This is a genomic window from Paenibacillus sp. sgz302114, from assembly GCF_056120345.1.
In genome coordinates, this window is the sequence record NZ_JBVYOI010000005.1 from 403,700 (window position 1) to 461,370 (window position 57,671).

The 57,671-nt window shown below is 50.2% G+C and carries 46 protein-coding genes (1 of these 46 cut by a window edge); 37 read left to right on the plus strand and 9 right to left on the minus strand.

The window, feature by feature from the left end; all coding sequences use genetic code 11:
* Nucleotides 1-4 precede the first annotated feature (4 nt).
* The 6 genes from AC0LWF_RS16205 to AC0LWF_RS16230 all read left to right on the plus strand — a co-directional run bounded on the left by AC0LWF_RS16205 (nt 5) and on the right by AC0LWF_RS16230 (nt 9,580).
* The gene (locus AC0LWF_RS16205; RefSeq protein WP_474652563.1) at nt 5-2,092 is read left to right on the plus strand and encodes a response regulator transcription factor; all 2,088 of its coding nucleotides are present in this window, start codon (nt 5-7) and stop codon (nt 2,090-2,092) included.
* Nucleotides 2,093-2,222: 130 nt separating this feature from the next.
* Nucleotides 2,223-3,275: a Gfo/Idh/MocA family protein gene (locus AC0LWF_RS16210; RefSeq protein WP_474652564.1), complete on the plus strand. Its 1,053-nt coding sequence runs from the start codon at nt 2,223-2,225 to the stop codon at nt 3,273-3,275.
* A gap of 123 nt (nt 3,276-3,398) precedes the next feature.
* Complete coding sequence (locus AC0LWF_RS16215; protein ID WP_474652565.1) at nt 3,399-5,369, plus strand: D-apionate lactonase family protein; 1,971 nt, start codon at nt 3,399-3,401, stop codon at nt 5,367-5,369.
* A 65-nt stretch (nt 5,370-5,434) separates the two neighbouring features.
* Nucleotides 5,435-7,915: a carbohydrate-binding protein gene (locus AC0LWF_RS16220; RefSeq protein ID WP_474652566.1), complete on the plus strand. Its 2,481-nt coding sequence runs from the start codon at nt 5,435-5,437 to the stop codon at nt 7,913-7,915.
* 370 nt (nt 7,916-8,285) lie between these two features.
* Nucleotides 8,286-8,756, plus strand: coding sequence for a GNAT family N-acetyltransferase (locus tag AC0LWF_RS16225; RefSeq protein WP_474652567.1), 471 nt, complete (start codon nt 8,286-8,288; stop codon nt 8,754-8,756).
* A 32-nt stretch (nt 8,757-8,788) separates the two neighbouring features.
* Complete coding sequence (locus tag AC0LWF_RS16230) at nt 8,789-9,580, plus strand: lipid II flippase Amj family protein (RefSeq protein WP_474652568.1); 792 nt, start codon at nt 8,789-8,791, stop codon at nt 9,578-9,580.
* Between the two features lie 69 nt (nt 9,581-9,649).
* On the opposite strand, the gene AC0LWF_RS16235 is transcribed toward AC0LWF_RS16230, so the two are convergent.
* From AC0LWF_RS16235 to AC0LWF_RS16250, 4 genes are all read right to left on the minus strand, one after another.
* Entirely contained in the window at nt 9,650-10,366 is a 717-nt protein-coding gene (locus tag AC0LWF_RS16235) for a glycosyltransferase (RefSeq protein WP_474652569.1), read from the minus strand.
* Nucleotides 10,367-10,453: 87 nt separating this feature from the next.
* Nucleotides 10,454-11,566 carry a glycosyltransferase family 4 protein gene (locus AC0LWF_RS16240; protein WP_474652570.1) on the minus strand — a complete coding sequence of 371 codons (1,113 nt, stop codon included), beginning with the start codon at nt 11,564-11,566 and terminating at the stop codon, nt 10,454-10,456.
* A 137-nt stretch (nt 11,567-11,703) separates the two neighbouring features.
* Entirely contained in the window at nt 11,704-12,624 is a 921-nt protein-coding gene (locus AC0LWF_RS16245) for a J domain-containing protein (RefSeq protein WP_474652571.1), read from the minus strand.
* A 135-nt stretch (nt 12,625-12,759) separates the two neighbouring features.
* On the minus strand, nt 12,760-13,752 hold the full coding sequence (locus AC0LWF_RS16250; RefSeq protein ID WP_474652572.1) for a ketoacyl-ACP synthase III: 993 nt from the start codon (nt 13,750-13,752) through the stop codon (nt 12,760-12,762).
* Between the two features lie 459 nt (nt 13,753-14,211).
* On the opposite strand from AC0LWF_RS16250, the gene AC0LWF_RS16255 reads away from it, so the two are divergent.
* Together AC0LWF_RS16255 and AC0LWF_RS16260 are read left to right on the plus strand one after the other, a co-directional pair.
* Nucleotides 14,212-15,192 carry an aldo/keto reductase gene (locus AC0LWF_RS16255; RefSeq protein WP_474652573.1) on the plus strand — a complete coding sequence of 327 codons (981 nt, stop codon included), beginning with the start codon at nt 14,212-14,214 and terminating at the stop codon, nt 15,190-15,192.
* A gap of 126 nt (nt 15,193-15,318) precedes the next feature.
* Nucleotides 15,319-16,182, plus strand: coding sequence for a YhcN/YlaJ family sporulation lipoprotein (locus AC0LWF_RS16260; protein WP_474652574.1), 864 nt, complete (start codon nt 15,319-15,321; stop codon nt 16,180-16,182).
* 68 nt (nt 16,183-16,250) lie between these two features.
* Here AC0LWF_RS16260 and AC0LWF_RS16265 read toward each other — a convergent pair whose 3' ends face one another.
* Nucleotides 16,251-17,129 carry a helix-turn-helix domain-containing protein gene (locus AC0LWF_RS16265; RefSeq protein WP_474652575.1) on the minus strand — a complete coding sequence of 293 codons (879 nt, stop codon included), beginning with the start codon at nt 17,127-17,129 and terminating at the stop codon, nt 16,251-16,253.
* 141 nt (nt 17,130-17,270) lie between these two features.
* Between AC0LWF_RS16265 and AC0LWF_RS16270 the strand changes: the two genes are divergently transcribed.
* From AC0LWF_RS16270 to glpX, 3 genes are all read left to right on the plus strand, one after another.
* Nucleotides 17,271-18,188 (plus strand): phytanoyl-CoA dioxygenase family protein, encoded by a 918-nt coding sequence (locus AC0LWF_RS16270; RefSeq protein WP_474652576.1) that lies wholly within the window; start codon nt 17,271-17,273, stop codon nt 18,186-18,188.
* Nucleotides 18,189-18,408: 220 nt separating this feature from the next.
* Nucleotides 18,409-18,630, plus strand: coding sequence for a helix-turn-helix domain-containing protein (locus AC0LWF_RS16275; protein WP_090641524.1), 222 nt, complete (start codon nt 18,409-18,411; stop codon nt 18,628-18,630).
* Nucleotides 18,631-18,791: 161 nt separating this feature from the next.
* Complete coding sequence (gene glpX, locus AC0LWF_RS16280; RefSeq protein WP_474652577.1) at nt 18,792-19,760, plus strand: class II fructose-bisphosphatase; 969 nt, start codon at nt 18,792-18,794, stop codon at nt 19,758-19,760.
* 92 nt (nt 19,761-19,852) lie between these two features.
* On the opposite strand, the gene AC0LWF_RS16285 is transcribed toward glpX, so the two are convergent.
* Nucleotides 19,853-20,452 carry a TetR/AcrR family transcriptional regulator gene (locus tag AC0LWF_RS16285; protein WP_474652578.1) on the minus strand — a complete coding sequence of 200 codons (600 nt, stop codon included), beginning with the start codon at nt 20,450-20,452 and terminating at the stop codon, nt 19,853-19,855.
* Between the two features lie 233 nt (nt 20,453-20,685).
* Between AC0LWF_RS16285 and AC0LWF_RS16290 the strand changes: the two genes are divergently transcribed.
* Complete coding sequence (locus tag AC0LWF_RS16290) at nt 20,686-22,155, plus strand: DHA2 family efflux MFS transporter permease subunit (RefSeq protein ID WP_474652579.1); 1,470 nt, start codon at nt 20,686-20,688, stop codon at nt 22,153-22,155.
* Nucleotides 22,156-22,212: 57 nt separating this feature from the next.
* On the opposite strand, the gene glsA is transcribed toward AC0LWF_RS16290, so the two are convergent.
* The gene (gene glsA, locus AC0LWF_RS16295; protein WP_474652580.1) at nt 22,213-23,151 is read right to left on the minus strand and encodes a glutaminase A; all 939 of its coding nucleotides are present in this window, start codon (nt 23,149-23,151) and stop codon (nt 22,213-22,215) included.
* 184 nt (nt 23,152-23,335) lie between these two features.
* Between glsA and AC0LWF_RS16300 the strand changes: the two genes are divergently transcribed.
* The 17 genes from AC0LWF_RS16300 (at nt 23,336) to AC0LWF_RS16380 (ending at nt 45,534) form a co-directional block, all read left to right on the plus strand.
* Complete coding sequence (locus tag AC0LWF_RS16300; protein WP_474652581.1) at nt 23,336-24,010, plus strand: tetratricopeptide repeat protein; 675 nt, start codon at nt 23,336-23,338, stop codon at nt 24,008-24,010.
* Nucleotides 24,011-24,160: 150 nt separating this feature from the next.
* On the plus strand, nt 24,161-25,909 hold the full coding sequence (locus AC0LWF_RS16305) for a sensor histidine kinase (protein ID WP_474652582.1): 1,749 nt from the start codon (nt 24,161-24,163) through the stop codon (nt 25,907-25,909).
* A 144-nt stretch (nt 25,910-26,053) separates the two neighbouring features.
* Complete coding sequence (locus tag AC0LWF_RS16310) at nt 26,054-27,655, plus strand: SWIM zinc finger family protein (RefSeq protein ID WP_474652583.1); 1,602 nt, start codon at nt 26,054-26,056, stop codon at nt 27,653-27,655.
* Entirely contained in the window at nt 27,652-30,588 is a 2,937-nt protein-coding gene (locus tag AC0LWF_RS16315) for a DEAD/DEAH box helicase (protein WP_474652584.1), read from the plus strand. Before AC0LWF_RS16310 ends, AC0LWF_RS16315 begins: the two co-directional genes overlap by 4 nt.
* Before the next feature lie 22 nt (nt 30,589-30,610).
* Nucleotides 30,611-30,811, plus strand: a complete 201-nt coding sequence (locus AC0LWF_RS16320; protein ID WP_474652585.1) for a hypothetical protein — start codon at nt 30,611-30,613, stop codon at nt 30,809-30,811.
* A 314-nt stretch (nt 30,812-31,125) separates the two neighbouring features.
* Nucleotides 31,126-32,103, plus strand: coding sequence for an aldo/keto reductase (locus tag AC0LWF_RS16325; RefSeq protein WP_474652586.1), 978 nt, complete (start codon nt 31,126-31,128; stop codon nt 32,101-32,103).
* A 231-nt stretch (nt 32,104-32,334) separates the two neighbouring features.
* Nucleotides 32,335-33,708 carry an extracellular solute-binding protein gene (locus AC0LWF_RS16330; protein WP_474652587.1) on the plus strand — a complete coding sequence of 458 codons (1,374 nt, stop codon included), beginning with the start codon at nt 32,335-32,337 and terminating at the stop codon, nt 33,706-33,708.
* A 93-nt stretch (nt 33,709-33,801) separates the two neighbouring features.
* Complete coding sequence (locus AC0LWF_RS16335; protein WP_474652588.1) at nt 33,802-34,683, plus strand: carbohydrate ABC transporter permease; 882 nt, start codon at nt 33,802-33,804, stop codon at nt 34,681-34,683.
* Nucleotides 34,683-35,579: a carbohydrate ABC transporter permease gene (locus AC0LWF_RS16340; RefSeq protein ID WP_474652589.1), complete on the plus strand. Its 897-nt coding sequence runs from the start codon at nt 34,683-34,685 to the stop codon at nt 35,577-35,579. The genes AC0LWF_RS16335 and AC0LWF_RS16340 overlap by 1 nt, the downstream gene beginning before the upstream one ends.
* 293 nt (nt 35,580-35,872) lie before the next feature.
* Nucleotides 35,873-37,687 (plus strand): cache domain-containing sensor histidine kinase, encoded by a 1,815-nt coding sequence (locus tag AC0LWF_RS16345; protein ID WP_474652590.1) that lies wholly within the window; start codon nt 35,873-35,875, stop codon nt 37,685-37,687.
* Between the two features lie 2 nt (nt 37,688-37,689).
* Complete coding sequence (locus AC0LWF_RS16350) at nt 37,690-39,357, plus strand: response regulator transcription factor (RefSeq protein WP_474652591.1); 1,668 nt, start codon at nt 37,690-37,692, stop codon at nt 39,355-39,357.
* Between the two features lie 39 nt (nt 39,358-39,396).
* Nucleotides 39,397-41,004, plus strand: coding sequence for a glycoside hydrolase family 3 protein (locus AC0LWF_RS16355; protein WP_474652592.1), 1,608 nt, complete (start codon nt 39,397-39,399; stop codon nt 41,002-41,004).
* A gap of 198 nt (nt 41,005-41,202) precedes the next feature.
* Complete coding sequence (locus AC0LWF_RS16360) at nt 41,203-41,820, plus strand: TetR/AcrR family transcriptional regulator (protein ID WP_474652593.1); 618 nt, start codon at nt 41,203-41,205, stop codon at nt 41,818-41,820.
* A gap of 181 nt (nt 41,821-42,001) precedes the next feature.
* Nucleotides 42,002-43,483 carry a DHA2 family efflux MFS transporter permease subunit gene (locus AC0LWF_RS16365; protein ID WP_474652594.1) on the plus strand — a complete coding sequence of 494 codons (1,482 nt, stop codon included), beginning with the start codon at nt 42,002-42,004 and terminating at the stop codon, nt 43,481-43,483.
* 188 nt (nt 43,484-43,671) lie between these two features.
* A complete protein-coding gene (locus AC0LWF_RS16370; RefSeq protein ID WP_474652643.1) occupies nt 43,672-43,821 on the plus strand; it encodes a glutamate--tRNA ligase family protein in 150 nt (49 codons plus the stop codon).
* 100 nt (nt 43,822-43,921) lie between these two features.
* Nucleotides 43,922-44,575 (plus strand): glutamate--tRNA ligase family protein, encoded by a 654-nt coding sequence (locus AC0LWF_RS16375; protein ID WP_474652644.1) that lies wholly within the window; start codon nt 43,922-43,924, stop codon nt 44,573-44,575.
* A gap of 86 nt (nt 44,576-44,661) precedes the next feature.
* Nucleotides 44,662-45,534 carry a polysaccharide deacetylase family protein gene (locus AC0LWF_RS16380; protein ID WP_474652595.1) on the plus strand — a complete coding sequence of 291 codons (873 nt, stop codon included), beginning with the start codon at nt 44,662-44,664 and terminating at the stop codon, nt 45,532-45,534.
* 566 nt (nt 45,535-46,100) lie between these two features.
* On the opposite strand, the gene AC0LWF_RS16385 is transcribed toward AC0LWF_RS16380, so the two are convergent.
* On the minus strand, nt 46,101-47,351 hold the full coding sequence (locus AC0LWF_RS16385; protein WP_474652596.1) for a family 8 glycosyl hydrolase: 1,251 nt from the start codon (nt 47,349-47,351) through the stop codon (nt 46,101-46,103).
* A 290-nt stretch (nt 47,352-47,641) separates the two neighbouring features.
* Here AC0LWF_RS16385 and AC0LWF_RS16390 point away from each other — a divergent pair, with 290 nt between their 5' ends.
* From AC0LWF_RS16390 to AC0LWF_RS16425, 8 genes are all read left to right on the plus strand, one after another.
* Nucleotides 47,642-47,893 carry a DUF2500 domain-containing protein gene (locus tag AC0LWF_RS16390; protein ID WP_474652645.1) on the plus strand — a complete coding sequence of 84 codons (252 nt, stop codon included), beginning with the start codon at nt 47,642-47,644 and terminating at the stop codon, nt 47,891-47,893.
* Between the two features lie 646 nt (nt 47,894-48,539).
* Complete coding sequence (locus tag AC0LWF_RS16395) at nt 48,540-50,012, plus strand: FTR1 family protein (RefSeq protein ID WP_474652597.1); 1,473 nt, start codon at nt 48,540-48,542, stop codon at nt 50,010-50,012.
* A 24-nt stretch (nt 50,013-50,036) separates the two neighbouring features.
* Complete coding sequence (locus AC0LWF_RS16400) at nt 50,037-50,417, plus strand: hypothetical protein (protein ID WP_474652598.1); 381 nt, start codon at nt 50,037-50,039, stop codon at nt 50,415-50,417.
* Between the two features lie 241 nt (nt 50,418-50,658).
* Nucleotides 50,659-51,747: an Imm26 family immunity protein gene (locus tag AC0LWF_RS16405; protein WP_474652599.1), complete on the plus strand. Its 1,089-nt coding sequence runs from the start codon at nt 50,659-50,661 to the stop codon at nt 51,745-51,747.
* A 334-nt stretch (nt 51,748-52,081) separates the two neighbouring features.
* Entirely contained in the window at nt 52,082-52,699 is a 618-nt protein-coding gene (locus AC0LWF_RS16410; RefSeq protein ID WP_474652600.1) for a DUF1345 domain-containing protein, read from the plus strand.
* 41 nt (nt 52,700-52,740) lie between these two features.
* Complete coding sequence (locus AC0LWF_RS16415; protein ID WP_474652601.1) at nt 52,741-53,814, plus strand: AI-2E family transporter; 1,074 nt, start codon at nt 52,741-52,743, stop codon at nt 53,812-53,814.
* 573 nt (nt 53,815-54,387) lie between these two features.
* Nucleotides 54,388-54,933: a GNAT family N-acetyltransferase gene (locus tag AC0LWF_RS16420; RefSeq protein ID WP_474652602.1), complete on the plus strand. Its 546-nt coding sequence runs from the start codon at nt 54,388-54,390 to the stop codon at nt 54,931-54,933.
* Between the two features lie 686 nt (nt 54,934-55,619).
* Nucleotides 55,620-56,399: a hypothetical protein gene (locus tag AC0LWF_RS16425; RefSeq protein WP_474652603.1), complete on the plus strand. Its 780-nt coding sequence runs from the start codon at nt 55,620-55,622 to the stop codon at nt 56,397-56,399.
* Nucleotides 56,400-56,567: 168 nt separating this feature from the next.
* Here AC0LWF_RS16425 and AC0LWF_RS16430 read toward each other — a convergent pair whose 3' ends face one another.
* Nucleotides 56,568-57,671 carry the 3' portion of an RCC1 domain-containing protein gene (locus AC0LWF_RS16430; protein WP_474652604.1) on the minus strand. 381 nt of this gene lie beyond the right edge of the window, so the window shows 1,104 of its 1,485 coding nt (coding positions 382-1,485); the start codon falls outside the window, past its right edge; it ends in the stop codon at nt 56,568-56,570.

Sequence of the window (57,671 nt, forward strand, 5' to 3'; positions counted from 1 at the left end):
GGACATGGAGAGAGGCAGCGGCAATGAGCGGGTAGCGCGGACACTCGATTTGATGGAACAGCACTACCTTGTTGGACGGGATAAAGAGATTGAGTTCTTTGTTGATCGGCTTCAAGGGGCATCAGATCAAGGCGGTATTATCAATGTGTACGGGACTGGAGGAATTGGCAAAAGCTATCTGCTGCACGAGTTCAGGCGGTTAGCAAGTCAGCGGAACGTTCAATTTCTTCTGCTGGACTGCCGCGTCTTCCCCGGCAATCCGGTGGACTTCTGCCATCACGTTCTGCGTGCGATCCGTTACCCGATGCAGTCGATTCTTCAAAGCAGCGACGTCGGACAATTGATCGAGAGCTGCTTGCAAGCATTGGCGGATATGGCGCTTCACGGCAAAATGGTGCTGGCGCTCGATTCCTTCGAGTCGTTCGGCGAGATGGAATATTGGCTGCGGGAGCAGTTTCTCGCACAGCTGCACCCGGGCATTCTCGTCATTGTTGCTGGCAGGTTCAGGCTGCAAGGGGCGTGGCTGTCTTCTCCAGGCTGGCGGCAGCTCATCCACCAGCTGTCGCTTAGCGACCTCAATTACGATGCTGCGCAGCTCTATCTGGAGCGCTTCGGTATCGTAAAGGCAGACAACATCAAGCGGATTTGGAGCAGAACGAAGGGACATCCGCTAACGCTTTCGCTGCTCGTCTCAACAACGCTCGCTGGCGCTCTGCCAAAGGAGACATTCGCAGACAGCGAAGTGTTTATGCACGTCGTCAGTACATGGCTGCGTGAAGTGCCTGACCCGGATATGCGGGAATTGGTAGAGGCGTCGGCGGTGCTTCGCAGCTTCAATCAGGACCTGCTTAGCCGAGTGCTGGAGAAGCCGGTGACGAACGAGCAGTTTCTGAAGCTCACCGGTTACTCCTTCGTGCAGCGCGTAGAGCGGGGCTGGCTGCTGCATGATTTGCTTAGGGACGCAATCGGCGCGGATCTGCGGCTGCGCAGGCCAGAATATTACCACCGGATATGGAAGCGCTGCGTTCTCTTCTATTGCGACAAGATGAAGCAATCCGCAAAGCAGAAGACCGCGGCATGGGAGAACGGAGAGATTCTATTCTATATCGGCAACCAGTTCCTTCAATTCCTGCTCTATCAGCAGTCGATCTCCTTCGGCGCCGAGCCGCTCCATCCGTCGAATTGGGAGGAGGCTGAGCGGTATATGGAGCACAGAAGGCAGACGGCCCGCGATGCCGTCCTCCACTTTATTAACAGGGAAACCGGTCTGCAGGAAGAATACATACTCACGGCGAGCGAGAGCCTCGGGATTCTGAATCAGATCCGCATGAAAGAGCTATACGAGCTTGATCCGACCTGTGTGAAGCTCATTCGCAACGCCGAAGGCGCCATCTATGGCTTGATGGAGATTATACCAATCAACAAGAAGACGATGAATTACTTACAGTCGAGTCCGATATCGTCGGCATATTTCAATCATCTTTCTCATTCTGAACGAAGCGGGCTAATGGTACCTGGGCATACGAAAGCCGGTTATTTTGTGAAAATCCTTGATGTCTACGATTTCTCCGATATTTCGATGATGCAGGCGTCCTTATTTACGTTTATCTCCCATATCCTTACTGCCGGGTTCGTGGTCGCAGCGCCAACGGAGAACCCAATTTCCTATGCGATCTGCACGAGCCTTGGACTCGAGGTTGTGGAAGGAGTCACGCATTCTGATTACGACGGGGTGACCGAGAACCGCTATTATTTCATGGATACAAGAGGCAGCAAGCTTCACAGCTATTTGAGCAAAATGATTGCTTCCTTCGATCTGCCCGAAGAGGATGCCGTGCAGAGCAGACGCGCGGAGGAGCAGAAGCAAGAAGCCGCAGAAGTGTCTGGGGCGCCGGAGGTGCTGCTCTCGTTCCGCGAGCAAGAGGTGACACGGCTTCTCGTCGCAGGACGCTCAAACAAAGAAATCGCAAGCGAGCTTTGTCTAAGCGAAGCGACGGTGAAGAAGCATATTTCGAATATTTTTAAGAAGGCGAGCGTAAAAAACCGCGTGCAGCTGCTGAACAAGCTCCCGGCAGTTTCCCGCAAAGCATAGTCATCGAACCCAGTCATATATTTTATAAAATAAGCCCAATCCGTTGGAGGAATATCGAGTTCGGCAATGAATGTATACAATATACATACTTTTTGTATTTCCGACACGAAAACGAACGAATGAGGGGCGAATGATGGTGGTTTGGAGAATTGGGCTTGTTGGGACAGGGTTCTGGTCGGAGAAGCATCTACAGGCTTGGAGCCGCATTCCGAATGTACAAATTGCCGCTCTATGCAATCGGAGCCGGGATAAAATGATCGAAAAAGGGCGCCGTTACCGCGTTCCCGAGGAACAGCTCTACGGATCGCTTGAGGAGATGCTGGAGAAGGCGGATATCGATATTGTTGATATTGTAACCGGTCCGGAGACACATCCGGCCTTCGTCGAGCTGGCAGCAAAGGCAGGGAAACATGTGCTTTGTCAGAAGCCTTTCGCCGAATCCTTCGAGGAAGCGGAGCGGATGGTGAAGGCAGCCTCTGATGCAGGAGTGCGGCTCATGGTGACGGAGAATTGGCGCTGGCTGTCGATCTTCCAGACGATGAAGCGGGTGTTGGATGAAGGCGAGCTTGGCCGTGTGCTGGCTGCGCTGTATATGCACTCGGATTATTTTACGATGAGGATGTCGCAGGACATGAAGCTGCCGCAGCCGTTCTTCAGGCAGATGCCGCGTCTTCTCTTCTACGAGATGGGTGTTCACTGGTTCGATACATGGCGCTTTCTGCTTGGCGAGCCGAAGCGGCTCTATGCGGAATTTCAGTACAGCAGCCCGCATGTCATTGGGGAGGATTCGGGTATCGTAACGCTCGGACACGACGGTTTCTACGGCATGCTGGATATGAGCTGGGCAACGCGCCGGGAGCTGCACGGAGCGCTTGAACCGGACATCGTGCTGGCGCATCATATCGAGCAGTTCGTCATTGACGGCGACAAAGCGACATTGAAGCTATATGGAGATGGCAGCATTGCCATCATCGACAATAACGGCGGCAAGCGTGTGTTGACTGGACCGACCGAGCTTGATCACGATGAGAGCCACTATCGGCTGTCATCGCATTTTGTCCAATGCTTGGAGTCGGGCGAGCCGTTCCAAACGAGCGGTGAAGACAATTTGCGGACGCTGCGGTTAACCTTCTCCGCATACGAAAGTGCGAGAACTCATCAAGCGATAGGCTTTGAATCTTAGTTTAGTATACGGACGGAAGCTAGCGGAACGGTTGAGCTGGAATGCGGTCAGGTGTGAAGGGGGAGCGAAGAGGTCGATGGCAAAGCGAGTGGTTGACGGGGAAAAGGTTCTGGTGGTTCCAGGATGGTAAGCCGCAGCGAATACGATGTAAGGCAGCTGCGTTACGGCTCATCTGAGTCGTTGCCTGAGCGGCGCAGGCTGCAAGCTGGACCGCTTACCGCCATATTGGAGGAAGGCGGGCTGCGGTATATCCGTTACCGGGGACAGGAGATTGTCCGCGGCATCTATGCGGCTATTCGTGACCAGAATTGGGGCACGATTAAGCCGGTGTTTCGCGAGCAGCAAGTGACGCGGCGCGCTGATTCGTTCGAGGTCGCTTTTGTCGCGGAGCATCGGCAGGGCGAGGTGGATTTCGAATGGAAGGGCTTGATCGTCGGCGAAGCGGACGGCACAATTACGTTCTCGTTTGATGGAATTGCAGGCAGCAGCTTCCTTCGCAATCGCATCGGCTTCTGCGTCCTGCATCCATCCTCGCTCGCGGGTTGTCCGGCCCAGGTAGAGACCGCTGATGGCGGTGTCATCGCGGGAGCGTTCCCTGAACGGATATCGCCGCATCAGCCTTTCTTCGATATGACAGCCATTCGTCATGCTGTTACGGAGAGAGTGTCGGCAGAGCTGCGCTTTGCAGGCGACCTGTTCGAGATGGAGGATCAGCGCAACTGGACGGATGCCTCCTTTAAAACCTACTGTACGCCGCTGCGCCTGCCTTATCCGGTTGAAATCGCGCAAGGGCAGCATGTGCAGCAGCAAGTTACGCTTCAGCTAATTGGCACGGAGCCGCATGTTGGCGGAGTGGAGGGTGGCGGGCTCGCTTTAGCGGACGATATTGCTTTAGCGGCGACAGTCGAGCTTGGAGAAGCGGTTATTGGACGGGTGCCAGAGGTTGGCTTGTCCGCAACGCCTGATCATATGCATAATGAGCGGGAAATCGAAGCGCTTCAGCGGTTGAAGCTCTCGTTTGTGAGATCGTTATTGAAGCTGTCTGGGCTAGATTGGGAGTCGACACTCGCTTGTGCGTCGGATGCCGCGGCTAGGCTTGGTGCGTGTTTGGAGCTGGAAGTGGTCGTTAGCAGTGGCGACCCTGTGTTGCAACAGGGACAGCTGCAGGCGTTGGTTATGGCGATTGCTGTTGCAGGCGGTGGCTCGCTCATAGACACGGTATTTATTTACGAAGAGGCCAGCGTTGTAAGCTCGGGCGAGCTGCTGGCCGAGCTTCGCAGGCTGCGGGACGAGGCGGGGCTGCGGTTCAAGGTCGGCGGCGGAACGCGGGCTTTCTTCACTGAGCTGAACCGTGCGCAGCAACCGTTCGCGCCGCAGCTAGAAGCGGTGATGTATACGATCAATCCGCAGGTGCATGCCTTCGATACGGCATCCATAGCGGAGACCGTTTCCGCGCAAGGAGATACGGTGCGCAGCGCTCGAGAGCTTGCGCCGGGGCTTGCGCTCAGCGTCGGACCGATCACGCTCAAGCCGCGCATGAACCCGGTTGCAGCAAGCGAAGAGGGCAGGCGCATGGCGGAGGATCGCGCGAATCATGTTGATGCGCGACAGTGGTCCTTGTTCGGGGCAGGCTGGACACTCGGCAGCTTGCGCCATCTGGCGGAAGCAGGTGCGGATCGCGTGTGCTATTACGAGACGGTCGGCCCGCTTGGAGTGATGGGGGAAGGTGCGAATCCGGTGTATCCGCTGTTCCATTCGCTCGCTGCAGCTGGCGAGCTTCAAGGCGGGGAGCTGCTGGATTGCCGCGTATCCGATCCATTAATCTGCGAAGCGTCGGCGGTGCGTGGAAGTGATGGCCGGATCGCGCTGCTGCTTGCCAACTATACGAATGAAGCGGTAACGGTGCAAGTGAAGCTGGCCGGCGGGTTGTTGCCGTCGCGGCTGCGCGTTCTTGACGAGCGCAGCTTCGCAGCAGCGGATGCCTCGTCGCTGCGGATGGAGGAACGCCCGTTGCCATCACAGCAGGTGGCTTCGGGCATGCTTGAGCTGATGCTGAAGCCGTTCGCTTTCGTGATAGTAGATTATGGAGCCTGAGAGTCGGAGAATCCGCTTCTCGGCCCGCGAACAATCCAACCGACCCAAAAAGGGGAAATGCATGCATGTTAAGAAACATGCTGAAGTATGGGATCTGCGGCGTTCTAGCTGCAGCTCTAATCGCAAGCTGTTTCGTAACAGACGCGAAGAAGTCGGAGGCAGCTCCAGTTCTGGAGACGGTCACGTACAGCGCGCATTCTTCCTTCGGTTCCGTTCAAGGCGTAAACAACTGGTTCAACATGAAGAAGTCGGGTACGACGTATTCGTATCTTAGCCAATATGATGCGACTGCCCCGGCACGATGGAAGGAAGCTTCCGGTTATCCCTACGTCCGGGATTCGTTCTTTCATCCAGATACGACTTCCGATGCGGTGAAGAAGTGGGTCGCTCCGCAAGCCGGGAACATCGCAATTGCAGGAACGATTACGAAAGTTAATGCGAGCAGCAACGGCGTCATTGCGCGGATTTACAAAAACACGGCGCAGCTGTGGAGTGCGACTGTTACATCGTCGGCGGATGTGACACCAAGCGGCGTCTCCGATATTCATGTGGAAGCGGGGGACGCGATTTATTTTACGATTGGCGCGAACGGCAGCATGAATTTTGACGAGACGCATTGGTCGCCTGTCATTAAGATGACGACGGCTGTGAAGCTTGAAGCGGAAGGGTACGACGCGATGTCAAGCGTGACGGCTTCGACTACTAATGATACGGGCGGCGGCTCGGAGGTGGGCAGCTTTGATGCGGATGATTATCTCGTTTTTAAAAACGTGAATCTAAGCGGCGGCTACAAGACACTGGAGGCGCGTGTCGCGGCCATCGTAACAGGCAACACGTTTGAGGTGCGGCTGGACAGCTTGAGCGGGCCTGTTATCAGCACGTTCACAGTGGCGAACACGGACAGCTGGTCAACGTTCGAGACGCAAGTTTGGCCGATTACTGGTTCCGCTACGGGCGTGCACAACTTGTATATCAAAGGCGTCGTCGGCTCAGGAATTGCCAACATCAACTGGTTCCGATTGACGAATAACAACACAAGGGGAGCGACGGTTCCTTTTACAACATACGAGGCGGAGGGCGGTACGCTGGGAGGCGGTGCGACTTTAAACAACGATACGGCCGTGAAAAAGGAAGCTTCCTCTGGCAAAAGCTACGTCCACCTCGATGCGACCGGCGAATCCGTGACGTGGACGAATGTCCGCGATGCGAACCGGCTCGTGCTGCGTTACAGCATCCCACAGAATACAAGCGGCGCCATTGCCCTCTACGTCAATGGTGAGAAACGTCAAGATCTCGCGCTGGCTTCGACGTTTAACTATGATACGGCGCCGGGGTCGACGTATGTGCGCAGCTTCGATGATAAGGATTTTGTAGTGGAGCTGAATGCGGGTGATACGGTCAAAATCCAGAAGGATTCCGGGAACAGCTTGGCGTGGTACGGGATTGATCTAATCGATTTGGAGACGGCGGGAGCGCCGCTTGTGATGCCGGCGAACTTCATCTCGGTCAAGTCGGCTCCGTACAATGCAGTCGGCGATGGGGTAGACGATGATACGACCGCGATTCAGGATGCCGTTAATGCTGCAGCAAGTGCAGGCAAGGGGGTCTGGTTTCCACCGGGCACATATAACCAGAGTGACAAAATTCAAGTACCGTCGGGCGTGACGATCAAAGGCGCGGGTATCTGGTATTCGCATCTGCATAGCACGATTACGAATAGTGACTGGGGCGGCGATGTCGGTTTCCAGATTAACGACAATACGACGATCTCCGATCTTCGCATCAGCGGCGTCGATACGCAGCGTGACTCGCGTTATGGGATCATCATTGCAACAACGGCAGGCGCAGGCTCGAACAATGTGCTGCAAAATCTATGGGGCGAGCATGTCGGCTGTTTCGAAGGCTGGAATGACTGGTCGAATTCGATCATTCAGGGCAACCGGATTATGAATACGTATTTTGACGCGATTCACTGGGGAGATGGCGGCGACGCGAATAACCTGGCGCAGAACAACTTCATGCGCGGCTTGGGCGATGACGGCGTTGCGCAAGTGAACCTGATGAATTTCGATACCGTCGCGCAAAATAATACCGCGCAGTTCAATACCATCATTGCGAGCTATTGGGGCAGAGGGATGTCTGACGTTGGCGGCAACAGCTTGATCTATCGCGACAATGTGATCGACGGCATCTACAATGCTGGCATGATCGTGACGACGGAGCCGGTTGAGCCATCAAAGCCTTCGTATACGATTGACGGCCTCAAGATCCAGCGCAACACGATCAACAAAGCCGGGCATGCGGGGCACAATCATGCGAGCCTTCATTTCTGGCTGGATGTGAATCCGATGCAAAATGTGAGGATTGAGCTGAACACGATCACAAACGGTGAGACCGAGGGGATCCATATCGACAACACTGCCTACGGCGACAGCGGCGGCCGCACACAGTTTGGCTTTAACGTCGCCAGCGGCAATGCCTTGGCGAACTATATGAATGCGAGCAGCGTGGTCGTGCCGATATTGAACGGTAATAGCGGGTTTTAAGGTGTTGGAGTCAGTAGGGTGGTAGTGGCAGGCGCGGCGTGAAAGTGGCCGCGCCTTTTTTCTGTGGGGCTGGTTGGTTGAGAGGACACATGCGTGCTCTCAGCATCCAAAACGCGCCGAAAATTGATAAAGACTCTCTCGTAACTAAGAATGCCGCACTTCACGGCGAAGTGGCCTCAGAGAACGTGTGAATCCTTTTGAGGCTTAGAGAAGTCGGCTACTCATATGCTCGGTGGAGGAGGTAGAATCGGCGAGTAGCAAGGCTTGTTTGAGAACCGGGTTACAGGGATTTTTTTGTATAGTTATCATAGATTTTCCATTCGTAGAGTAGTTTTAGTATAGTAGAGTTGAACAGACAAGGAGGGGTCTTATGACAACGATTCGACTCGCAACAGTTAACGATATTAGCGAGCTTGCCCAGATCCGCTATGAGTTCACGATGGAGGATTATCCAGAGCTGCAGCAGGAGACCGAAGGAGAAGAGCAGTTCTACAGAACGTGCTCGGCGTTTCTCGAACGGGCAATCTCAGGCGGAGACTGGTACATCTGGGTCGCCGAAGAGGACGGGCGAATTGTCTCGCATATGTATTTGCAGCTCATTCATAAGGTGCCAAGACCTGGCAGAGTCGAGGACCCGTACTTCGGCTATGTCACAAACGTATACACAAGACCCGCTTATCGAGGCCGAGGGATCGGAACTCAAATTCATCAGTCGATGGAGCTGTGGGCGAAGGAGCAAGCGGTCGAGTTTCTCATTCTATGGCCAAGCAGCACAAGCGTCCAATTCTATGAAAGAAGCGGATTCCGCCCGAGTGAGGAAGCGCTGGAGAAACACTGGTAGCCCATTTTGAACGCTATGGAGATGACGCGCCGTTGACGAACAATCTCATTATCGTATTCATTATGACGATGATTATCCATACAACAGAAACACTGTCCTATGCGGTACGGCTCGCAGGCGTCCGGCTCAACAAAATCGCAGTCGCGCTGTCGCTGACCGGGATCATCGTCCTTGTCTCACGTACGGCGAACCTCATTCAAGCGCCGCTGACCGCCAAGTTCGTCGATTACGCGAAGCATCATGCGACGTTCCAGTTGCTCACGTATTTGCGATTTATTTTGCTCGCCTCGTCGATTGGGACACTGTTCGCGATCATTCTTTTTCCCACTTTCGTGAACCTGTTCGGCAGATTGATTGCCAAGCTTGAGATTGCAGGCTCACTCCCGAAGCTCATCACGAGCGTCACGATCGGCCAGCTGAAGAATACGAAATATTACCTCAAAGCACCTAAGTTTAACTTCAAACGTTTCCGCTACCTCGGCATTCCGAAAAAGTTTATTTTGCTCAGCATGATCGTGACTTCCTTCTATACCGTCGGCGTTCTGGCTTCCCTGTATGCCGCGCATATATACCCACAATTCAGCACTGCCGCCTCACAGGCATCAGGCCTCATCAACGGCGTCGCGACCATCCTGCTCACCATCTTCATCGACCCGCAGCTTGGGCTTATTACAGACAAAGCGCTAAGCGACGAATCCCATCGTGACCGGCTCGGCAAAATCTACGTCGTGCTCATGACCGCCCGCTTCTTCGGGACGATGCTCGCACAGTTCGTTCTTATACCAGCGGCATATTTTATCGGTTATATTGTGAAAATGATCTAAACAATAAACAAGCAAAAAGCCTGCTAGCGCACTTCACAAGGTGCCGGCAGGCTTTCTCCGTTTTCATTATTATCCAGGGAGCTGTGCGAGCAGCGAATCGAGCAGCGCCGCATATGTCGCATTCACCATATTCGCTTCTTGCATAACCGTGCTGAAGTTGCGGACGGTTCCCATTTGCTGATGACGGCGATAGACAGTAAGTACCTCGTTCAAATAGTGAAAATCAACCTTCGACAGCAGCACGCGGATCCATAAATCATAGTCATGCGTGTACGGAAGCGACTCGTTGAAGCCTCCGATGTCCTGGAACAGCTCCTTCGTCATCATGATGGTACAGCCATTGACCGGACAGCCGTGGCGAATGCCGTTAATGAATGCCTTTGCCGATGGGAATTTAATTGCTGCTGCATGCTGCGTAATGGTGCCATACTCGTTCATGACGTGATAGTCGGTATGGCAGATGCGTGCTCCAGTCCGTTCCATATACGCCACTTGCCGCTCGACTTTGTCAGGAAGAAACCGATCATCAGAGCTCAGCCAAGCGACGTATTTGCCAGTAGCCATCGCGATGCCGTAATTGAGTGCGCTGCCGGTACCCCCGTTCGCTTTGCCAAGATAAATGATCCGGGATCGATAAGGTGCAATCACATCCTGATGTTTCGTCGACCCATCGTCGATGACGAGAATCTCAATGTTCGGATACGTCTGATAGAGTGCGCTGACGATCGCTTGATCGACATAGGGATCGTTGTAGAACGGGATGATGATAGACACTTTGGGCAGCATGATCGGTCACCTCGCGATAGTTCATTCTATCTTCACTATATGGGGACAGGGCGGATGCAGACACAGCAGGTGTTCTTAGTTAAAAGACTATTTTTGGCAGCAGTTGCTAGACGTAGGACGGAGTCTGAGGGCGACGAGGATATTGACGATATCCGCGGCATAGCGGGTTGGCGAGAAATGCGTTCGAATGTGCTGCTCAGCTGCACCGCGGATGGCGCTCCGCAGCGGCAAATTATCCATAAGCTCGCTTGCTGCCTGCACCGCTTCGGGAATCGTGCTAGAGTTGAAAAATTTGCCTGTTCGGTTATGGTCAATGAAACAGCGGACGCCGTCGGAGTCGGTGGACAGCACCGGGCAGCGGCAGCTCATCGCCTCTGCAACCGCATAGCCGAAGCCCTCGGTTATGGAGGTGGATAGGAGTAGACCGCCGGAATCCCCGATGGCAGTTAAGTAGAGCGGCATTTGGCTGTGCGGAATGTTGGAGCGGACCGTCAGCCGATGTGTCAGATTCAGCTCGCGAATGCGAGCGTTGAATCGATCCCGTTCGCAGGGCTCCGAGATGGTGGCGTCCTCGAACATCCAGATTTGCAGATCCGGCCTCAGGGATGCAAGCACGCTGCAAATATCGAGGAAGAGGGGCCAGTTCTTGTTGCGCTCCAGCCGTCCGATCCAGCCGATGATCGGTGCGCCTGACGGATTAAGCGCAGCAGCTGCGGGACCTAGATGGATGAACTGGTTCGTGTCGATCATATTTTGGACGTAGAAACGGGGCAGGTCGCCGAGGTAGGTTTGGAACAGCTCCATAAGGTGCGAGGTCGGCGTACTGATGGCTGCATTTGCAAAAGCACGGATAAACGTTGAGCCGAATGCGAGCGTGCCAGTCGCTTGCTCTTTCGTTCCGAGCCCTTGCGCCTCGTAGATAAGCGCGCCGGTGTAGCCAAGTCCGCGCAGCCGCTGGAGCATCAGGTGATCGCAGGTGACGATGATGGCGTCATAACGGCCTGTTTGGAGGACCGTCTGGATTTCATGATCGTTATTCGTCACAAAATGGGGGATGTCCGCCATGTTCTGCCTCCCCGCGCCATTCCACAGGTACAGTGCATGCACCTCAATGCCTACCGCGCGAAGGGCATGGAAGCGCAGCCGGTTCAACGTCTCAATCCCGCCGCTCGGAATAAAATAAGTAACTAGCAGCTTCATCGCAATCTTCCTCTCTTACACGCTAACATAGACACTTATTGCTAGTGTATGTCGGTGGAATGGGAGAGGCTTGGGCCAAAACGCACACAAAAAACCTCCGCCGCCAGAGGCAGCAGAGGTTCCCAGCATCAAACCAACTATTTGGTCTTCACGCTATTCACATACTTCTGGATAAACGTGAACGCATTGTCATGATGCTCGCCGTTGATGCGGATTGCGGCGATGTATTCCTTGCCGATGACCGGCAAGTCTTTGAGCAGCGAGCTGCCGGCGATGTCCACGCCGTAGACGTGCAGTGTCGGATCGTCCTGGGTAACAGTCTTGAACGCCGACTCAGGCTTGTAGGAGAAGCTCATTTTGCTAGCTGCATCGCCGTCCAGCGGGAGCAGCGAGCCGTCTTGCGCCAGCTTAATGAAATTCGGTTTATCCAAGATGTACACATCGGCTTTGTTCATCATAAGGTCGATAATGCTCTTCTGCATCAAAGCGGAGTCCTGCTGACTCGTCAACTCTTGGGGGACAAAAGTAAAGTAAGCAACGACGCGCTTCCACTGCGGGAATTGCGAAGTAAACTTCGTCTCAATCGGCTTCATATCGGAATTCTGGAACGTGCCGTCCACATTGTAATACTCGCCGAAGAAGGAGACGCTCACATCCACCGGAGGCAGCTTCGCAAGCTCCGCTTTCTCCTTGCGGTGAACATCATAAGCGTGAAGCCCATAGATCAGAATAGCGATCACTGCAATGACACCGAGAACGTGAAACTTATAATAGCTGACGAAATGGTCGATTTTCTGAAACGCGGGTCCCATCGATTTATATTTTCCATAAGACGCCTCATTGTACTTCTCCATGGTCTTCTCGTCTTCATGGCCGACGATAAGCCGGTACGCGCGGTTGATCTCTTCCAAGCTAGGAGCGTCATCTTGCTCATCTCCTTCGCGCTGCTTATTGGAGCGATCACGCCGGAGCAATATGAAATACCGTTTCTCCACTTCTTCCCTCGATGCACCTTCAGTCAGGCCGAGCAATTCATAGGCTTGTTTCAGATCATTCATGGCGGGGCTACCTTCTCTTTCTATTAAACTTGTAAACGCATTATTACTAGTATACTTCCTTTGCCCCCAATCGACAAAATAAAACAAAACAGCCCCTCATTGCTCGAGTCAAAAGGGACTGTTTCATACGCGCCATTAAAGCGTCCAACGCAGCAGCAGCGCGGACTCGGTCAATCCGCCGCCGAAGCCGTACAGCAGAACGGTATCGCCGGTAACAATCCGTCCATCCTTAATCGCCAGATCAAGCGCGAGCGGAATGGAGGCCGCAGACGTATTGCCATACTGCGCCATGCTCGTTAACGTGCGCTCCAGAGGAATGCCAGTGCGCTCGCAGATCGATTCCACGATCCGCATGTTCGCGCTATGCGGCACGAACCAGTCGACTTCCTCGACGCCGTAGCCGCTGTTCTCGAGCAGCGCCTTAATGCCCTTCGGCACCGTAGTTACTGCCCATTTGTACACTTCGCGGCCATTTTGCACGATGAGTCCATTGGCTTGGATCGGCTGCCCGTTTATCGTAGTTGCGAGGCTGGAGCGGTACAGATGACGGCCGTCCTCGCCGTTCGTGGCGGAGTAAGAAGCCAGAAAGGCGCCTTCGTCATCGCGCTCAAGCAGCGCTGCACCTGCACCGTCGCCGAACAGGATGCAAGTGGTGCGGTCTGTATAGTCGGTCGCTTTGGAGAGTGTCTCTGCGCCGATTACTAATATTTTGTGATAAACGCCGGAGAGCAAGAGGCCATTCGCCATCTGAAGTGCAGCGACGAAGCCCGCACATGCAGCTTGAATGTCGACAGCTCCGCAGGATGCGATACCGAACTCGGCTTGCACGCGAGCGGACATGCTCGGGAAGAACGTATCCGGCGTCGTCGTTGCCACGATGATATAGTCGACGTCATCGAGCACGACACCATAGCGCAGCTGCAAATCGCGGACGGCACCGAAGCACATATCGCTGCAGAACTGGTCATCTGCGGCAATCCGGCGCTCCTTAATCCCCGTTCGCTGAAAAATCCATTCATCATTCGTATCCACCAGCTGTTCCAAATCATGATTCGTCAGCACGCGTTCAGGCACATAGGCGCCGAAGGCGGTAATTGCAGTAAGAGATCGCAGTGATGAGTGCGGCATCGTTCGTCAACTCCTTTAAAGAGTAGTCATTCGTAGTGCTGCCTGTTTCGTCAGTATTAGCTGTAAGGGTGCAAAAAAAACGGGAAGGTCTGATTTAGATATCCTTGATCTCTCCACGATGACATTTATTAATATCAGGTACTAGTACTTGGTACTAATATCAGCATACATCACTTTAATGCTCATGTCTATAACCTATCTTTTATAGATCATATGCCTCAATTGTAACCAAATTTTACCGATAAATGGTTTCGTAAGATCTCATATAGAAAGGAATTCATCTACGTGATATTTGATGCTAAATTGGATGATAAGCCTAGTTTAAGCAACAGGAAATCGGGCAAGAGTCATGAATGGCTATCGAGAAGAAGGTAAACAGCCGAAACATCTTGTTGACTTGGAGCTAACTCCAGACTGTACACTCTTGGTATACCAAATGAGAAAGCAGGGACAATTCGAATGGAATATGTGAAACTCGGTCATAGTGGCTTGGACGTTTCCCGTCTATGCCTTGGCTGTATGAGCTTTGGCGTAGCGGAGCAGTGGACGCATCCGTGGGTGCTTAATGAGGAGAACAGCCGTCCGGTCATTAAGAGGGCGCTCGACCTTGGCATTAATTTTTTTGACACGGCGAATGTGTACGGCGGCGGCTCGAGTGAGGAAATTGTTGGACGAGCTCTGAAGGACTACGCCAATCGGGATGAGATCGTCATCGCTACGAAGGTGTTCTTCCGTATGAATGAAGGGCCAAACGGTGCCGGCCTATCGCGCAAAGCGATCATGAGTCAAATTGATGCAAGTCTGAAGCGGCTCGGGACAGAGTATGTGGATTTGTACCAAATTCACCGCTGGAACTACAATACGCCCATCGAAGAAACGATGGAAGCCTTGCATGACGTCGTGAAGGCGGGAAAAGCTAGATATATTGGTGCATCCGCCATGTATGCATGGCAGTTTCAGAAGGCGCTGCATGTCGCGGAGCAGCATGGTTGGACGCGGTTTGTAGCAATGCAAAATCATATGAACCTCATCTATCGTGAAGAAGAGCGGGAAATGATGCCGCTCTGCAAGGCGGAGAAGATTGGCGTGATCCCGTACAGCCCGCTTGCTTCTGGCCGCTTAGCTCGCGATGCGTCTGTCACGACTTACCGTTCCGAAACCGATCAAGCGCAGAAAATGAAATATGACGCAACTGCAGAGGCGGATCGTTTTATCTCCGACCGGGTTGCTGCAATCGCTGAGAAACGGGGCGTTCCTCGTGTACAGATCGCGCTTGCCTGGCTGCTGCAGAAGGAACCAGTGACAGCTCCCATTATCGGTGTGACGAGCATCGCCCAGCTTGAAGAGTCGATTGGTTCGCTTGCCTTAAAGTTAACACAAGAAGAAATAGCATCCCTTGAAGAGCTTTATGTTCCTCATCGAGTCGTTGGCGCGTTATAAGGACAGTCACCAGGCAAAAAGGCGTAACTTAACCTAAAAACTTGCCAGCATAGCGTGTGTCCGTCCGGTTAACGCTATAAATGAGCCGTCTTAAGTCGGTTCCTTATGAAACGGAGGATGGGACACATGCAGCGGAAATTTGCAATGCTCGCAGCCGGCGCCATGTTGACGACGATGTTGACAGGGTGTATGGAGAAGCAGGGTGACTTAGGTAACCGTAATATCCGGGGCAATAGTGTAGCTTATGATATGAATGGCAACCGAATCATTCATTCTAGATTTGCGAATGATCAGATGAATGAAATGAACCGGGTAGACGGTCATCGTCTGAACAGCAATAACATTGTTGGTCTGCACAAGAATTACCGTCTGGAGATGAGTGATACCATTGCCAAACGGATCGAAGCGATGCCGGAGGTGAACAAAGCGTATGTCATGCTGACCGATGACAATGCCTATGTTGCGGTTTCGTTCAAAGATCATAACGTCTCCGCTAAGGGGACAAGGGCGATGAACGTCGTGCCGGCGCCAACACCGCTTAGCCGTACGCAGCAAGCTTATCAGCGCCCTTACATGAAGATTATGTCGTCCGGTACGAGCATGAGTATGAGCAGCAAAGGAAAAACGCGCGCAAGCTCAATCTCGTCACCGAATATGACGACCAAAAACTTCAGTATGCGCAGCGCGCCGCTCTCGACGCCAACGCGGACCATGCCGCCAAAGATTAATCATGTGCGCCCTTACTCGACACCGATGAGTAACCCGTTGAGAACCAATTCACTGACGGTTACAAGCGATTTGAAAAGCCGGATTGCCAGCGAAGTAAGATCGTTGGCGCCGCAAATTAATGAGGTATACGTGTCTGCTAACCCAGACTTCGTCGACCGCATGGCTTCGTATATGAATGACGTGAAGCTTGGTCATCCGATTCAAGGCTTCATAGCGGAGTTCAACGCGATGGTCGACCGTATCTTCCCAGCACGCAAATAGCTATAATTACCCGCGTTCTACATTACTATTCGCAAATGGAAAACAACTGATTCGCGAGCGATCGCGAATCAGTTGTTTTCGTTTATTCGCCCGATTCGATCCGTTACAATCGCCGAGCAGAATTGGCTGAAGCTTGTACCGAGCTTCTTCTTGAACATACGGCCAAACGTATGCACATCCGAGTAGCCGACTGCATTCGCGATCTCGCTTATGGACATGTTCGTCTGAATCGCAAGCTCCTTGGCTCGTTCAATGCGCACTCGCGTTAAATAATCGAATGGAGTGATGCCGAAGGCGCTGCGAAACTTAACGATAATATAGTTGCGGCTAAGCCCGGACAACTGTTCGAGCTCATGATGCCGAATGTCCTTGTTGTAGTTGTTCGCGATAAAGTTTCGGATGAGGACCATTTTCGTTTTAATTTTATGCTGAGGCTCGGTTCTAGTTTCCTGTTCTTGCTTCCAACCGGACAGTTCGCCGAGAATGCGCATCAGAAGGCCTTGGCACTGAGTATGATGGGCAAGTCCGGGCTGCTGATAATGCGTAATAAGCTGCGTAAGCATCGTCTCGATCGTATGGCCGGCAAAATTGCCGAGGTAGCGTTTTGTTCCGAGCAGCTGCTCGACAGGGTAAGGGATCTCGCCAAAATCGAACAGAATCGAAATACATATGTATTTTTCATTCGGAATCGTATGAACTTCATGGACTTGCTGCGGAGAGTGATAGATGAGATCGCCGCGCCTTGTAATATAGGTCTGGCCTTCAATCGTATACAAAGCGGCCCCTTCGACGACGTATTGCAGCTGATAGCTGCTAAGCATCCGGCTCTGAATACCCCATTGCGAAGGGGCATGGAATAGGTGCGCTAATGTGATGTAAGGAGGGTGAAAATATAGCCCTGCCGCATGCTCTGGCAGCGGATGATGGTGCAGAGGAACCTTGGTCAAGTGTAATCACCTCTTCTTCTCTTACGATGGCAGAAACGCGTGATTTCGGCAACCACTTTGTTACTTTTAACTACTTACTTGAGCGATGCGTTCCCTTATACTACAAGTGTGAAGCAGTTATTACACGGTTGGGAGCGATAGATGATGGGCGCGATTGATATCAAACTACCTCATGTTGATGCAGCTGAGCAAGATGTAATTACCGAAGAGCAAGCGCAATTTTTCCTTGATAATGGTTTTCTTGTTATACGAAATGTCCTTCGCGGCGAAGAGCTGAGCCTCGTGCAAGCAGAGATGCAGCAGCTCGTTGACCAAGGGAGCGCGGAGGAAGTGGATCATCCCGATTTCATGTATGGCGTTGGCGTGAAATCAGGCCAGCCCATTCTGCGCCGAATTGAGTATGTTATCGAGAAGAGCGACCCGATGAAGGTGTTGCTCGCGCATCCTTTTATATTAAGAACGGTCGAGAAGCTGCAGGGCGTGAATTTCATTCCGACTTGGGACTCCATGGTGCTGAAAGCACCGAATGAAGGCGTAATCGTGCCATGGCACCGCGACGCTGCCGTTCCGGAAGGCTGTACCGATCCGAGGCCGATCTTCAACGTCGATTTCTATCTCGATGAAGCTGATCTGCAGACCTGTCTCTGGGTTATTCCGGGCACGAACCGCTGGAGTGCGGAAGATGCGGATAAACGCGTCAAGCAGCCAGGCTTTACGACGGATGATGCGATTCCGGTGCCTATGCAGCCTGGCGATGTGATTCTGCACAATATCGAAGTGCTGCACGGCTCCCCGGCAGGCGATGGCAATCCGCTTCGCCGTACCGTCTATTATGAGTTCCGCCCTGGTGAGATCGAAGCCGAATTCGGTCCGCACACGCTCGAGTATCTCGCGCTCAAGCAGCATTTGCTGTACGATTGCATCGAACGCCGTAAGCAGGCTTCGTATGCACAGGGCGAAACGCCTTTTGCATATAAGCCGCAAGGTGGCTTTGCAATTCATCAGCCGAAGCAGCCGGAGCAGTACCGGTACGCGCATAATAATTATTGGCGCAGATAGAGCGAAAATCACAAACAAACAGCCATCCCGAGTTTGAGGGATGGCTGTTTGTTTTTACATATCTAGGCTGATTGTACAGGGACAATTGCAATGCGACAAATACCCGCCCATTTTTCGAGACATACTGCACCACTACATGCGCCTGATCATAATATACTTTGACTGTATCCCTTAACCTTGTAAAACATAAAAACCCGAGCAAGGAGGGGTGACAAAATTAATGGGTAGCGACCAGAAGAGCAAGTTTCTTTTAACACATCGTGAACGCGAGGTTTTCGAGCTGCTAGTACAGGATAAAACAACGAGAGATATTGCGCAGCAGCTGTTTATCAGCGAGAAAACTGTTCGAAACCACATATCCAACGTCATGCAAAAGTTGAACGTTAAAGGTCGTTCACAAGCGGTTGTCGAGCTAATAAAGCTTGGGGAGTTAAAGATTTGACGCAGTCCACCGCATACCTTGCTCAGCCTTCTAGCATCGACTCCGGTTCTCCGGGGACGAAGCAAGAAGGCTTTTTGACTCACTGGAACTATTCCATCGGCCCTCTTTAGTAGCCCAGCTTCAGAAAACACCAGAAATAATCAATGGGAGTGTGGCTGCACATGGAACGTGAACTTGCACTTGAAATTGTCCGCGTCACTGAGCTGGCGGCGCTGGCCGCCGCACCGTGGATGGGGCGGGGCGACAAGCACCATGCTGATGAAGCGGCGACGAATGCGATGCGCGGCATGCTCGATTCCGTGTCGATGCGGGGCACTGTTGTCATCGGCGAAGGTGAGATGGATGAGGCGCCAATGCTCTATATCGGGGAGGAAGTAGGCAACCTTCAAGGCCCAGAGGTCGACGTGGCCGTTGATCCGCTTGAAGGGACGGAGCTTGTTGCGCGCGGACTCAACAATGCAATGGCGGTCATTGCCGTTGCCCCGAAGGGCAAGCTGCTGCATGCTCCAGACATGTATATGGAGAAGCTTGCAGTCGGACCGTCGCTTGCCGGCAAGCTTAGTATCGAAGACCCGATTCGCACGACGGTCGAGAAGGCTGCACTTGTGCTTAACAAGCAGGTATCTGATCTGACAGTCATGCTGCTTGATCGTAAACGCCATGCAGACATCATACGCGCGCTGCGCGAAGTAGGTGTTCGCATCAAGTTTCTCTCTGATGGCGATGTCGCGGGCGCGATCGCTCCTGCATTCCCGGAGGCGGGTATCGACCTGTATGTCGGCTCCGGCGGCGCACCGGAAGGCGTGCTTGCGGCCGCGGCGCTCAAATGCTTAGGCGGCGAGATTCAAGGAAGACTTATGCCTGAGAATGAAGAGCAGGAGAAACGCTGCATCGCGATGGGTTTAACGAATCCGCGCAAGCTGCTGCGAATGGATGATATGGTTGGGGATGCGGATGTGATTTTTGCAGCTACAGGGGTGACGCCTGGGGAGTTTCTTGGCGGGGTAACGATGCTGCCGGGACAGTGCGCTGAGACTCATTCGATCGTCATGCGAGCGAAGACGCGCACGATTCGTTACATCAAATCACAGCATTACTTGCCGAACAAGCCGCTGCTCGGCCAGCTTTAGCCAGCACGGCACGACTGCGCAACCGATATTTACATGTAAGAAGGACGCTCCCACGGCGCAAACTAGCGATGGGAACGTCCTTTTTTAGTTGGTTATCCAAAAAATAACCGGTCATAATAGCGCAAATACTGTTCTTTCAGCTGCTCCGCCGATTGACCGCGTTCTTCAGTGAAATAAGCGAAGGCGATTGGACTCATCGAGGTTGCGATTTGAAAAGCGGCAAATTCGGCATCCAGCGATCGGATTTCACCGCCCGCTACAGCTTCATCGAGCAATTGCTTGATCGAGCCAATGACGAAGTTGAATGGTTCCGACTGAAAAACATTGAACTCGTCGTCAGCACACCACGCATCCGGCTTGATCGCATTAAACCATTGCAATTCTGTCGAGACAAAATCGATCCAGCAAGCCAAGAAATGAGCCAGCTTCTCGCGGACAGGCTGCTTTGCAGCCGGGGTGTTGGACTTCATGTCACCTGCGAATCGTCCAAAGCGTTCCGTGAACAGATCCAGACACAGTTCCGCTTTCGAGGAATAGCGCCTATACAGCGTGCCTTGTCCGACACCGGCTGCTTTAGCAATCTGGTGCATGCTGACGCTGTCGATACCATGCTCCTGGAACAACTGGGACGCAGTATCAAGGATAAGTTCGCGATTGCTGGCGGCATCCTTTCGTTCGCTCCGTTGCATCATGAACCATGAACCTCCTGATTTAGAAAAAAATTCACATTGTCGTTCATTGACAACGCGGAGACGGTTCATGTAAGCTGAAAAGTAAGCGGACAATTGTCCATTTACTAAAAAACCGTCAAGTTTCGTTAGGCTATTGTGCCTACATTGTACTCCTCTGTTAAATGGGGGTCAATGCAGCATATGGCGGAAGAAGCTAGAGAGACGGAAAATTAAGGGAGCTGGAGGGTTAAACTATGTCTGCACAAGCAGCATCAGCTGCAAGAAGCGAAGAGCCGTTTTCCATTCGGAAAATATTAGGCCCGCTCGCAGCTATTATTATCGGTATTTTTATGGTCGTCCTTGATGGTACAGCAGTTAACGTAGCCATTCCAGGCCTCGTTGAAGAATTTCACACGACGACACAAATCGTATCGTGGACGGTAACAGGCTACGCGCTTGCTCAAGCGGCGGTTATTCCGCTCGCAGGCTGGCTGTCAGACCGATTCGGCGCGAAGCAGGTTTTTCTGATCTCGGTGTTTCTGTTTACGGTCGGATCACTGCTCTGCGCACTTGCTTCTTCGGTAGAAATGCTTATTATATTCCGTATTATTCAAGGTGTCGGCGGCGGTATGGTGCTTCCGATTGCAATGGCATTCACATATCGTCTAAGCCCGCCTGATAAAGTCGGCGCGGTTATGGGGATGATGGGTATTCCGATTCTGCTTGCTCCGGCACTTGGACCGGTACTTGCCGGTTACCTCGTTGACTATGTGAGCTGGAAATGGTTGTTCCTCATTAATCTGCCAATCGGTGCAGTTGGTATTCTTCTTGGCATTCGAACACTTCCGCGTATTGAGCGTCAGGCTGTTGCCGCGCTTGATAAGCTGGGCTTTATCCTGGCTCCAATCGCTTTCGCAGGTTTGTCTTATGGCGTAAGTGAAGGTGCGGTAAGCTGGACGGCTGCAAAAACAATCATAGGTATCGTAGTTGGCGCAATCGCGCTTATATTATTCGTAATCGTTGAGCTTACCCGCAAAGAGCCTCTGCTCGAGCTGCGCGTATTCCGCTCTTCGGACTTCTCACGCGGCATCGTGGTACAATGGATTTCCCAAATCGCGCTATTCGGCACGATGTTCCTCGTTCCAATGCTGCTTCAGCAAGCTCTAGGCTACTCAGCATTCAAAACAGGCCTTATCATGCTGCCGCAAGCAATCGCAGCCGGTCTGTTCATGCCAATCGGCGGCAAGCTGTTTGACAAAGTCGGCGCAAGACCGCTTGTGTTCATAGGTATGCTGCTCGTTACAGTCGCTTCGTTCATTCTGTCCAGGGTAGATGAAGCGTCCGGCCTGATGATGATCATGGGTCCGCTGTCGTTGCTTGGCGCTGGAATGGGTCTGTCGATGATGCCGCTAAACACGCATCTGATGCAATCCGCTCCTCGCGATCTCGTTAGCCGTGTAACCTCGCTGACGAACGCTGCGCAGCAAGTAATGACGTCATTCGCAGTAGCAGGTCTTGCAACCATTCTTGCGAAGCGTATGACCGTGTATGCTCCAAACGCGAAGAGCCAGCTCGCAGCATTCTCGAGCTCGTTCGGCGACACGTTCCTCGTCCTTACGTTCATCGCAGCATTCGGTGCAGTGCTTGGTCTCGTGCTTCGCAAGCCTGAGCCGGTCGAAGGTGAAGAGGGCAATCGTCCTGAAATGATGATGCACGTCGGTTAAAGATGCAAAAGCTGCCCAGCAGGTCATGAAATTGACTTGTTGGGCAGCTTTTTTTGATTAAAATATCCGCCAATCCAGCGCAGTAGACATCGTCTCCAGCAGATGAACGCCGGCGGTGCTATTGCCTTTGCTGCCGAGCGCGGGGCCTATCACCCCGATGCCGTATTGACCGGGAACGAGTGCGAGAATGCCGCCGGATACGCCGCTCTTCGCGGGGATGCCGACTTTAATGGCGAACTCGCCGGAGGCGTTATACATGCCGCACATAATCATAAAGGTCTTCGCGATCTGCACGTAACGGCGCGGGACGATTTCGCGGCCAGTCAGCGGATCCGTGCCGTCGAATGCAAGCAGGAGCGCCATGCGCGCCAGTTGTTCGCACGTCACGTCGACCGAGCAGTGCTTGAAGTAAACCTGCAGCACATCCTCGACATCGATTTCTTCGCCAAGCACTTCATTATCTTTAAGGAAGTAGGCGAGCGAGCGATTGCGGTGCGCCGTTGCGGACTCCGAACGGAAGACGTCCTCGTTCACCGCGACGTTCGTCCCTCCTGCAGCTTCGCTGAAGAAGGCGAGAATACGCTCTGTCTTCGCTGCCGGTGTATCGCCATGAATGAGCGACGACACGGCAATCGCACCGGCGTTAATTAGCGGGTTGAACGGTTTGCCTGGCTCGACAAGCTCCAGCTTCAGCATCGAGTTGAAATCATCGCCAGTCGGCTCCATTCCGACCTTGGCGAACACGCCGTCCTCGCCATTATCAACGAGCGCGAGCAGCAGCGTGAACACCTTCGAGATGCTCTGCATCGTGAACGGGAAATCCGTTTCTCCGGCTCGAAGGATTTCGCCGTTCCGTCCCATGACAGTTACCCCGAGAGCATGCGCTGGAGCTTTCGCCAGCTCAGGAATATACGAAGCAACCACACCTTCGGTTGTGTATTTGCGACTTGCTTCCACCCATTGCGGCAGTGCCGCTCGCAGCTGATCCATATTCATAAAGACGCCTACTTTCCTGATGTCGATGCTGTACTTCCTTTCATTAGTGTACGTTCCTCCTAAGAGGCTCGGCAAGCATAATCTGCAGACGATTTTGCATCTACCGCGCCATGCAATCATCGTGTACAATAATGGAAACAGATTTCCATTCAAGCGCTTGTCACAAGGGCAGGCAGGAGGCATTATGATTAAATTAGTTCTTTTCAGCTTTCTGTGGTGGCTTACTGGCAGTCCGTTTCTGGCGGTAATCGTGCTGCTCGGCATCCTGTATGTACTGGATCGCCGCTATATCGGCTTGACGCCAAGCTTTGTGAAGCCGATGCGAAGGCTCGGGACGATCAGACGGCTGCGCCAGCAGGTGGCCATGAACCCGAATGACGTTCCAGCAAAGCATGAGCTGGCCCGGTTACTTATCGAACGCAAGAAGTACAAGGAAGCGAGAGAATGGCTCATGCCACTCCAGGATGCGCTCGAGCATTCCGCGGAGTTCTGGGATGACCTTGGTGCGTGCCTGATGCATCTGCAAGAGTCGGACGCTGCGGAGGCGGCGCTTCGCAATGCGCTCTCCATCAATCCGCGTGTGAAATACGGAACACCTTACTTGCGCTTAGCTGCGATTGATGCGAAGAAAGATCCGCTGAAAGCAATCCATCATCTGGAGTCGTTCCGTTCCATTCAATCCTCGTCGATTGAAGCGTATTACAAGTTGGCGAACCTCTATGAGCAGCTTGGGCGTACAGGAGAAGCGAAGCAAACGTTAACGGAATGCGGCGCCATCTACCGCTCGCTGCCGCGTTACAAGAAGCGCCAAGAACGCAAATGGGCATTGCTCGCTTTTTTGAAGCGATTAAGAGGGTAAGTCTCACATAGAAGAGTTCAAGCCGTCCGCAAGCGGACGGCTTTCTCTTTGCAAGCTGCTAGCTGGGCATTTCTTTCATTGTCACAATGCGCGAAATGCTTCATAATTGGAGAGATTTCAATTTTATTTATCGATCGGAGATTTTGTTTCATGCGCCGTAACGTATGGCTTTTGGCAATTATAATGATTGCTGTCTTACTTGGTGTGAACAACACCATCTATTATTTTACAACTAAGAATTCGCTGGAAGACAGTTTGCAGCATGAGCTGGAGTCAGTTGCGAAGCAAATTGAAATATCAATTGAGCTATCCAGAAACGGTGCAGAAGAATATCAAGAGCAAGTCGGCCGGGAGCTGCGTGCCGCCTCGATCGCAACACAGTTCGCGTTAAGCCCGAACGTCGAGGATGTATCGAATGCCCAGCTCGTCGAGCTCGCGAAGAAGCTGGATATGGTCGACATTACGCTGCTCAAGCGGACCGCTGACAATATCGTGCTTTATAAGTCCTCGAATCCCAAAGAGATTGGCTATAAGACGAATACGTGGAAGCCTTGGTATCAAGCATTTAATGAGCTGTTCGACAAGAAAGATGTATCTATTACTTGGGGCCAGCGGCTGCCGAATTTCTGGACAGGCCCGTTTGAATTCTCCTCGACAGAGACGAAGTCCGTCCAGAAGTGGGGTTATTACTACGACGGTACGACCAACTATATTCTCGATCCGTACGTCAGCTATGACGGCAGGCAGCTTGAATATGACAAGGCGACTGGCGTAGGCAAGCTGATTTCCGAAACGTTGAAGGGGAACAAGACGCTCGAAGAAATTACGGTCATTAATCCGGCAACGTTCCCGCTCGGCGAGAAGAACACGATTTCGAATAAAGGCGAAGTTGTGAAGCATATGACGCAGAATCCGATCATTGGCGGCGCGTACACCTTCAAGCATCAGGACGATCAAGCGAATGTAAAGTTCGCATATGAGAAGAACGAGAAGGTTACCGAAGATGCAGTCATTAACGGCAAACATGTCATGAAGATATTTATTCCGGTCGATGTCCATGAGAAGGTAGCGAGCATGCTGGATGAGAAGGGCAATCCGATCAACCGCTATGTGCTGTCGCTTGTTGCAGATTATGGCATCATTCAGAATACGCTTGATAAGCAGTTCGTGAACATTGCCATTATTATTGCGATTGTTACGGTGCTTAGCTTGCTTGCCGTTTTCTGGGTCGTCACCGCCTATCGCAAGTCGAAGAACGAGCTGGCGCGCAGAGCGCAGGAGACGTATCTGGAGGAGATGAACAGCCTGTTCCAGTCCATCCGGTCTCAGAGGCATGATTTTGCAAATCATGTGCAGACGATTCAGTCGCTTGCGAGTCTTGGCCGCATGGATGAGCTGAAAGTATATGCCTCTGAATTGACGGGAGAAATCCGGCAGCTGAACGATATTATTAATATCGGAAGTCCGGCCATTGCCGCTGTCATAAGGTCGAAGCTGCTGCTCGCGGAGCTGTTGAAGGTAGATTTTCAGACGGATTTCGAAAATTTAAACAAGCTTGAGCTTGGCATGAAGTCGCTTGATATGACGCGCCTGCTGGGCAATCTGATTGATAATGCATTCGACGAAGTTGTGAAGTATGCGGAAGCGCAGCGGATGGTTCGGTTAGCCGCTAGCCAGAAGGATGGCTATTACGAGTTTATTTTGAGCAATACCTGCCACAATGCTGAAGAACTAGCGGACAAGCCGCTGTTCCAAGCTGGCTACTCGTCTAAGGGCAGTGCGCACTCCGGCCTCGGGCTGCACATCGTGAAGTCCATCGTCGAGCAGTATAAAGGCACCATTCGCCTCGCGATTAACGAACCAAACGTTGTATCTTTTATCGTCAAAATCCCTTATTAATCAAACGTTATCCCTTGCTTTGGAGGAGGCTCCGAGGCAGGGGATTTTTGCTTTCTTAAACAAGGTTGTTCGGGTGAACAGCGAAACTGCTTGGTGAATGTGATATAATGGTTGGAATGGTTGCAAAGACAAGGGGGGAGTAAAGTGAGCACGTTTTTTCAGCTGGATGAGCATAGACTGCAGGCCCTTGAGAAGGCAATAGCAAGCAGCATCCCCCTTGAGGTGCTGGAACGCGGCTTCGATTACTACCGCCGTGAGAAGGTGCTATCCGTACAGGTGATGGAGGGCGGTTCCATATACGGTGCGGTAAAAGGAACCGTTATTTATGCGGTGACACTGGATACCGATGATTTTGGCTTCAGCACTTGCACATGTCCGAACACGGGCTACTGCAAGCATATGGCTGCAGTGTTCTATGGGTACTATGCGTATGCCGGCAGAAGCGCCGATGAGATCCATAACCGAATGCTCTATGGAAATGTGCTGATCGACGCAGACCGGAGCCGGTCTGTTCATGCGGAGTCAAGCGCAAGGTCAGCTTCCGGGATAGAGACGGACCCTAAGCAATGGATCGAGGATATGGACCGCAAGCATGGAGAAGTGTGGCGTCAGTGCCGGCACTCGCTTCATCCGCTTCAAGCGGTTCTGTTAAATATAAAAGCGGTATCTAAGCTATGGGATGACCGACTTCGCAGCTTGCATTGGATGCATGGCATTCTTTATGTGCTCGAGCAGGCGGAGCGGGCGTATTCCATTACGGATACCTACAGCCGCTACTACTATGAAATGGCTTTCGCACGGATGACAGAGCCGTGGATGAATCAATATTTCGAATTGACGGCAGAGCTGAAGCCTGCTGAGATGACTGAGCCGGAGCGGGCAGCTGTCGATCACTTGATTGAGCTGTTCCATGAACGGGAAATGGATCGGGAGCATCAGCTGCATCGGTGGGAATCGCTCTATTTCGCGCTGTGGGGCCAGCTCATACATGATGAGGCGTGGACGCGGGCGGAAGAGGATTGGCTAAAAAGCAAGCTGGAATCTTCGCTGGGCACGCCGGATTCGGCGGGCATGGGAGGCTTCTTTGCGCCGATGGCGCTCGCTTTTCTGGCTTTTGCCGATAATCGTGACGCGGATGCGATAGATCTGCTTGGCAAGACGGTGTTCAATCGGACGGCACTGCTCGCTTGCGATTGTGCCTTGCAGCGGCTCGAAGAACGGAACTATGCCAAGCTGGAAGGCTGGATCGGCTATTTGCATAGCGGTCTCGTCACACAGCGCAAGTCAAAAGCATTCGGGCCTTTTCTGTCGATGTGCAGATTAGCCGATATGCAGCAGCAGGACAATCCGAAGTGGCAGCAGTATCTAGTCTCGTTCCTTCCGCACTCCTACTCCGCATTGTCGGAGCATTGGCTGGATCGGAAGCAGTATGAGCAATGGGCCGATTTGCAGCTGCTTTTCGGCATAGAGCCAGACGAGATGGATGTCCAGCTTATTCGGGAGATGAGCAAGCTAGCGCCTGATGCGCTGTATCCGCTCTATCATCAAGCGATCGACGGCGCGATTCGGTCACGGAACCGGCAGGGCTACAGGCAAGCCGTCAAGCTGATGAAGAAGCTGGAGAAGCTATATAAAGCGGAGAAGAAGGCAGATAAATGGAACCGGTACGTGGACGGCATCGTGCGGAAGCACGGACGGCTGCGCGCACTGCAGGAAGAGCTGTGGAGGGGTAAAATCATCACATGAGAGGCTATTCAATTGCAGATATAATCGTCGTAGACGGGTTCTGGAAAGCAGGCGTTGGCATCGTGCTGTCCACCGCGCACTCGGCTGGACTTACGATTCGAATGCGGAAGCTGCTCTTTGCTTGGCATGAAGCTTCGTGGTATGGCGCGGACATTGAAGAGCGATCGGATGAGCGGCTAAAGCGGATCGAACTGACCGTATCGCCGTCGCTTGCGATGGATTACTTGTCATCTCCGAAGCCGGCCCGGCTGCTGCGCGTAGAATGGACGGAACGTGCGCAGGCGCTGTCGAAGCTGGCAGAGCTGCTCCGGCAGGCGCTAAGAAACGGCTGGTATGCGCCGGATTGGTCGCAGTGGCGTGCGGAGGCAAGGGCATGGCGGCTCGAAATTCCGCGCAGCGAGCAGGAGACGCTCGAAGCATGGCGCGAGCTTGTGCCGCAGCTTGAGCGGGAAGGCGACCTCGATGCGGTGCAAGGATGGCTGAGCGGCATCGTGGAGGAGCTAATCGCTTCGGATGAAGCAGCGGGAGTCGCTTGGCGTAAAGCAGCTGCGCTTGCGGGTGAAGGCGCGCTTATGATGAAGGCCGCCGATGAGGATGACTGGCTCGTATCGATCGGCATGAAGCAGGATCAAGTGCCGTTCCGGACGGCTCTTCAGCTGCTTGAGCCGAATGAGCAGCAAGGCTGGCGGCTGCGTCCTGCGGTGCAGGAGCGGGCGGAGGGCGGCCGCTGGCTAACGCTTGAGCCGGCCGCCGCGCCATACGAAGAAGATGGCGCAGCGCAGCGTTTCGTGCTGCCGGAGGATGCGCCATCCGATTGGCACGAGTACTTTGCTGATCGGCTGCGTAAGGAGGAACAGAAGTGGGCGACTGCGCTGCCGGAATGGGTGCTGCCCGAATCCTTGAGCCGCATAGGCGCTCCGGCTGGGCTCATTCGGACAGAGCTTACCGACGAGCTGGCGTTTCAGTTTCTGGAGCATGAGAGCGTCAAGCTGCTTGCTGCCGGCTGCTCCGTACTGCTGCCGTCTTGGTGGGAAGCGGCGCGCAATCGGAGGATGAAGCTGAAAGCGAAGGTGCGTTCATCGGTCGGATCCGGCGAGCAGTCGATGTTCGGGCTGCAGCAGATCGTTGATTTTGACTGGAAGCTTGCCGTTGGCAATGTCGATATGAGTGAAGCGGAATTCATGAAGCTCGCTTCTGAGAATCGCCGCCTCATGCAGATCGGCGGCGAGTGGGTACATCTCGATCCCGGCGATATGGAACGACTGCGCAAGTGGCTGAAGAAGAACGGCGGCAAGCGCGGGCTGTCGATGCGCGATGTGTTCGAGATGCATTTGCGCGGCGGTGCGGAGCTGGAACCGGAGAACGAGCTTGAAGATGCTCTGGTCGCTGAGGTAGAGCTGAATGAGCATTTAGTTGCTTGGATTGCGCAGCTAGGTGAAGCATCCGATCTGCCGCTTGTTGAGAAGCCGGAAGCATTCCAAGGGGAGCTTCGCCATTATCAGCTGCAAGGGGTATCCTGGCTTGCATTCTTACGCAAGTTCGGGCTTGGCGCCTGTCTTGCCGATGATATGGGTCTTGGCAAGACGATTCAGTTCACCGCCTACTTGCAGCATGTGCAAGAGAATGGCGGGCTCGGCCCCTCGCTTCTCATCTGCCCGACGTCGGTTATCGGCAACTGGGAGAAGGAGCTTGAACGGTTCGCGCCAGGTCTGCGCGTGCTTGTGCATTACGGCCCGAAGCGAGCGAGAGGCGGGCAGTTCGCTCTCGAAGCAGCGGAGGTTGATCTCGTTATCACTTCCTACACGCTTGCGCCGCTCGATGAAGAAGAGCTCGGTAACGTATCGTGGGACGTCGTTTGCTTAGATGAAGCGCAAAATATTAAGAACTACTACACGAAGCAGTCAGCGGCCATTCGCGGCTTCTCGGCGCAGCATCGCATTGCGCTGACAGGTACGCCGATGGAGAACAGGCTGACGGAGCTGTGGTCGCTGTATGATTTTACGAATCCGGGCTATCTCGGTACGCTGAATGAATTCCGCAAGGCGGTTGTGCTGCCGATCGAGAAGGAACGCGATGAGAAGCTTATCGCCGAGCTGCAGCGCTGGGTGAAGCCGTTTATGCTGCGGCGTTTGAAGAAGGATCCGTCCATCCAGCTGGCGCTGCCGGAGAAGAATGAGATGCGCACATACCTTTCGCTCACGGTGGAGCAAGGTGCGCTGTATGAGAATATGGTATCGACGCTGATGAATCAGCTTGAATCCGCAGGCGACTTCCAGCGGCGCGGCATCATTCTGTCGGCGCTGACAAGGCTGAAGCAGGTGTGCGACCATCCGAGCTTGCTGCTCAAGGAGGATGCCGCTGTGCTGAAGAACGCTTGGGACCCGGAGCGCTCCAACAAGGTGCTTCGCGTACTTGAGATGGTGGAGGAAATAGCTGCCGAGGGCGAGCGCTGCTTAATCTTTACACAGTATGTGGAGATGGGCCTTACACTACAGAGACTGCTCAATGAGCGCCTAGGTCTGCCGACGCCTTATCTGCACGGTGGTGTGCCTAAGGCAGAGCGTGACCGTATGATTGAGACGTTCCAGAACGAGCAGGAGCCGGGCTGTGCGTTCGTTCTTTCGCTTAAGGCTGGCGGAACAGGCTTGAACTTGACGGCGGCGAACCACGTCATCCACTTCGACCGATGGTGGAACCCGGCAGTTGAGAATCAGGCGACGGACCGCGCTTTCCGAATCGGTCAAACCCGCAACGTGCAGGTGCACAAGTATGTGACGCTTGGCACGCTCGAGGAGCGGATCGACGATATGATTGCGCGCAAGCAAATGCTGAACGATCAGGTGGTTAGCCAATCGGAGAATTGGATAACCGAGATGTCGACCGACGAGCTGCGCGAGCTGTTCACGCTGCGTAAGCATCGTCTGAAAGGTTAACGAAGGGTGGCAGCGTAAGCCGATGATGGAGAAGGAAGCGCAAACGTCAGCAGTGACGAACGAGGATGCAGCCTCGGCATTGCGACAAGCGGAGCAGCCGGAAGGGGCCGAACAAAGCGGATCTGCACAGGCGCAGGTCGGACCCGAAGGAGCCGCTCCGCACTGGCGAGAATTCTATCAAGCGATTCGTAATGCCGTAGATGCGATGCGATCGGATAACTAGCTGGCTAGTTTACGAGCAAGCGTACTGCAGATATAATCAAAGCAGCGGAAGCACCGCCAAGACGTGGATTTTCTACGGCTTGGTTGGTGCTTTTTTTCTATTAATGGCAATGATCATGACCGACTGTGTGATCCCTAACAGAGGCGATATTCCCGGGGCAACAACGCGGGAGAGACATCGCCTTTTTTTATTTTGTAAATTTAATATTTTCACGTTTGGTATTCCGAGGCCGAATCTCTATAATAGAGAAGGGAGACATTTCCTGCTAGAGACGCTATACCATTATCCATGATAGAGGAGCTGTGGAAATCGAGATGAAGTACACCTATTTGGGACGTTCTGGTTTGAAGGTAAGCAGACTTTGCCTTGGCACGATGAACTTCGGGGTCGATACGGACGAGCAGGAATCATTCCGCATTATGGATGCCGCTTTGGACGCGGGCATTAACTTCTTTGACACGGCGAACATCTATGGTTGGGGTGAAAATGCCGGCCGTACGGAAGAAATTATCGGCCGCTGGTTCAAGCAGGGCGGCGGACGCCGAGAGCGTACCGTGCTTGCTACGAAATTTTACGGAGATATGAGCGATAAGCATGACGGTCCGAACCGTGATGGCGGATTGTCTTCTTATAAACTGCGCCGCCATCTGGAAGCTTCCTTGCAGCGTTTGCACACCGACCACATCGAGCTGTACCAAATGCACCATGTGGACCGCAATGTGAGCTGGGACGAGCTGTGGAACGGATTCAGTTCCGCGCAGGCACAAGGCAAGATCGGCTATGTTGGCGCAAGCAACTTCGCTGGCTGGGATCTCGCAGTTGCGCAAGGTGAAGCGAAAGCGCGCGGAATACTTGGACTCGTATCGGAACAACATAAATATAACCTGCTTTGCCGTTTGCCGGAGCTTGAAGTACTGCCTGCGGCGAAGGGTCTTGGCATCGGCGTCATTCCTTGGAGCCCGCTCGATGGCGGATTGCTTGCAGGCAATGCACGTCATGGCGGCGGAGGCAAGCGCAGCGGCAACTCGGAGCGTCTTGAGAAGCATGCGGTGCAGCTCGCTGCGTACGGAGAATTGTGCGATGAGCTTGGCGAGCGCGAAGACGTCGTATCACTAGCTTGGCTGATCGCAAACCCTGCTGTTACCGCTCCGATTATCGGCGTGCGCACAGTAGAACAATTCGAACGCTCGCTGCGTGCTGTAGAGCTTGAGCTTGATGAAGCGACGCTTGCGCGTATTGATGAAATCTTCCCAGGTCCAGGCGGAGATGCTCCTCGCGCATACGCTTGGTAAGCCGTTCCTGTAACCGAACCTGACACGAAGGATACTTTTCTCTGAATGAAAACGCAGCCCACAGGATTTTTACCTCCTGTGGGTCGTTTATTATTCCCCCTTCTAAACATGACCGCCCAAAAGTATCCCAAACCCGTTGTAATTTCGACCTCCTGCGTTTTCGGAAGGCGCTCTATAATTCAAAGTGTAAGGGAAAGCGGTAATCATTCACTCATATTAGGGGGCTTTGTAATGAAAAAAGGGTTAACAGTTGCTGCGGTAACGCTAATGAGCGCATCTCTTGTACTTTCCGCTTGCGGATCCAAGGATGATAGCAAGAATAATACAGCGACGAATGAAAGCACAAACACGGCTACCACGGACAATACAACGACAAATAATGCACCGGCAGCCAAAGATGTTAAGCTCTCGCTCCGTCACACGCAAATTAAAGAAACGAGCAAGGTTCGCCTGAAGATTCTACAAGATGTTGTCGCAAAGACCGAAGCGGAGAACGCTGGCCTCAAAATCAGCATGGAGGGCATCGACGAGGTCGTTAACCGCGATCAGAAGCTGAAAGCGGAAATGGCTGCAGGCAATCCGCCAGACATCTTCGAAGTATTCGGCGGCGCGGACCTGAACCTATACGTAAAAGCTGGCCGTATGCTCGATCTGACGCCAATCCTTGACGAGCTCGGCATTAAAGATAAATTCGCAAGTCTCGATGAATTCACAATTGATGGCAAAGTGTATGGCTTGCCGTTCGGCGGCTACAGCGAAGGCGTGTTCTACAACAAGAAGATGTTCACTGACCTTGGCCTTCAAGTACCGAAAACATTCGACGAGCTGATTACACTCGCTGACACGGTAAAATCGAAAGGCAAAACTCCTTTTGCGCTCGCTGCGAAAGACGCTTGGGTTAACGGCATGCTCTGGAACACGATCATGGAGCGCCATGTCGGTATCGAAAGCTTCGACAAGCTTCTGTCCGGCGAAGCGAAATGGACAGATCCAGACTTCGTAGCAGGCTTCGCAGACTATGCGAAACTTGTGAACAATGACTACTTCACGAAAGGCGCGCTCGGCTTGCCGTATGCAGATCAAGGCGCACAATTCCTGAAAGGCGACACCGCAATGGTCTTCACAGGCAGCTGGGATGCGAACCGCTTCACAAGCGATGAAGCAGGAGACTTGAAAGGCAATATCGGTTACTTCAACTTCCCGTCCATCGCTGGCGGCAAAGGCGATCAAACGTCGATCAACGCGAGCTACTCGAACGGCTTCGGCTTCTCGGCTAACCTTGACGAAGATCAAAAAGCAGCAGTAACTGCGTTCATCAAAAACTTCTTTAACGAAGAAGTCCAAAAACGTACGCTTCTTGAAGACAAAGTTCTCCCTTCCATGAAGCTGTCCGATATGTCCGGCGTAGATCCATTGATCTCTGATGTGCTTAGCGTAATGGGTGGCGCATCTACCTCTTGGAAAGCATTCGACGCTATCGTTCAACCAAGCGTAGGCGCAGATGTCGGTGTAGGTTTGCAAGAGCTAATCGGCAAAGTGAAGAAGCCGGAAGATGTAGCGAAGGCAGCCCAAGCATCGCAAGATAAAGCGAACGCGCAAAAATAATACGAAGCGTACACCATGTAATGATGCCGGGGAGGGTGCCTGCAGTAACAGGCGCCCTCTTTGCATGATAAGCGCTGATTTAGGAGGATCACCATGAACCATACTCTTCGCAATCCATGGGTCTATGCTTTATTCGTCATTCCAACCTTGCTTCTCTATGGGCTGTTCTTTATTTATCCGGTCATTGTTTCATTCATCTACGGTCTCTACCAGTGGGACGGGGTAACAGATAAAGTATTCATCGGCATTGATAATTTCAAAAGCCTGCTGCGCGACGCTGTCTTCTTGAAGTCGCTCGGCAACAACTTCTACTTCATGGCTTTCTCTCTTATCGTCAATATTCCGCTTGTGTTTCTGATTGCCATTCTGATCAGCAAAGTAAGACGCTTCCGCGGATTCTATAAATCAGCCGTATTCGTGCCGGTCGTCATCTCCACGACGACGGTTGCTATCTTGTTCGGCGTGCTGTACAACTACGATTCCGGTTTGATTAACCAGGTGCTGCGCCTCATTGGCGGCGAGAGCTGGGCGAGAGAGTGGCTGTCGGATCCGCATCTGGCGATGCTCTCGATCCTTATTGCGAACGCTTGGCAAAATATCGGCTTCTTCATCGTGCTCTGCCTGGCAGCCATTCTGAACATTCCGAAGGAGATCGGCGAAGCTGCAAAGATTGATGGCGTGAATGGCTGGAACGAAACATGGCGCATTACGCTGCCGCTCGTCCGTCCGGTAATGTTCGTTATGCTGCTTCTGACGGTATCCGGTACGCTCAAGGTACTCGATATCGTTCAAATTATGACGAACGGCGGTCCGTTCCAATCGACCGAGGTTATGTCCACGTATGCGCTGAAAATCGGCTTCCGTTCGCTTCAGCTCGGCTACGGCAGCGCGATCGGCGTTGCGATGTTCGTTATTATTCTCATTATGACAGCTGCATTGCAGCGCGTATCGAAATCCGAGGAGGTGCAGTACTAATGGATCGCACAGCTACAGCGAATCAAGTAACAGTGTCCCGTGCGATGAACCGCAGTCTGCGCACCAAGAATCGACTCGGAGCAGGCCAGCTGCCGATGCATCTTTTGCTTGCTGTTTACGTCACTATCTCTCTTTTCCCGCTTGTGTGGCTGCTATTGTCTTCGTTCAAGACGAATCGTGAAATTACGGTCAATACATGGGCGTTACCCTCCGCGTTGAACTTCGAGAATTATCGAGCGGCGTGGGAAAGCGCTAATATCGGTCTTTATGCCTGGAACAGTCTCTATGTAACGGTTATCGCTTGCTTCTTCACGCTGCTCTTCTCCGCAGCAACGGCTTATGCACTGTCGCGGATGAAGTACAAAGCGCTAAGCAAACGTGTGTATAGCTTTATCTTGCTCGGTCTGCTCGTACCGCCAGGCGCACTGTTCATCCCGCTTTACCGTCTCGTGAACGAGCTGCACCTCTATGATACGCATCGTGCGCTCATTCTGGTATACTGCACATATGCGCTGCCGATAACGATTTTTATTTTGCATGCGTTCATGCAGTCCATTCCGTCCGAGCTTGAAGAAGCGGGCATTATGGACGGGCTCGGCGCTGCGGGATTGTTCGCGAAAGTGATCATCCCAGTCACGATGCCGGCGCTTGTAACGGTGTTTATCCTTGCCTTCATCGGCAACTGGAACGAATATATTTTCTCGCAGCTGTTCGTTACGACGGAGTCGCTGCGCACATTGCCGACGGGCATGGCCACCTTCAATGACGGCTATCGAACGAACTTCGCGTCCTTGTCGGCTGCGGTTATCATTAGCATCATTCCGGTCCTGCTCGTCTATATGTTCCTGCAGCGTCAAATCATCGACGGCATGACGGCGGGCAGCGTGAAGGGCTGATAGTCGGACGGAAAATTATGTTAATACCACTTCCGCTGCGAGTGCGGATCATTGTTCCGATCGCTGTTGTCCCAGGATAACTTGGATTAGATGGAAGCAGCAATGGCAGATATCCGGGGACAAAGGGGCAAATGAATTGCGTAGTTTAGACAACGCATTTCATTTCGCCTAGGCGACCGCTGCCGCTTCTACACAACGATTCCGCCCGCTCCGCTCTAGGTATCATTAAAAGAACGATCAACCAAACGAGCCATTGACGCAATTTTATAAATAACAAAGGAGCCGTCCCGCCTATGAACCTGCGTCCAAAGCTGCTGCTTGCTTTTCTCGCGCTGATCGTTGCTCCGCTTATATGCCTCGGCATTGTGTCCTTCCTGAACTCGGAGCAGCTGCTGGAGAAGAAGTACAGTGAGCAGACGGAAATTACGCTCAAGGCGGTAGGCGGCAATATTCGCTATTTCTTCAAAGAGCTCGACCAGCTCACGGATGCAACCGTGACGAACGCAACCGTACAGGATGCGCTGCGCAGCTCCCGCAATTCGGTGAATGACGCGAGCAGGCTGATTGCGATTAGCCAATATGAGAAGTCGCTTAGAGATACCGTTCTGTCTCAAAATCCGGCTCTCAGCATGCTGGTCCTGTACGGGAAGGACGGCACCATATTCCGTTCGTTTCGGAATGACCGTACAACGTTCAAGAAAATAACGCTGGATATGCTGCAGAGCCATGCGATTTATCCGGAAGTCGTCAAGCTTGGCGGCCGTCAGAAATGGATTGGTCCTTACGAGCAGCCGGGGCTCACAGGCTCGGAAGCAACGCTGTTCACGCAAATTCGGATGGTGAAGGATATGTATTCCTTTAACGATTCCGGTGTCATGGTCATTCAAGTGAAATCGGACGAAGTAGACAGCATGCTGCAGGATTTCACCTTAACCGGGGAGAAGCAGACGCAGACCCGCTATCTGATCCTGAATAAGGACGGGCTTGTCATGATTGACAGCCAGCATCAGCTTGAAGGTCAGCTTGCAAACACCCAGGTCGCGCTCCCGCTGCAGCATACCGACCGCTATGACAGCTATCGAGCCATATTCAACCATGAGGATTCACTCGTCTCTGCGTACAATATTGACCGGAGCGGGTGGGTCCTTGTGTCCGTCAAATCGTGGCAATCGCTGACGAGCGAGAACGTTCGATTCGTCCAGTGGATTGGCGGCATTACGCTGCTCTGCTTGATTTTTGCGATCCTGTTTAACATCTTCTTCGTGAGTCCCGTGGCCAAAGCGATCATTCGCGTCGTTCGCAAAATGCGCCTCGTTGAGCAAGGGATGATGGACATTCGTGTGCCAACAACCGGCAAGGATGAGACGCTGCTGCTCGCTCGCAGCTTTAACAGCATGATTGATCGCATCGGCCGGCTCCTCGGCGAGGTACGAACGGAGCAAGAGCGCAAGCAGCACGCGGAGATGATGCTGATGCAGGCGCAGATTAAGCCGCATTTTCTGTTCAACACGCTGGAGTCCATCAATGCGCTCGCGGCTCAGAACGAAGGCGGCAAGATCATGCAGATGGTGCGTCGCCTCAGCATTTTGCTCCGAACGAGCATGCATCACTCCGAAGTGATCATGGTACGACAAGAGATTGAACATGTACGGAGCTACCTGGAAATTCAAAAATACCGCTTCGAGGAGTTGTTCAGCTATGAGCTGGACATTCCGGACGAGGCGCTGGAAGATACGATATTGAAGCTCACGCTTCAGCCGCTTGTAGAGAACAGCATTCAGCATGGCTTCGAAGGCATTCATTATACCGGTATGATCCACATTGCTGTGACACACGAGAATGCTTATGTCATCTTCACGATTACAGACAATGGGATTGGCATGGATGAAGCGGCACTGAAGCGGGTCAATGGGCTTGATCCCGCGCCTTTGCGCGATTTGGATCTCAGTGTGGCAGAGCAAGGTGAGCGGAGGGGACTTGGACTGCGTAACGTAGCAGACCGGCTGCGTATTCATTATGGTCCAAGGTGTGGCCTCATGATGTGCAGCTATGAAGGATTTGGTACGAGGATCCGAATTAAGATACCGCGAAGCAGAGGTGGTCTGTGAACATGAACGGTAAAGTGCTGCTTGTTGATGATGAACAGCATATTACGCGGAACTTGGAAAAAGTAATACCGTGGAGTATGCTTGGACTTGAGATAATAGGTACAGCGAAGAACGGTGTCGAGGCGCTTGAGCTATTGCAGTCGGAGTCCGCTGATTTGGTGCTGTGCGATATTCGGATGCCTGTCATGGATGGACTAGAGCTTGTTAAACATATTCGGGAGCGATCCATTCCGTGCGACATTATTATGCTGACCGGCTATCAGGATTTCTCCTATACGCGTGCAGCGATTCAGTATGGCGTGAAGGATTATATTCTGAAGCCGATTCCTTATGATGAGTTGACTGGCGTCATTGCCAGGGTCATGTCGGAGCAACGCAATAAGAGGATGCAGCTTAAGGAAGAACAGCGGAAGCTTAGCCGGATCATTGATATTGCCAACGAGAAGATTCTCTATGACGTTCTGCTGGACTACACCGATATTACGCCAGACAATTGGCTGATGGCGGGGCAGGAGCAGCAGCTCGGCAACCCGCAGTATACCGTAATCGTACTCGACATTGACGTAGGTTCTGCGGATGCGAAGGATTGGCGCGAGTGGCCGGATAAAGAGCGGAAAATATGGAATTTTGCGGTATGTAATGTGCTGCGCGAGACGCTTCAGGTCGCTCAATTGCAACATTCCGTCATCCAGATGCGAGATGGCGAGTGGTGTGTCCTTATTCAAGGCGGCTTCGTATCGGATGCGGACAGCTCTCGGGAGCAGGATGCGGAGCAGATGAAGCAGTGGGCAGAGATGCTGCTCGCTTCCGTCAAGCATAACGCGAAGCTGCAGCTCCATGCGGGCATCTATGATAAAGTGACGGCAATGACCGAGCTATCTACCGCATATAAGGCCGTTCAGCGCGGAATGCAGCTATCGACGGAAACGGTGACGATTGCATTCTACAGCAGCGAGCTTGCTGGCGGTTTCGATACGGGCCGGACGCTGTGGGACATTGCGGAGCGGCTCATCGGCGCGATGAAGCGCGGAGACGCAACAGGCGTTGACGAGGAGCAGAAGCGGATTGCCGATCAGCTGCAAAAAGCGGGCGGAAGTGCCGAGGGCCGCTTGAAGCCGCTGCTGCATTTCCTTGCGCTTCATCTGATGCGAGAGCTGAAGGAAGCGGATCTGCTGCCGCGTGAGCTGGAAGAGGCGCTGTGGCGGAAGATGGATTTGCATTTCAGCGTCAAAGATTTGTTCGCAGCCATTCGGCAGGCATCCGATGAAGGGGTTGCGCGATCTACAGACAAGCGCAAGCATTCCGAGCGTCAAATGGTTGATGCGAAGCAGTTCATTGACCGCTATCTCTATCGAGACCTCAGTGTCGAAGATGCGGCGACGCATGTAGGGCTGTCCACATCTCATTTTAGCTTGTTGTTCAAGCAGACTTTCGGGGATACGTTCATCGAGTACATAACGCGCCAGCGAATGGAAACCGCGAAAGCGCTGCTGCTCGAGACACCGAAGAGCGTCGCGCAAATTGCGAAGGAAGTCGGCTATGCGGAACGGCGGTATTTTACGAAAGTGTTTATGAAGTACACCGGGCAAATTCCAACGGAGTACCGGATGGCGCTGCAAGGGGAAACCGGTCCGATCTCTCTGGATGAAGAGCCGGGCGAGTGGCGTTAGGACAAGCAGGAGTTAAATAGAGAAGAAGAGGTGCTAGTGATGGGAGAGCATTGGCGGCAGCTTAGTTTACGGGAAAAAATCGGACAGCTATTCGTATTCGGATTTCATGGGCTGCGTCCGTCAGCAGATATCGAAGCGTTGATTGAGGAGTACGGCGTTGGCGGCATCATCTACTTCACGCGAAACATTGTTGATGCGAAGCAGGTGCACGAGCTGTCGGGGAGTTTAATGGGTACGGCAGAGCGTGCGGGCAAAACACCGATGTTCATCGCCGTCGACCAAGAGGGCGGCATGGTGTCGCGTCTTGTTCGCGGGGTTACGCTTATGCCTGGCAACATGGCGCTTGGCGCTACTGCTTCAGCTGGCGGCGTGTTCGAGACGGCTTCGATTGCCGGCGAGCAGCTGCGCGCGGTGGGCATTAATTTGAACTATGCACCATGTGTGGATGTCAACAATAACCCGGACAATCCGGTTATTAATGTCCGTTCGTACAGCGACCGGCCGGAGGTTGTCGGCGAGCTTGGTCTTGCAGCGGTTCGCGGCTATCAGCGGGCTGGCGTCTCGGCGACGATTAAGCATTTCCCAGGTCATGGCGATACGAGCGTCGATTCGCACCGGGATCTGCCTATCCTGCATCATGACCGTGAGCGGCTCGAGGCGATTGAGCTTGTGCCGTTCCGCAAGGCGGCGCCTGAGACGGATATGATTATGACGGCGCATGTTTGCTTGCCGTCGCTTGATCCGTCAGGCGTGCCTTCTACATTATCGAAGCCGGTGCTTAGCGGACTGCTTCGTGAAGAGATTGGCTATGAAGGCGTAATCGTCACGGATTGCCTTGAGATGAACGCAATCGACACCTTCTACGGACCGGCGCGCGGAGCAGTGATGGCTTTGCAGGCTGGCGCAGATATGGTGCTGATCTGCCATACCGCTGCGAAGCAGCGGGCTGCGCTTGAAGCAGTAGTCGCTGCGATCGAGAGCGGCGAGCTGACTGAGGCGCGAATCGACGAATCGCTTGCGCGCATCATGAAGCTGAAAGCGAAGCGGGAAGTCGGCAAGGCGCTGGAATCGTGGGAATCGCTTGAGCCGAAGCTTGATACACCGGACCAGCAAGAGGCTGCCCGCAGCTGGAGCGAAGCGTCGGTGACGCTTGTGAAGAATGAAGCGGGGCTGCTGCCGCTGAAGCGGGAGGCACGCACGCTTGTGCTCTGGCCCGCGATTGTCGCGGTATCGGATGCGGACGAGCTGCTGACCGATGACGGCACGCTCGGCGGGCGACTTGCTGCGCGGATGCCTGAGGTGACCGAGCGGCGCATCGGAGACGCGGATGCGCTTGAAGGTTTGGACGCATTCGAGCAGATCGTCTTCGTCAGCTACGATGCGGCGAAGCATGCGGACGAACGCGAGGCGGCGGCGCAGCTGCTCGCGCAAGCGGCTGACCGTACCGTTGCGGTATCGGTGCGCAATCCGCTTGACCTGCTCGTCTACCCAGAGGTGTCGGCGTTCCTCGCCGTATACGAATGCCGTCCACTCGCACTCGATTCCGCAGCCGGCGCGCTGCTAGGCGAGTTCGAGCCGCAAGGCAAGCTGCCGCTCACGCTGTCGGAGCAATACCCGTTCGGCTGGCGCTGGGGGAACGGCGAGTAATAATAGATTGATAGAGAGCTGCACAGGCGATAGAGCCTGTGCAGTTTTTTTGTGGAGAACCCATTCGGCGGTTTTATTTTGGCTAGTACGCTTCTTCGCCGTATAGACTAAATTTACAATCTGTTGCATAATAACACTGCAAAGATGGACAAGTGCGATTTGCTTACTGTGGCAATACTAAGGGGATGGAGTACAACTATGAATGTGAATGAGAAGCCGGTTACAGATCCTCGCGTCATCCGAACGCGGCAATTGATTCGAGATGCTTTTGTCGATTTGCTGCAAGAGATGGAAGTCGAGAAAATATCAGTGAATCGGATCGCCGAACGTGCGACGATTAATCGTGTAACCTTTTATCTGCATTATCGAGACATTCCAGACATGTTGGAAAAGCTGGCCGATGAAATGACTGGGAATATTCAAAAAATCCTGCTTCAGGCTCCTGATAATCAAAGTTCCACCGATGAATACTGGCCCATACTGGTCAAGCTGCTTGAGCATATCGCCGCAAATGCGAAGTGGTATAAAGTTGTACTTGCCTCGAGACGGACGACGATTTTTACGGATCGGCTATTGAAGCTGTTAACGGAATTGCTCACAGAGAAGTTCGAAAGAAGGACAGATCATTTTCTATCAAGCTCCGGAATTCAGAAGGATATCGCCATCTGGTATAGTTCGTCAGCCTTGATTGGCACGATCGTAGGCTGGCTCCGCAAAGACATGACATACACCCCGCGGTATCTTGCCGAACAATATGCATTAATGCGTACACTCCCCTTGGAACATTTGAAAATGCAAACTAAACATAACATATGATGAGGATATGTATATTATGTGATGGATGATTTACATATTAAAAGTGATTGTATATTAGTTTACAGTATTTGATAATGTGTTGCTTGTGTAACGTGGATACGGTCCCTATAATTCATTACAGTGAGTATGTTATGCAACACTTTGTTAATTAAGTTATTTACGTTTTGGAGGGATAGTAGAAATGAGTACCCACGCATTGTCGGATACAACCGACATTAAGAAAGGTCCGCTCTTATTCGTCATGATTCTCGGGGCATTTATTGCCATACTGAATCAGACCATTATGAGCGTCGCGCTTCCCGAGCTGATGATCGACTTCAAAATCGAGGCATCTACAGCGCAATGGCTGACAACCGGCTACATGCTTGTAAACGGGGTTCTGATCCCGATTACGGCTTATCTAATGCAACGATTTACGACCAGGGAGCTTTTCCAGGCTTCCATGATTATTTTTCTAATCGGAACCATTGTTTCGGCGGTCGCGCCTGGCTTTGATCTCTTGTTAACAGGGCGACTGATTCAAGCTGCCGGTGCGGGTATCATTATGCCGTTGTTAATGAACGTTATTCTAACGGTGTTTCCTCCAGATAAGCGAGGCGCTGCGATGGGAATGGTTGGACTATCCATCATCTTCGCACCAGCAATCGGACCGACAATCGCTGGATACGTCTTGCGAGATTACTCCTGGCGTTGGTTGTTCTATGGCATGATCCCGTTTGCCGTGCTCGTCATCGTCGTCGGTTATTTTTATTTGAAAAATGTGGCTGAACGTACCTATCCGAAGCTTAACGTCGGCGGCGTCATTCTCTCGACGATCGGTTTTGGCGCTCTTCTGTATGGCTTTAGCCGTGCAGGTAAATTGGGATGGTCGAGCTCGGAGGTCATCTTATCCATTATCGTAGGCGTTATTGCTTTGATTGTATTTACATTATTGCAGCTCAGATCCAAGAGTCCGCTGCTTGACCTGCGGTCGTTCAAGTACAATATGTTCACGCTGACGACCATCATCAATATCGCGGTCACTATGGTTATGTATGCCGATATGATGCTGCTGCCTCTGTATTTGCAAAACGCGCGTGGCTTCACGGCTCTTGAATCCGGCGTGCTCATGTTGCCAGGAGCGCTGCTTATGGGACTTATGATGCCGGTAGCAGGCAGACTATTCGATCGATTCGGAGCAAAATGGTTATCCATTATCGGAATGGCAATTACGATCGTTACGACACTTGGATTCGTAAATTTGACCGATTCGACTAGCTACACATATTTGGTTCTGATGTCTACAGGACGTCGTTTGGGTATGGCTCTGTTCCTCATGCCGATCACGACAGCAGGCTTGAATCAGCTGCCTGCAAGATTGAATGCGCACGGTACGGCGATCTCGAATACAATCAAGCAGGTTGCCGGAGGCGTTGGTACTTCCTTGCTCGTCACGATTATGTCAACTAGAACGAAGACGCATATGACGGACATGATGGCAGCAGGTGGATCCGACTCGCAAGAGCATATGATTATGGAAGCTACGATTCAGGGAATCAATGATGCCTATCTAGTCATTGTTGGAATCGGTCTGGTCGGTCTAATCCTTGCCTTCTTCATCAAACGAACCGGTCGTCCGGAAGATGAGAAAGCGATCGTTCCCGAACCGGAACTCGCGGGATAAATACAAGCAAAGAAAAAAGGTTGTCCTGATCCTCAGGGCAACCTTTTTTTGTATTAGCCGTAGGTTATCGCCTAGTGTGCCTGTTCCGTGGGTATAATACCATTATTTAGGAGAATTTTTGACCGGTGCTGTGTTGAGTTGTATTCATATGAGGATGCGTGGAGGTAGCTATCGATTCCACGGCGAAAGTGACTCGGTTTGCTCCCAGCCCTACCGGATTTTTAACGATAGGAGGTATTTATGCAACGCTAATTTCTGAGCGGCTAGCGTCCCAAAGCGGCGATCTATTCTATTTGCGTATCGAGGTCTGTAGAGAACGGGAAATACGGACCATATAAGCAGAGCGAGAGAGTGGAGATATACAAAGTGTTTATTAAGCAGCTCGTGCTTAACTGACTCGCTTATCCATGTTTCTGTGATGCAGAGGAGCTTGATCGCATTCGCGGCGTACAGCAGACAAATAAACAGATAACTGGTTATTATGGGAAATGGGCGGTTCATAGAACTGCTTCCTTAGAGCGAGTCAAAGATGAGTTGGCACAAGGAAAACCTTATGTCATTCGCTTGAAGTCTCCAGGCAAAGCCAATCGAACAATCAAATATATTGATCTGATTAGAGGCGAGATCGAAATGCCGGAGAATGAACAGGACATTGTTATTATGAAATCGGACGGTATTCCGACCTATCATTTCGCTCATGCAGTTGATGATCAATTGATGGGAACGACACATGTCATCCGCGGAGAAGAGAGGCTTTCTTCTACACCGATCCATCTACAGTTGTTCGACATTCTTGGATTCCAACGGCCTGAATACGGACATCTTTCTCCAATAATGAAAATGGATGGAAGCTCTAAGAGGAAATTCAGCAAAAAGAAAGATAAAGATGCAGCAGCGATTTATTACCGAGCAGAGGGTTATCCCGGTGCTGCACTAGTAGAGTACTTAATGAATCTTATTAACTCTAACTACGAAGAATGGCGTGCGAGCAATCCATCCAAGGATAATAGATGCTTTACGATCGAGATGAGTAAAATGAATGTCAGCGGAGCGCTGTTTGATATGAATAAATTAAATGATATCCTCCGCTGACTCTATTTGATCCACCATTTTTGGCGATGCATACATAAATAACCCTCTTTTGGTGATGCTAATTGTCCAGAGAAGGGGGAATTTGATTGAAAAAAATATTGTTCCATTCTACAGCATGGGTAGCTGTTTTGTGCATTTCTGGCTGTATGAATGCTTCTAAGCAAGCCCCTAAGACTAACTCCTCAGACCATCCTGTTCAAATTAAAGCGACGGGTCTACCTCCGACGAGCTTGCTAACTGTAGGAGAGCAGCAGTATAGGACGGAATTGATAAAGAAATATTCAAATCAAAAACCGACTCAATGGGGAGAAACAGTGTCCGGTGTTTTTTCACGAATGGTAACTAACGATAAGGTGATCGCACTTACCTTTGATGCATGTGGAGGTAATGGTGGAGGCGGGTACGACAAAGACTTGATTGATTATTTGATAAAAGAGAACATTCCAGCAACATTATTTATCAATGCAAGATGGATTGACATGAATTCCGTCACATTTATGTCACTTGCTAAGAATCAATTGTTTGAAATCGAGAACCATGGTTACCTTCATCAGCCGCTATCCGTAAATGGCAAATCTGCTTGGGGAATTCAGGGGACAAAAAACGTAGGTGAAGCAGTAGATGAAGTACTTATTAATGCCGATAAAATTCAAAGATTGACTGGCAGGAGACCAATCTATTTTCGCTCCGGAACTGCTTATTATGACGAAATTGCCACCAAAGTCATCAATGATCTAGGTTTACGTGCAGTCAATTACAATGTGTTAGGAGATGCTGGTGCAACCTTCTCGGAATCACAAATAAAAACCGCATTATTGTCGTCGAATAACGGGGCGATTGTCATATGCCACATGAATCATCCAGAGAAAGCTACAGCCGAAGGAGTGATGGCAGCGATTCCCGAACTTAAGAGAAAAGGGTACCGGTTTGTCAAGTTGGCAACATACCCCTTGCAGTAATCTTTGAGAGTTTCAACTAATTGATCTTTCATCTTCTTATTGTATTTGCAGTTTAAGTGATAAGTCGCTTGTTTCGCAAACGAATAGGATTGCACAATGAAGAACGGGCCAATTTGCCCCTCGAGGTTATGCTCGAATCGAAAGATCTTTCCGCGCGCAATTCCTCGATTAGTGATGCTAGAGCATGGCTTTCTCCTTTAGAAACATCCAGTCCAATGACAGGAATCATGTAACCATTCCTTGAAGAATATTCGCCGGCAGCCCCTGACCATCGTGTCGTCCACATTATCGCATGTGATTCGGGGTCGTGCCTCCACTAGCTCTAATCATGGTTTAACAAGTAGGGGGGATGAACGGAATAGCTCTCGGGAACCGAGACCCACGGGCAGTTACGTTCAATCCCCGGCTATCGCAATCTTACGACCACATAAAAATGAGGTCGACCAGTAAGTTCTGGTGACCTCATAATACGAACGGGCAGTTTAGTTCAAAAACAAGATGAAAAAATGTTGAATGTACAGACTTTGTCGACCTTCCATAGTGAGCGTAGATAAAATCTAGGATTATTAATGTACAGGTGACCACCAATTACCGGATACGACTAGCATGCAAAGCATCCTGATCGTATTACCATAATAATCGTTGTCATCGAACCTGGCATTCACCATATGCGTCCAAAGTTTGTTAAGCCACTCCTGATTACCGGCATTGATCATTGCGCTTACGGCAAAGGGAGACACGAAGGCCAGATGATTATTGAATTCTGTTGGCAAATCTCTGCCATTCAAATAATAGCCTGCGCGTATTTTTCCCGGATCGCTGCCGGTTTTACTTTTGATCCAATTGTTCAACTGCGTGAATTGAGTAAAGCCTCTTCGATCTCCCGTCAACAAATAATCCAAGGGGATGCGCCATGTCGTCCTGCAAGCGTTCATATAGTAATCGCCGTCATAAGTCCCTTCCAAAAAATTAGGAGGGGTAGGTGCAAAGTCGCTGTTACGTTTTACGGAAAAATCAGGTAATAAACCTGTTTTAGGACTAAAATCATGAAATAGCTGCCGCGTGATGGAGTACGTTTTATCAACGACCCAGCCCCATTTGGCATTATTCGTTGCGATCTGAAATGCTTTAAGATGCTCGATCATAAAATCGGAGGGGCGTGTTGCTCCATTATATTTGGGTGTATTTGAATTTACCCAGTCTCCCAGCTTTAAAAACCATTTCCGCTGGTCTACGTCATCCTTCAAGATAGCAGCAATCATTTTTTGGGCTTCGCTTAAATATTTGATCGTTCCCCGGTTTCCCCACTGGTTATAAGCCAGTAAAAGGGAAAAGGCAATGTCCATATCTCCATCAGTCGCGGAATCCCTGCCTTCCGCATCTACGATGTTTCCGCTAGCGTCTTTCACCTGCTTCCAAGCCATTAATAGGGGATTATTGGAGCTAGGATGAGCTCTGTAAAATCGGTAAAGGCCATTATAATACATTCTGGCATTTGGATCATAGCCGGACAAATAAGCTGTCAGAAGCATACCGTGCCCATGGCTTTCCGACGTTGATACGGAGTTCTGCGGCTCATCCTGTCCTTCTAAGTTATAATAAACGAAATATTGATCGTTAGCGGCGGGATTTCGAATAAGGTACTTAGATTTCCAAATATCATAGCAGTCTTGTACACTCTTATCTAATTGCGCTTGGTTTACGTTGTTCGGTTTAATTGAACTCGCTCTATACTTCGAGTGCTGAGGGAAAGCTCTTTTGGCTTTTGAAGCACGAGATTCGAGAAAAAGTAAGCTTTTCCAACTGGTCGCCTTCATGCGAATCCCCTCCGAATCCTACTATCAAGACATTTATTATTCGGTTCTAAAGGAAAAAAGAACCTGCTGAAGAACGGGCAGGATAACACAACTTTCCAGGTTGTGGAATCGTAAATTGGATAAGGAGAAAATTGACCTTATGGTTGTTTGAGGAGAGATAAGATGAGTGGATACCCTGATGACCCGGGCTTCTTTGGATTTATAAAAGAAATGCCTCTATTTTCAAACTTTTTGGAAGTTTTATTTTTATCATTGTAGTTGGAGGATTCCTATATGTAATTACTCGCGGTATCTGGACGTGGACGACAAATAATGCCTCAGATGCGATAACGTGTCCCGTAACTGTAGTGGATAAAAGAACAGAAGTATGGGGAGGTTCTGGCAATGCCAGTTCAAGTACCAATTACTACGTGACTTTTGAATTAGGTAATGGAACACGCATTGAATTGCAGGTAAGAGGCAATAGATTCGGTCTTATTATCGTAGGCGACCATGGACAACTTACTTATCAAGGTACGCGTTTTAAAGAATTTCTCAGATAGGATGGTTGTTACTGGGCACGACATTACATAATCAACAAGGTGTGGCGGCCTGTTGAGCTAACGGGCAGTAGTGCTTGAATAATTGAAAGAGAAACATTACCACTAAACAAGCATTCAGCCTTCTGAGATAATTAACATTTAGAATTTTCTCGGGGAACAAATGATTAAGATTAGGGAGAGAGAAGAGAATAAATGAATTGGTTTGGACTTGTAATGTTGAGTGCTATGGTTCCATTACGTAACTGGATTAAAAATAGAGCACTCGGAACATTCGTTTCGTCCGTGAAGTAATTCTTTATGGTTTTTATATTCCTTATCTTCTTCAAATATTTGTTCTCATTAATAAATCTGTCATTCAGTACTGGGATGGTTGTATCGGGTGGGTTTATTATTTTATCTACTACTGTCATAACAGCTGTCATAACAATTAAAGCGTATAAACAGAGAAAAAATAAATTCTTGCTTTATCTTAAGATTAAAACTTAATCCTGGGAAGGGCTACCTTGAAAACTAATAGGTCTTTTATCCATTTCGAGAATTAGATTTAAAGATTGACTTGAGAATGATAATCAGTTACACTTCCGAAAGTGAAGAAATATTGATTATCATTCTATTAAACGTATTTACAGCTAAGGTGGGGTAATACATGCGTGGTCGGTTTTGGTTGGCAGGGATACTAACCCTGGTTTTACTCGTGTTCGTAGTTCCTCAAAGGTCGTTTGCTTCGAGCGCCGGTTTTGAAAATATGACAAAGCTCAATGTCTACATTGAGAAAGCTTTAGAAAATGCGAGCATAGATTTGGTATCCTCCAAACAAGCATATGACCAATATCGCAATCAATGGATTAATGTGGAAGGTACCATTAAGGCAGATTCGTTGGATGCTTACCGGGAGATTGAATCCCAGATGGGTCAGGTCGAATATGCTTATATCACCAAAAAAACCAAAAACGTCGAAAAGGGTCTTCAAGACTTGAAGAAAGTAAATGAGGACTATATTGCCGGTAAATATAGAAAATCGAACGATACGCAGCAGCAAGATATTTCGCTCGCCGATTTCATCGTTCTATTGAAGCAAACGAAACAAAGTGTACTTGCGCAGGATCAACAAAAATCGCTCCAAGCGATTTCAAAGGCGCGTGAGGCTTGGTTAAGCGTCGAGGGGGTTGTCGTGGCGCAATCCGCTTCTCTCTATAACAGCTCGGAACGTGATTTGGTCGTGATCCAAGCGATGATCAAGGATCAAAAATTCGATGATGCGGGGAAGACTATTGGCGATATGATAGTCTATCTGACGCCGCTTAGCCAAAAATCCGCTTATACTTACTGGGATGCCGCCATGATTCCCATTCGGGAAGGATTAGAAGCATTACTCGTTGTTGGCGCGCTTCTCGCTTTCGTTAAAAAATCGAAAAACGGAACAGGCAAGACATGGATCTTGTCCGGTGTCGGGGCGGGTTTGTTTCTGAGCATCATTTTAGCAATCGTAATTAAGGTTGTATTCTCATCAGGTACGTTTGGCCAAAATAACTTCCTCATTTCAGGCTGGACGGGAGTCTTCGCTGCAGCGATGCTTCTCTACATGAGCTACTGGCTGCACAATAACTCCAATATGAAGCAGTGGAATAATTACATTAAATCTAAAACCGATAACGCGATGAGTACGGGGCGGATGATCTCGTTGGGTCTTCTTTCGTTCCTGGCTGTGTTCCGTGAAGGTACTGAAACGGTACTGTTCATCATCGGCATGATCAATCAGATCAGCGTTCATCTACTGTTTCTAGGGATGTTGATCGGATTCGGATTTTTAGCTGTCCTGGCGTTTTTAATGCTCTTTGTAGGTGTCAAAATGCCGATCCGTCCGTTTTTCATGGTATCCAGCTTGATCGTTTTTTACTTGTGCATCAAATTCATGGGCTTGGGCATTCACAGCTTGCAGCTTGCGGGGATGCTACCTGTTTCCAACTCATCATCGCTGCCGAGCATTGATTTTATTGCTTTTTACCCGTCTTGGCAAAGCGCGGCACCTCAAGTGCTTGTCACTTTGTTTGCCATCGTTTTCTTAATTATTAATCGCATTCGCAAAAAAAATGCCAAAGCCCTAATCGCAACAACATAACACATATAAATGGAGGATTCATCGATGAAACGATTCTCAACAACGCTTACTGCTTTGTTTCTTGTCCTTGCTCTTACTCTCACAGGATGCGGTACTAAATCAAAGGATGACTCCGCAAAAAAAGGCGCGAATGATTTGATCAGCATTACGAATGATCTAAAAAAAGAAATCGATGCCGGCAACGAAGCGAAAGTAAAAGAAATCGGACCGAAGTTGGAGGAAACTTGGGCTACTTTCGAAGACGGCCTTAAAGATAAATACTCGGACTATTACGCGGAGATCGAGGAAAGCTTGAACCCGGAGGTGGCCGCCTCAAAAGAAAGTCAAATCGACTTCAAAGTCGTAGGCCAACTAAACGACAGTCTGAATAAAACGCTGACCGAATTCGTTCAAAGCCTCAAATAATGTAATCGACGACTGGCAGGCCAGCATCGAACTGAAGTACACCTCGCTGGAGGTCGAAATTCAACTTTAGCTTTATACATCACCACCAAGAGGCAGCCGAAATCAACCGGCTGCCTTTTCCACGCTACAGGGGCAGGTTTGGCCTAAAGCGATCGGTTGCCTTGTTCAACTAACGGGCAGTTTAACGGATTAATGAAAAGGTTACAATACGAGGAAATAAAATAGTCTGCGAGGTTCTAAAATGGCCCGGAAGAAAAAAATAAAGCCGCAGGTCGGCGACATATTCACTTTCAAACTCGAGAACGGATTAAAGTGTTTCGGACAAATTGCAGCTCCTCGTCCTGAACAATATAGTGATTTATTGTACGTTTTATTTGATTTTGGTTCGTTCGAACAACCGCGGTTAAATGAAATTGCGAAGAAGCCTATCCTGGCGATTGCTAATCTTGCGGACTACGATATCGAAAATGGTAACTGGACAATTATTGGGACCGAAGAGATTCAGACTTCGATGATCGTACTTCCTGATTATGTGATTTCTGATCAAAGAGGACCGGTCGTTCTCCGTTACGATGGCACTTTCGTTCGAACGTCGAACATTGAAGAACAGATGCAAGCTGGAGATAACAAAATACCGAATTTGCGTGCTTGGACCACAAGTACCGGAGGATTTGAATGGATCGCGAATGAACGATTCATCAACGGAAAGTTACAAAAAGATCTAGGGAGAAGGTCATTTGACGGCAGTATATGGGATGCAAGAGTCAATTCTGGAGGTATGCCGCTACGCGATTTTCTAGACAAGCCTCCTGCTGCGCCGGATGGGCACGAGGTTATGATGATAAAGAAAGAGCAAGGAAAACCACCGTATTTTGTACACTTATCAGCAAGTGATAGGAGACTTCTTATCGAAGAGGGATATGTGGGCAAACGCCCAAAGAGTACGCAATTAGACATTTTCGATCAATTCACCGATCTAACTGCTGTCAATCATGTAGAAATGCAGCTTATATCCGATGGGTTCGAACGATTGGAGTCCGATCAGTATCATACCATCACAATTCGATGCGAGTTGGAAAGCGGCAGTTTCGGCACCGAGGAAGATATAGAAAGAAAGTATCATATCGAGGATTCGCTGAACAAGAAGTTACGACTTACGAACAACGGCGACTGTACCGGCAGTGAAATCGGCAATAGTGAGATTATCCTTTTTTGCGATGTTATTGACAAGGATGCAGCATTGAAAACCATACAAAAGACCTTGAAAGGAAATTTATTTATTAATAATGTAAAAATGTCACTTAAGGAAGAAGGTAATCGAGTGAACTAGATCCTGTGAGCTTTTTCTCGATTCAGCTAACGGGTTCTATAGCTTAACGAAACAAGGAGCAGTTTGCCAGCGGCAGATGCTCCTTGTTTTCATTGAAGTAACGTGCAGTAATGTTGCAGTATTGGAAAAAAATGAAGGATTGCTCTACTTGGACGGGAATATCTATTTATAAGTTGACTTCCAATGGGGGTAATTGCAATGGGCAAGTGGGGTATCTCTTTAATTTCGTTCGTTATACGGATACGTTTATCAGGTTCAACTAATGGGCCTTTACATGTACGAAAGACTAGGCAAGCTCTCGAACATAATCGCGACAAAAAGGGGATAAAAGTGCGTGAAACGAAATCCAAGATGGGGCTATTTTACTGTAATTATTGTGATCTTAATCTTACTTAGTTACCTGCCAGAACAACTGACTGTTTTGCAGAGTTGGGCATTGCCAGTCCTGGCCGGGTGCATGGTTGTACCGCTCATAATTTCCATTTTAAAGCGACACCACGAGTGGACACGAACATTCGCGATCATTACTAACAGCTTGGTAATGCTCGGACTTATTAGTAGTGTCGGTATCATCTTGCATCAACTTTTTACACACGTTGCAAGCGCAAGCGAGTTGTTCGGAAGCGCATTGGTGCTTTGGGTGACCAATATTTTCGTGTTTTCCGTCTGGTACTGGGAAATCGATTGCGGCGGGCCGAGAGCGAGAAATGAAAAGGAAGATCGAATACCAGATTTTCTTTTTCCGCAAATGACGTCAGATCGTGAGGATTTGAAAACCTGGAGGCCAACTTTTTTAGATTATTTGTTTTTGGCTTTTAACACAAACACCGCGTTTAGCCCAACAGATACGCTTGTGCTGTCGAAAACGGCCAAAGTTCTAACGATGATGCAGGCGTCCATCTCACTTGTAATTGTGGCAGTACTCGCAGCGCGGGCAATCAACATCGCATAAACAAGAATTTATTTAATAACATCGAAAAGGTGGTCTGAAATATGCCGCAAGGAAAGTATTTTAGGTATGGCTATGCCGCTATCGTTGTTTTGCTGATTCTTTATTTATTGACAAAAGTGACCTATCTTTTCCATCCATTTGTTGTGATTTTTAGAACCTTGTTTTTGCCTTTTGTTCTAGCAGGCGTTTTTTATTATTTATTGAGACCGTTTGTTAACTTTCTGGTCAGGAGAAGAATAAATCGATCGGTAAGCATACTTGTGATTTTTCTGATGCTGTTTGGGCTTATTTGTTTAATAGGTGTGACAATAGTTCCCTTGATCCAGAATCAAATAAACAATTTAATAGAAAATCTTCCGCAGACCGTTAAGATGGTTAATGATCGAATCAGCCATATGAGTTGGTTGTCGTCGATATTGAATACAAATCAAGTTGATTTCCCTTCCAAAATATCGGAATATGCGAATAGCATTATTTCAAATACGGGCAATGCTTTTAATACAATTTTGGGGTTTGTTTCTCAAATTGTTGTTTTATTATCGACGGTGCCATTCATTTTGTATTATTTATTAAAAGGGAGCGCAAAAGTTCCACGGGTTATCCTTCGCTTGTTGCCGGCTGAGCAACATGACGAAGGCCTTCAAACTTTGCGGGAGATGGATAGCGCCTTAAGCGCTTATATACAAGGAAAGATTTTGGTTAGTTTGATACTTGGCTTGCTTATTTATGTCGGGTATACGATCATCGGACTTGAGTATTCATTAATTCTGGCGCTCACTGCTGCAGCACTAAATATCATCCCTTTTGTTGGTTTATTTATCGGGGTCATTCCAAGCATTGTTGTAAGCTTTATCCATTCTCCTGGCATGCTTATCAAAATGGTGATCGTTGTGGTCATCGTTCAGCAAATTGAAGCCAACTTCCTCTCGCCTCAAATCATGGGAAAAAAACTAGACGTTCATCCTCTGATGATTATTTTATTGCTTATAACGGTTGGAAGTTTCGGAGGACTTCTGGCTATGTTTCTCGCGATTCCCGCTTATGCTATCTTGAAAATTATTTGCAGCCATCTCTATCGCTTCTATATAATCAGCAAAATTCAAAATGAAAAGTGATAGGCGATTGTGGACGCTCCAAAGCTGCTCTACAAACCATGAAGGCCATTCAGCTAACCAAGTAATGATATTAACAGAGAGATTTGCGAAATATTTTGTATTGCCCTGTCATGCGTATACATACTGTTTCGCTGATTACTCCAGCCTGCTTAATTTGTTGATTGATAGCGGACAATGGATAAGATCGTGATGCTTCTGATCAGTATGACAGATTAAAGCAGCGCATGAGAGTCAAGCCGAATTACAAAGATTATGATGCGGATGCTGTTGGCGACCATGTGAACATTTATATTCCGAATGGTGGTGTTATTAACCAATCTTTTCCCGCTCAAACGATGGCGGATGTGGAAAAAAATTAATACAGTCCAATCAGACTGTTGATTATAAGGGCATTTTTGAGGCATACACTGAACAAGTCCAGGTAAACACTCATGATTAACAACAGGCTGCCGATTTGATCGGCAGCCTGTTCCGTTAACGGGCAGGATTGCTCAATTATCTTCTCGAATAACTTAAATAAATTGGTCCGCAAAGCGGGGAATTGCAATGAATAAAGGAGACAGGGGGAGCCGAGTGGGGAAAGAGCTGATACTAAGATTGATTGAGCAAATGGATTATGAAAAAGCGCATGCATTTCAGTGCGAGTATTTGGACAAGGAGACCCTTGAGGATTTTGTGCGACGGGTAAAGAGCGATCCTGACTTGTACTTCGTAACGGTGGATGGTAATGAAGTGGTTGGAGTTTGCTATGGGAGTCCGTCTAAGAGAATTGACTCAGCCATTAATTTGAATGGGATCGCGGTTAATCTGGATGAAACAAAGAAATACGCTAGAGCTGGGCTTGGATCAAACATGTTGCATATCTTTGAAACAGCGGTGAAAAAAAGAGAATATAATAAAATTAGTGTAGGTTCAGCGGAAGATCCAAAAGCAGAGGCTTTTTATTTAAAAAATGGATTCAAACCTACGGAATTGGTTGTCAAAGATTCATGTTTTGAGGAAATAGAGAGAGTCCGAGCAGATGATTATGAAAGCGGGATTTTACGAAGAGAAGAACTAAGACGTAGATACAATAATCCAAGAGAAGTGATCTTCATTTTAGAAAAATATGTAGAATGAAACTTCACTAATGGGACACGAGATCTCAGTATCAAGAGGGCTACCAGTCGGTAGCCCTTCGTTGCACTAACGGGCAGCATTCCTATTATGAAGAAATACGAGGTTTGAGAAATAAAAAGACTCCTTGGTATGATGTTTATGGGTCCCAGATGCTCGCCAGCGACCGGATCTAAAAACAAACCAAGGAGGAGTAACCAAACGATTCAGAATATGAACAATCAACCCGCAAGTAACGTATTCATTCAAGGAATTCAATACACAGAGATCCCTGTTTTCGATTTGGAAAAGGCGGTTGATTGGTATTGTGGATAACTGGGTGCAAAACTAGGTCTACTTAACGATGAACTTGCTTTTGTAGATTTCTCCATGGGACCTAGTTTGTTTTTAGTCAGGACAAATGATGATACTACAGCTACATTCAAGGTAAATGGCCAAGACCATTACACCATCGGATTTCGTGTTAAGGACATTCAAGGATTCCATAATTTTCTCTCATTACTCGATACCAAGGTAAGTCCTATCGTTGTGGAAGGGCATGGAAGCTTCTTTACGTTTTACGATCCTTTTGGAAACATGTTTGACGTTTTTCAACCACCACAATAGATTCGTTAATATATTCTTCAAATCAGTAGGTACTCAGAGGATAAATAATTTGCAATGGGCCAGAAATGGGAGGGAATGTATAAATGGACAGGATTCATGAACTTGCATTTGTTTTTCCTCAGAACACCGAGGAAGAGCGAGAGTGGGGTGCTCATTTTAGCAATATCCTGAGGGAAATTCCTACAACTAGGCTAGGTAGTAATGTTCTGCCTAGAATCGCATTTCGGTGGGAGAAAGTAGCATTGCCAACTGTCTCTTGGAGCAATATAACGGACTCGGAAAACTCAATCCCTCTTGGCTATGCTGTTGATCAATTGGTATCGGTGCAGGAAGAAGCGATTTCTATCGAACAGCTTTACCTGTGTCTTGAAGGTAGGCTTATTGGTATGGATCATGCAGGCGTAAACATTCCAGCAGCATCAATGCCGCCTTTGAAATGGAAGGGCATGCTGTTGGAACTAGCAAAAAGAGCAACGCTATATCGCTATCCGGGCGAGGACTGGCCGTTCATCATACCTGCGGATGAAGAGGAATTCGCGACTGATATTACTAATTTCACAATCAAACGCACGCCAAAGTTTGAGCTCGTTTACGATACGCACACGAATATTCCCGTTTTCCAATTTGCATTAGAAACAGATCTAACGAGAGAAGAGCAAGAGAACCTTTTCCCAGAACCGATAGGATTCGTAATCCCTGGGCTGGACGAGATTTTTCGATCACTTTTTATACGTCATCCCTGGGAACGGGAGATGGGCATCCGGTTTGATCTCTACTATAAACCGACTAGCATTGAGCTTTCTGATTGGGAGACCGGGGAGTGGCTGGTTGTGAATGGTGGAAGAATTTTAGCTGATTCCTAAGAACTTCGGAAAAAGACCGGGATGAAAATTTAGAGGTTTCTTGGGTTGAGGAGATTTACTATTGTCCTTATGAGAAAACAACTGGCAGCTGGCTTCATGCTCAGCTGCCGGTTCTCATTGAAGTAACGGGATGAATAGTTAGCAGCAGCATTAATAAAATTAAAGTTATTAAACAGTGATTTCCACCTTATAATCTGCAGCATTCCATATAACTTTGGCGCCTACAATTTCGGACACAAATCGAAGAGGGACGAGCAAGCTTTCATGTGCATAGACAGGCTTTTCTTTCAGTTGAATGGTTTGCCCATTGACGGTTGTTTGACCGCTTACCGTATTAAAGACGATACGTTTATTATTCTTCATCGCAATGACGGATCTGGTTGGGATATCCCAACGGATACTCACGCCCATTGCCTCAAGAACTCCTCGTAATGGGATGTAGCTTACGCCGTTCAATATGAGCGGCGGAACGGTTGGTTCAATGCTGTTGCCGTTCAAAATGATTGATGCCGCTTTCCGAATCGGCTTATATTGACCATCTTCAATATCGAGTGTACCACGTCCTAATTGCCCGAATTGATTAAATCCTTTTGAATAAATACTGCCGTCGTTCATCAGTACATAAAGATTACGGCTGCCCTCAGTAATCGCTTTTGCCTGGTTAACAGGTAGCGGAAGAACAGAAACCTCTAGATATTTACCGGGAACAATTTTCCACTTATAAGCATTTCCTTTCGCATCTACCGCTGATCGAACCGTGAATGAAATAATATTGCTAATATTTGGAATCCGTTGTGGTTGAAGATTTGTTGCCACACTCCCAGCATTAGCGCTATAATTTTCCCACACCCATGCATTTCCATAACTATCCAAGGCGGCTCCCAGCGTAGAGTCAGCAGCTATTGCGTGATACTTATTGTCTCCAGAAATTGGGGTCGGTTTGCGAATAAATCCATGCTGGATATCATTCTTGTTGTAAGCCTGTAAGCCCCATACCCAAACGTCGCCTCTTTCACCAAGTGCTATTGATGTATATTGACCCGCAGCGACACTTTGAACCTTTGGCAAGCCACTAACCAGTCTCGGCTTCAGCCCATTCTCCCGTGTATCGTTTCCAAGCTGGCCGTGCTCATTTCCTCCCCATGCCCAAACTGTGCCGTCACTTCTGACTGCGAGACTGTGATTATCTCCAGCAGCCACTTGAATGACGTCCGTCAGTCCTGGTACTTGCATCGGATCAGTAAATAGCTTTTCTCCTTTGCTTATCTGGCC

What these genes read in the sequence shown, in the direction of transcription:
- AC0LWF_RS16285 (WP_474652578.1), bottom strand. Translation starts at nt 20,452, where the DNA reads ATGATGCAACGGAGCGAACGAAAGGATGCCGCCAGCAATCGCGAACTT.
- AC0LWF_RS16355 (WP_474652592.1), top strand. Translation starts at nt 39,397, where the DNA reads ATGGGAGAGCATTGGCGGCAGCTTAGTTTACGGGAAAAAATCGGACAG.
- AC0LWF_RS16225 (WP_474652567.1), top strand. Translation starts at nt 8,286, where the DNA reads ATGACAACGATTCGACTCGCAACAGTTAACGATATTAGCGAGCTTGCC.
- AC0LWF_RS16215 (WP_474652565.1), top strand. Translation starts at nt 3,399, where the DNA reads ATGGTAAGCCGCAGCGAATACGATGTAAGGCAGCTGCGTTACGGCTCA.
- AC0LWF_RS16260 (WP_474652574.1), top strand. Translation starts at nt 15,319, where the DNA reads ATGCAGCGGAAATTTGCAATGCTCGCAGCCGGCGCCATGTTGACGACG.
- AC0LWF_RS16360 (WP_474652593.1), top strand. Translation starts at nt 41,203, where the DNA reads ATGAATGTGAATGAGAAGCCGGTTACAGATCCTCGCGTCATCCGAACG.
- AC0LWF_RS16400 (WP_474652598.1), top strand. Translation starts at nt 50,037, where the DNA reads ATGAAACGATTCTCAACAACGCTTACTGCTTTGTTTCTTGTCCTTGCT.
- AC0LWF_RS16340 (WP_474652589.1), top strand. Translation starts at nt 34,683, where the DNA reads ATGGATCGCACAGCTACAGCGAATCAAGTAACAGTGTCCCGTGCGATG.
- AC0LWF_RS16250 (WP_474652572.1), bottom strand. Translation starts at nt 13,752, where the DNA reads ATGCCGCACTCATCACTGCGATCTCTTACTGCAATTACCGCCTTCGGC.
- AC0LWF_RS16245 (WP_474652571.1), bottom strand. Translation starts at nt 12,624, where the DNA reads ATGAATGATCTGAAACAAGCCTATGAATTGCTCGGCCTGACTGAAGGT.
- AC0LWF_RS16330 (WP_474652587.1), top strand. Translation starts at nt 32,335, where the DNA reads ATGAAAAAAGGGTTAACAGTTGCTGCGGTAACGCTAATGAGCGCATCT.
- AC0LWF_RS16220 (WP_474652566.1), top strand. Translation starts at nt 5,435, where the DNA reads ATGTTAAGAAACATGCTGAAGTATGGGATCTGCGGCGTTCTAGCTGCA.
- glpX (WP_474652577.1), top strand. Translation starts at nt 18,792, where the DNA reads ATGGAACGTGAACTTGCACTTGAAATTGTCCGCGTCACTGAGCTGGCG.
- AC0LWF_RS16335 (WP_474652588.1), top strand. Translation starts at nt 33,802, where the DNA reads ATGAACCATACTCTTCGCAATCCATGGGTCTATGCTTTATTCGTCATT.
- AC0LWF_RS16275 (WP_090641524.1), top strand. Translation starts at nt 18,409, where the DNA reads ATGGGTAGCGACCAGAAGAGCAAGTTTCTTTTAACACATCGTGAACGC.
- AC0LWF_RS16385 (WP_474652596.1), bottom strand. Translation starts at nt 47,351, where the DNA reads ATGAAGGCGACCAGTTGGAAAAGCTTACTTTTTCTCGAATCTCGTGCT.
- AC0LWF_RS16240 (WP_474652570.1), bottom strand. Translation starts at nt 11,566, where the DNA reads ATGAAGCTGCTAGTTACTTATTTTATTCCGAGCGGCGGGATTGAGACG.
- AC0LWF_RS16345 (WP_474652590.1), top strand. Translation starts at nt 35,873, where the DNA reads ATGAACCTGCGTCCAAAGCTGCTGCTTGCTTTTCTCGCGCTGATCGTT.
- AC0LWF_RS16255 (WP_474652573.1), top strand. Translation starts at nt 14,212, where the DNA reads ATGGAATATGTGAAACTCGGTCATAGTGGCTTGGACGTTTCCCGTCTA.
- AC0LWF_RS16405 (WP_474652599.1), top strand. Translation starts at nt 50,659, where the DNA reads ATGGCCCGGAAGAAAAAAATAAAGCCGCAGGTCGGCGACATATTCACT.
- AC0LWF_RS16205 (WP_474652563.1), top strand. Translation starts at nt 5, where the DNA reads ATGGAGAGAGGCAGCGGCAATGAGCGGGTAGCGCGGACACTCGATTTG.
- AC0LWF_RS16305 (WP_474652582.1), top strand. Translation starts at nt 24,161, where the DNA reads ATGCGCCGTAACGTATGGCTTTTGGCAATTATAATGATTGCTGTCTTA.
- AC0LWF_RS16315 (WP_474652584.1), top strand. Translation starts at nt 27,652, where the DNA reads ATGAGAGGCTATTCAATTGCAGATATAATCGTCGTAGACGGGTTCTGG.
- AC0LWF_RS16425 (WP_474652603.1), top strand. Translation starts at nt 55,620, where the DNA reads ATGGACAGGATTCATGAACTTGCATTTGTTTTTCCTCAGAACACCGAG.
- AC0LWF_RS16290 (WP_474652579.1), top strand. Translation starts at nt 20,686, where the DNA reads ATGTCTGCACAAGCAGCATCAGCTGCAAGAAGCGAAGAGCCGTTTTCC.
- AC0LWF_RS16210 (WP_474652564.1), top strand. Translation starts at nt 2,223, where the DNA reads ATGATGGTGGTTTGGAGAATTGGGCTTGTTGGGACAGGGTTCTGGTCG.
- AC0LWF_RS16270 (WP_474652576.1), top strand. Translation starts at nt 17,271, where the DNA reads ATGATGGGCGCGATTGATATCAAACTACCTCATGTTGATGCAGCTGAG.
- AC0LWF_RS16325 (WP_474652586.1), top strand. Translation starts at nt 31,126, where the DNA reads ATGAAGTACACCTATTTGGGACGTTCTGGTTTGAAGGTAAGCAGACTT.
- AC0LWF_RS16365 (WP_474652594.1), top strand. Translation starts at nt 42,002, where the DNA reads ATGAGTACCCACGCATTGTCGGATACAACCGACATTAAGAAAGGTCCG.
- AC0LWF_RS16300 (WP_474652581.1), top strand. Translation starts at nt 23,336, where the DNA reads ATGATTAAATTAGTTCTTTTCAGCTTTCTGTGGTGGCTTACTGGCAGT.
- AC0LWF_RS16235 (WP_474652569.1), bottom strand. Translation starts at nt 10,366, where the DNA reads ATGCTGCCCAAAGTGTCTATCATCATCCCGTTCTACAACGATCCCTAT.
- AC0LWF_RS16350 (WP_474652591.1), top strand. Translation starts at nt 37,690, where the DNA reads ATGAACGGTAAAGTGCTGCTTGTTGATGATGAACAGCATATTACGCGG.
- glsA (WP_474652580.1), bottom strand. Translation starts at nt 23,151, where the DNA reads ATGAATATGGATCAGCTGCGAGCGGCACTGCCGCAATGGGTGGAAGCA.
- AC0LWF_RS16320 (WP_474652585.1), top strand. Translation starts at nt 30,611, where the DNA reads ATGATGGAGAAGGAAGCGCAAACGTCAGCAGTGACGAACGAGGATGCA.
- AC0LWF_RS16395 (WP_474652597.1), top strand. Translation starts at nt 48,540, where the DNA reads ATGCGTGGTCGGTTTTGGTTGGCAGGGATACTAACCCTGGTTTTACTC.
- AC0LWF_RS16415 (WP_474652601.1), top strand. Translation starts at nt 52,741, where the DNA reads ATGCCGCAAGGAAAGTATTTTAGGTATGGCTATGCCGCTATCGTTGTT.